The organism is Streptomyces sp. NPDC050448 (assembly GCF_040655295.1).
Lineage (GTDB): Bacteria > Actinomycetota > Actinomycetes > Streptomycetales > Streptomycetaceae > Streptomyces.
Genome location: NZ_JBFAJR010000016.1, coordinates 1 through 57,296 on the forward strand (window position 1 = coordinate 1; position 57,296 = coordinate 57,296).

Sequence of the window (57,296 nt, forward strand, 5' to 3'; positions counted from 1 at the left end):
GCGGACCCCGATCCCCGCAGGGATCGAAGTCCGCAACCGGTGAGGCGGCCGTCGGCCGTTCTGCAGCCGTGGAGGTACGACGCAGCCCGGATCGTCCGGCGCCGCGCTCATGGCCCACCTCGGGCCGTTGAAACCGGAACGCCGGGACCCGTGACGGGTCCCGGCGTTCCGGACAGAGAGGGGCTGCCTCGTGGCGCCTACCGCAGTCGGGCCATGAGGGCGTGCTCGACGAGCGTGATGAGCGCGCTCTTGGCGTCCGCGCGGTGGCGGGCGTCGGTGGTGATGATCGGAGCGTCCGGGCCGATCTGCAGGGCCTCGCGGACTTCCTCCGGGGTGTAGGGCTGGTGCCCGTCGAAGCCGTTGAGGGCGATGACGAACGGCAGCCCGCTGTTCTCGAAGTAGTCGACCGCGGGGAAGCAGTCGGCGAGCCGGCGGGTGTCGACGAGGACGACGGCGCCGATGGCGCCGCGGACGAGGTCGTCCCACATGAACCAGAAGCGGTCCTGACCGGGAGTACCGAAGAGGTACAGGATCAGGTCCTGGTCCAGGGTGATGCGGCCGAAGTCCATGGCGACCGTGGTGGTCGTCTTGTCCCCGGTGTGGGTCAGATCGTCGATGCCGGCGGACGCGGACGTCATGACGGCTTCGGTGCGCAGCGGGTTGATCTCGGAGACCGCGCCGACGAACGTGGTCTTGCCCACGCCGAAGCCGCCCGCCACCACGATCTTCGCGGAGGTGGTAGAGCGAGCCGCTCCGCCGTTAGAGCTTGCGAAGTCCACTGAGCACCCTTTCGAGCAGTGTCACATCTGGCTGGCCACCGGCAGACTCGTCGCCGCCGGGCTGGTGAATGGCGACAAGGCCCGCCTCCGCCAGGTCGGCGACGAGGATGCGGGCGACACCAAGAGGAATGGAGAGAAGTGCCGAGATCTCCGCGACGGATTTGATCTCCTGGCACAGACGGCAGATGCGCTGGTGCTCGGGCAACTGCCCTTGCAGCCGCGCGGGATCGGCCGTGGTACTGACCAGCGCCTCGATGGCGAGCTGGTAGCGCGGCCGGGTACGGCCGCCGGTCATTGCGTACGGGCGCACCAGCGGGTTGTGGGCCTTGGGGGCCTGCTGCTGCGAACCCCGGCGGGGCTGCTGCGACTGCCGGTGAGGCGGCTGGACCTGCTGGGGCTGGCCGTACGGCTGCTGCTGGTAGGGATTGTGCTCCGGCGCGGGCCGGCTGGGAGCGGAGGGGAAGTTGAAGCGGTTCTGGTCGTGCTGCCCACCCTGCGGCTGCTGCGCGCCGCCATAAGGATGACCTCCGGGTGTTGTCACGTTTCCTCCTCCGACTCCAAGAACGCAGTACTCCCTGTGGAACCGCGCCACCGCACCCTATGGTGCGATGACGCGAAACGCACTGCCTGTTTGCTAGTTGAGAAGACTTCCCTGCAGCTCCGAGCGCAGTTCCGGAGTGAGGACACTGCCTGCTCGGTCCACGAGGAGGGCCATCTCGTAGCCCACGAGGCCGATGTCGCACTCGGGGTGCGCGAGCACCGCGAGCGAGGATCCGTCCGAGACGGACATGAGGAAGAGGAATCCCCGGTCCATCTCGACCACGGTCTGGTTGACGGCGCCGCCCTCGAAGATGCGGGAGGCTCCTGCGGTCAGCGACGTCAGACCGGAGGCCACGGCCGCCAGCTGATCGGCGCGGTCGCGCGGGAATCCGTCGGACATCGCCAGAAGAAGGCCGTCGGCGGAGACCACCACCGTGTGGGACACCCCGGGGGTGTTGTCCACGAAGTTGGTGATCAACCAGTTCAGGTTCTGTGCCGCCTGGCTCATCGGGCTCACACTAACGCTCCTGGTCATAGCTGTTACTTGACTGCTCAGAACCCGCGCTGCGTCCTTGCTGGACACCGCGCCGCAGGTTGCTCAACCTGCCACGGACGTCCTCCGGTGCGCGGGAGACCTGGGGGCCGCCCTGCGGGGTCGTCTCCGCCGCACCCTCGACCAGGTTGGCCTTGGGCACGCGCCGAGGGAGACCGGACGGGGTGACCCCGCCCGCCTTCGGCTCACGGAGTTTGGCGGCCTGCTGCCAGCGCTCGTCGTTGTTCGAGCGCCAGGCGTTGCTGCCTTCCTCGTCCCGCTCCGGGGCGGCGGGCTGCTGCTGTCGCTGCGGCCGCTGCTCGAAGAGGGATCCGGTGGACTCCGCTTCCTTCCGTGCCGGCTGCCACTGCTGCTGGCTGCCGCGGCGCGGCAGGCCCGCTCCGGTCACTTCGTGGCCGGTGTCGGCAGCGGCGCCCGGACGGTCGAAGCCTACGCGCTCCGGCGCGGGTTCGGGAGCGGCCGGGGGTTCCGATTCGGTCCCGTATCCCTGCTGGTAGCCGCCGGAGAACGTGTTCTGCTCGGGCCACTCGGCCTGCTGGGACTGGGATTCGTAGCCGCCGTCGTACGCCTGGGTGCCCTGCTGCCCATCCTGGTAGCCGGCCTCCGGATAGGCGTAGTCCTGCTGCGGGTACGCCTCGTAGCCCTGCTGGGATCCGTGGACCTGCCGGGAATCGTACGCGGTGTCGTAACCCTGCTCGGGCTGCTGCTCGTAGTCCTGGTACTGCTGGTACCCGTGCTCCGGCTGGGGTTCCGCATACTCCTGTTCGGAGTACTCGGCCTGCTGCTCCTGCCCGTAGCCCACCTGGGCCTCGAGCGCGGCCCGGCGCTCCTGGTGGGCCAGGGAGCGGCCTACCGGGTCCAGCCCGGTGCCGTCGCCGCCGTGGTTGTCGACCCCTCTGACGTCGTACCTGGAGTCGTCGAAGCCGAGCTCGGCGGCCGTGCGCATCGGGACGCTCTGCTGCGCCGGCTGCTGCGGGATCATCGACGAGACGGTGAAGTCGTCGTCCGGGATCCCCTCGCCACCACCACCGTGGGTGATCGCGTCGGGCAGCATGACCAGCGACGTGGTGCCGGCCGCCTCGCCCGAGGGGCGCAGCTGGACCCGGATGTTGTGGCGGTCCGCCAGCCGGCCGACCACGAAGAGGCCCATGCGCTGGGAGATCGCGGCGTCCACGGTCGGCGGGTTGGCCAGCTTGTGGTTGATGTCCGCGAAGTCCTCGGCGGTGAGGCCGATGCCCTTGTCGTGGATCTCGACCATGACGCGGCCGTCGGGCAGACGCGTGGCGTTGACGCGGACCTTGGTCTGCGGGGAGGAGAACGTGGTGGCGTTCTCCAGGAGCTCGGCGAGCAGGTGCACGAGGTCGGTCACGGCCTGGCCGTGGATCTCGGCCTCGGAGACGCCCGAGAGCTCGATGCGCTCGTACTGCTCCACCTCGGAGGAGGCGGCGCGCAGGACGTCGACGAGGGGGACCGGCTGGTCCCAGCGGCGGCCCGGCTCCTCACCCGCGAGGATGAGGAGGTTCTCGCCGTTGCGGCGCATACGGGTGGCCAGGTGGTCCAGGCGGAAGAGGTTCTCCAGCTGGTCCGGGTCGGCCTCGTTGTTCTCCAGGTCGGTGATGAGGGTCAGCTGGCCCTCGATCAGCGACTGGTTGCGTATCGAGAGGTTCGTGAAGATCGCGTTGACGTTCCCTCGCAGGAGCGCCTGCTCGGCGGCGAGCCGGACCGCTTCCCGGTGGACCTGGTCGAAGGCGCGGGCGACCTCGCCGATCTCGTCCTGGGAATTGATCGGGATCGGCGCGACACGGGTGTCGACCTTGCCCGGGTCGGTGCGCGAGAGCTGGTCGACGAGCATCGGCAGGCGCTGCTCGGCGACGTCGAAGGCGGCGGACCGCAGCCGGCGCATCGAGCGGCTCATCTGGCGGGCCATCATGCCGGCCAGGATGAAGGCGGCGAGCAGGGCCACGACCACGATGGCGCCGGTCCAGATGGCGTCGTTGCGGGCCGAGTCGGAGACCGCGACGGAGTCGTTGACGGCCTTGGCGAGGAGGTCGTTCTCGACCTCGGCGTAGCCCTCGAACTTGGCGGTGGCCGCGGCCTGCCAGGCCTGCGGCGTGGTCCCGGAGGCGGCGAGCTTGGTCTTGTCGGTGCCGCTGGCTATCGCCTCGGTCATGCCGGTGAGCACGGAGTGGTCGGCCCCCTGGGGCGGAGCCTTGAAGACGGTGCCGGCCTGCTCGGCCTGCTGCTTGGCCAGCGCGAGCTTGGCGGCACCCTCCTGCGACTTCTTGCCCATGACCTCCTTGAGGCGGTTCACGTCGTCCTCGGTACCGGCCGCGACGTACTCGCCGATGGCGATGTCCTCGAGGTAGGCGTACGAGGAGAAGGCGACGAGCTGGGCCTTGCGGACCTGTTCGTTCTCGTTGGGGCGGACCAGCAGGTGGGTGCCGACCGAGCGCTGGAGCGAATTGGCGGCCTTGGCCAGCTCGACCGCGTAGACCATGCGGCCGTAGCTGGTCACGTTGCCGGTGCCCAGGCCGAGTTCGTTGGAGAACGTCATGAGGTAGTGCTGGATCAGCACGTACCCCTCTTCGGTCGGGATGGGGCCGAGCGCGCTGGGCGGGTTCTTCCGGTCCGTCTCCTGCGCGGTGTAGGCCGTCTGCCGGATGGCCGCGAGCTTGGGCTCCTCCTGCCGGAAGAGCTCCAGGCGGCGCGCGAGGCTCTGGTTGTCCGGGAGGTTCTTGGCGGCCTCGGCGAACTTGGCCTTGGCCGTGTCCGTGGCGGCGCGGGCCTTCGCGACGTTCGCGTTGTTGACGTCGCCCTTGAGGAGCGGCTCGGCCGTGAGGTCGCGCTCGTTGAGCAGGGCCTGGCCGTATTCGGCTGCCGCCTGGACGATGCGGGCCGTCTTCTCGGCGTCCTTGGCCTCGTTCCAGCTGTCGACGGAGCCCTTCACCTGGAAGCCGCCCATGACCAGTCCGACGAGGACGGGGACGAGCAGGATGGCGTTCAGCTTGGTCGGCACGCGCCAGTTGCGGGGCGAGAACCTGCTGGTGCTGCCGCTCTTCGCCGGCGGGTCGACGGGTACGTCGACGGGCGACGTGCCCGCGCGCTGCGGCGGGGTGAAGTTGCCACGCGCGGGTTCATCCGCGGGGCTCGAGTTGCTTCGCCTCACTCGACCAACAACCTCTCGGCGGTGCTACTAGCTAGTTAGTTGAATTCCAGCACGGTTAACGGCCGTGTTCCAAACAGTTGGAACCAGCCATTCCCAGAACCTTATGGCACGCATAAACCGGACATAAAGAGCGAGCTGCGGCTAAAGGGGAGCCTGTTGTGAGCGCAGCGGCACCGACCGACCGCACCCTGTGTCCGACTGGGGGCAATTCACTGTCGAAACGTTATGAACCGAGAAGGCGGGCCGTGTCGTAGGACACAGCCCGCCTCTCTCACGTTGTGAAGAACCCGTGGTACTTGAGTGGTGCCTCTTGAGCCGCGTGACTCGCGTCGTGTTACTTGAGTCGGGCCATGAGGGCGTGCTCGACCAGCGTGATGAGCGCGCTCTTGGCGTCCGCCCGGTGGCGGGCGTCGGTGGTGATGATCGGAGCGTCCGGGCCGATCTGCAGGGCCTCGCGGACTTCCTCCGGGGTGTAAGGCTGGTGTCCCTCGAAGCCGTTGAGGGCCACGACGAACGGCAGCCCGCTGTTCTCGAAGTAGTCGACCGCCGGGAAGCAGTCGGCGAGCCGGCGGGTGTCGACGAGCACGATCGCACCGATGGCACCACGGACGAGGTCGTCCCACATGAACCAGAAGCGGTCCTGACCGGGGGTACCGAAGAGGTACAGGATCAGGTCCTGGTCCAGGGTGATGCGGCCGAAGTCCATGGCGACCGTGGTGGTCGTCTTGTCCCCGGTGTGGGTCAGATCGTCGATGCCGGCGGACGCGGACGTCATGACGGCTTCGGTGCGCAGCGGATTGATCTCCGAGACGGCCCCGACGAACGTGGTCTTGCCCACGCCGAACCCGCCCGCCACCACGATCTTCGCGGAGGTGGTGGAGCGGGCGGTTCCGCCATTAGAGCTTGCGAAGTCCACTGAGCACCCTTTCGAGCAGCGTTACATCCGGCGTGCCGCCGGCCTCTCCATTGCCCGGCTGGTGGATGGCCACCATTCCGGCCTCGGCCAGGTCGGCGACGAGGATCCGGGCGACACCGAGCGGCATCGACAGCAGTGCGGAGACCTCCGCGACCGACTTGACCTCGCGGCACAGCGTGCAGATGCGCTGGTGCTCGGGAAGCAGGCCGGACAGGTGCATCGGATCGGCCGTGGTGCTGACCAGCGCCTCGATGGCGAGCTGGTAGCGCGGCCGGGTCCGTCCGCCGGTCATCGCGTACGGGCGAACGAGCGGCTGGTCGCCTTCCGAGTACGACGAATCGCCGTACGCATCGGAGTAGGCGGGGGGCGGGGTCATTGATCCTCCGGGCTGGACAGCAGTGGTCAGCGTGCCGTCTGACGGGGCGGCCGGTGGGGGGACGGGATGACGGCCTGGCGGTGGTACTGGGTTCCGGGGCTGGTGCCCCGGTCCCCCGGCCGGAAGTACCGTCCGGCCGGGAGATGTGGCGTCAGATGAGCAGGCTTCCCTGTAGCTCCGCGCGCAGGTCCGGGGTGAGGACGCTGCCCGCTCGGTCCACGAGGAGGGCCATCTCGTAGCCCACGAGGCCGATGTCGCACTCGGGGTGCGCGAGAACGGCCAGCGAGGATCCGTCCGAGACGGACATGAGGAAGAGGAATCCCCGGTCCATCTCGACCACGGTCTGGTTGACGGCGCCGCCCTCGAAGATGCGGGAGGCTCCTGCGGTCAGCGACGTCAGACCGGAGGCCACGGCCGCCAGCTGATCGGCGCGGTCCCGGGGAAAGCCTTCGGACATCGCCAGAAGGAGGCCGTCGGCGGAGACCACCACCGTGTGGGACACCCCGGGGGTGTTGTCCACGAAGTTGGTGATCAACCAGTTCAGGTTCTGTGCCGCCTGGCTCATCGAACTCAACTAACGCTCCTGCTGGTAAGTGGGGTCGATGTGGTGACTGCCGGTCGCCGGGCCGTTGTTGCCGGCCTGACGGCCCTGCTGGATACCCCGTCGGAGGTTGGTCAGACGGCCGCGGACGTCGTCCGGTGCTCGCGAGACCTGCGGGCCCGACTGTGCGTCGGCCTGCTGCTGCGCGGTGCCGGCCACGAGGTTCGCCCGCGGTACCCGGCGGGGCAGCCCCGAGGTGGTGATGCCGCCGGCGGCGGGCTGGCGCACGCGCTCGGCCTGCCGCATCAGCTCGTCGTTCGGCGAGGACCGCCAGCTGACGGTCGGCGAGCTGCCGGTCGCCGCCTGGGCGGGATCGGCCGCGTGCTCCTGGCCGCGCTGCGGCAGCGGCTGCTGCGGGCGCTGCTGGGAAGCCGGAGCCGACTGCTGCGGCTGCTGGGGTGCGGCCGGTGCCTGACCGGAGGACTGCTGGCCCTCCTGGTGGAACCAGTTCGACTCCAGCGTGTCGAAGATCGGGCTGCGCTCGTTGCCGAGGCTCGGGGCCGGCGGCAGCGCCTCCGGCTGGGGAGCCTGCGGCAGCTGCGGGGCCTGGGCCTGCTGCTGGGCGAATCCGCCGACACCGGGGCCGCCGGGCCGCGGGGCCTGGTAGTCCGGCCGGGCGAACTGGCCGGTGGCGGACGGGTCCGCCGGACCGTGCAGCTCCGGGCGCTCGAACTGCCCGGTGGTGGACATGTTCTGGCCGGCCGTGGGCAGCGGGGCCCGCATGTCGGGACGCTCGAACTGGCCGGTGGTGCTGTTGCCGGCCGGCGGACGCGGGGCGTTGAAGTCCGGACGGGGGAACTCGGCCGTCGAACCGGGGCCCGAGAGCTCGTCGTGGCCGCGCGGGACCTCCTGGCCGCCGCCGCGCGCCGGGTCGGCGCCCCAGCTGGTGGTCTGCGGGATCCCGGCGGGGCCGCCGCCCGCACCCGGAAGCTCCGGACGGGAGGCGCCACCGCGCGGCGGCAGCTGCGGCCGGCCGCCGCGCGGAGCCGGGGCGGCGGGTGCCTGCGCCGAGGGGACCGGGCCCGTCGGGGCGGGCTGCTGCGGCCGCTCGAAGCCGTTGCCCTGCGGGAATCCGGCCTGGCCGGAGGCCGTGGGCATCGGACGGGACAGGGGACCGCCGGCCGGACCGCGGCCGGGCAGCGGAGCACCGCCGCCGAAGGCACCCTGGCCCTGGCCGGTCGGAGCGCCCGGCATGCCCTGCGGACGCCCGCCGGGCGCGCCCTGCTGCGGACGCGCGCCGGGACCGCCCTGCAGGCCCTGCGGACCGGGGCCGCCGTCGCGTCCCGGCAGCGCGGCACGCTGGCCGCCGCCGGAGACCTGGCCGCGCTGCGGGCCGGCACCCATGGGCTGGCGTGCGCCGCCGCCCGGGACGGAGCCCTGTGCGGAAGCACCCGGCATGCCCTGCTGACCGCCGGAGCCCGGACCACCGGGACCGCCCTGGCCCGGCATCGGACCCGGCTTCTTGCCGCCCTGGGCGACGTCCACCGGGAGCATGACGAGGGCCGTCGTGCCGCCCGAGTCGGACGGGCGCAGCTGGATGCGGATGCCGTGTCGCAGGGACAGGCGGCCGACCACGAACAGGCCCATGCGGCGGGAGACGGAGACGTCCACGGTCGGCGGCGACGCGAGGCGCTCGTTGATCGCGGCGAGGTCCTCGGGGGAGAGGCCGATGCCGGTGTCGTGGATCTCGACGAGCACGCGGCCGTCGGGCAGCGCGTGACCGGTGACCTTGACCTTGGTCTGCGGGGAGGAGAACGAGGTGGCGTTCTCCAGCAGCTCTGCGAGGAGGTGTACGAGGTCGTTGACGACGCGGCCGGCGACGTCGGTGCCGGGCACCGACGCGAGTTCGATGCGCTCGTACTGCTCCACCTCGGACGCGGCGGCGCGGAGCACGTCGACGAGCGGGACGGGGCGGGTCCACCGGCGGCCCGGCTCCTCGCCCGCGAGGACGAGGAGGTTTTCGCCGTTACGGCGCATACGGGTCGCGAGGTGGTCGAGCTTGAAGAGCGAGGACAGCTGGTCCGGGTCGGCCTCGCGCGACTCGAGCTCGGAGATGAGCGAGAGCTGGCGCTGGATGAGACCCTGCGAGCGGCGCGAGAGGTTGGTGAACATCGCGTTGACGTTGCCCCGGAGGAGGGCCTGCTCGGCGGCGAGGCGGACGGCCTCGCGGTGCACGTCGTCGAAGGCCGCGGCCACCTGGCCGATCTCGTCGCGGGTGTGCAGACCGACCGACTCCACGGACGTGTCCACGTCCTGCGGGTCGGACTCGGACAGCTGCTTGACGAGCTCGGGCAGTCGGTCCTGGGCGACCCGGGTCGCGGTGTCCTGCAGGCGGCGCAGCGAGCGGATCATCGACCGCGCCATGACGAAGGCACCGACGAGGGAGACACCGAGGACGAGGAGGATCAGGGCACCGTTGATGATGGCGTCCTGCTGCGAGGAGTTCTTGAGCTCGCGGGCCTTCTGCTCCATGTCCTCGAGCAGGGTCAGCTCGATCTGCTTCATCGCCTGGACTTTGGTGTCGTCCGCGTCGTACCAGTCCAGCCAGGAGCGGTACTGCGTCTCCTTGGCGAACTGCCCCTGGGTCGACAGGACGCGGCGGGTGTAGTGGTCGGCCTTGCCGATCTCCGCGTTGCCGTCGCCGAGCACCGCGAGGAGTTCCTCGGGCTTGCCCTGGTAGACGAGTTCGAAGGTCTTCTTCGCCTGGCTCTCGCCGCGGAGCGCGGCGAGGGCGTACAGGCGGTCGTTCTCGGAGAGCGTGCCGACGCGTTCGCCGCTGTCGGGGAGGGAGGCGGCGATGACGGCGCGCTGGATCGAGGCGTACTCCTTGGCGGAGGAGAAGGCCGCCAGGGCGCGCGTACGCTTGATCATCTCCGGGCTGGAGGTGGCCTGCGCCATGTCCTGGGAGAGCGAGAGCAGGGAGACGATCAGCGCGTTGTACTCGGTGACGGTCTGCTGGGCGCTGTTCCGGTACGCGTTCTTGCGGATTTCCTCGATGCCGGTGAGCTGGCGGCCGATCTGCAGGATGTTGTTGCGGATCGACTTGAGGGTCTCGTCCTTGTCCTCCGCGCTGTCGACCTTGTCGGTCGCGGCGGCGAAGGCTTTGGCTGCGGCGTCGGTCTGGTCGCGGACACCCTGGACGAGGCTGTTGGGCTTGGCCGACTGCGGAGCCCCCTTGTCCCGCTCCTCCTTGAGCGCGGCCGACAGCGGACCCGCCGACTTGTCCCGCTCCTCCTGGAGCATGGCGGCCAGGTTGGTGGCCTGCCGGGTCATCGTCGTCAGCAGCTGCATGTGCTCCAGCTGCGCGATGTCGTTGAGGGAGTCGTTGATACGGAAGCCACCGAGCGTGGTGGCGGCGACGACGGGCAGGGTCAGCAGCGACACGAGTCGCGTGCTGATGCGCCAGTTGTGCATGGCGAGGCGCGAACCGGGCCCGCTAGGGGCCTTCGGTATCGCCGCGTCCTTGTCCGCCGGCTCTTCGCTCTTCGCCTTGCCCCGGGGCTTGAGGCGTGCCTTCGCCTTCACCGTGGTGGAGGAGTCGGAGCCTGCGCCTTCGACAGCCGGCCCGCGGTTCTGGGCGTGCTGGGGCGAGGAGCCACGGTCGGTCCCGCCGCGCGGCTCCTGCTCCGCCGCAGCGCTGCCATCCCTCTTGAATCGTCCCTGCACTAGCGTCGCAACCTCTGGACCAGGCGTCCCGCCGGGCGACCGGTGGGACGGTGTCGAGTCGTGGGGCATTTCGGCCCCATGGTGGTCGTCGGTGACCGGCGCGTCTCCCTCTCCTTGCCGCCGCGCGCGACGCTGTTGTCGCGCCACCTGCGCGCCGGCTGTTTCCCGCGGCGGTCCCGCGAATTCCAGCACAGTGGCGGATCTCCAACAAGGTGCGCGTGTCGGCCCGGAAGATCGGTGACGGCACGTGACGGGAGGGCTACGCGATGTGGTCCGCCTTTCGGGATGAATCGGACTTACGCCATCCAAACGCGGTGGCTGGCAAGGTGTCCCAGTCGAGATGATCAGGAGCGGAATGGCTGATTCAGTGGCGCAATGTCCGTTTCGCCGCCCGAAATTAGCTGTCCATTATGCCGGTATTGCCCGGTCGCGGGTGAGCAAACTCACACGGTCGTGGCCATTACTTCCCGGTTGAGCCGGGGAATCGGATGTTTAGCCTTGCCCTTTACAGGGTTGACGGATCCGACAACCCCCCACCCCACAACCGAGCCGAGGGCCCGAGACACCGTGAAGACGACGATGATGTTCCGCAACATAGCCAACCCCCGCCGCACCACCCTCGCGCACCTCAAGGACGCCGAGGAGCTGCAGGCGACCGAGGCTCCGGAGCACGCCGTCGAGCTGCCCTCCCAGACCGCGAACCCGCGCCGCACGATCCTGATGGACGCGCCGGTCGCCGCCGCCCAGTAGGCCACTCGGGAAAAGGAGCGCGAAGCGCCGCTGCCCGCCCGTTAGCCTGGGGACGCAGACTCCAGCCAGCGGAAATACAGAGGGGCAGACGCAACACGTGCGCATCGCCAGGTTCTCCATCGACGGCAATGTCGCGTTCGGCGCGGTCGAGGGCAGCACTGCCCCCGGCGCCGAGGGTGAGCTCGTCCTCGACATCATCAAGGGCATTCCGTTCGCGGACTTCGAGCTCTCCGGCACGAAGGTCCCGCTGAGCAAGGTCCGGCTGCTGCCGCCCGTGCTCCCGAACAAGGTCGTGGCCATCGGCCGCAACTACGCGGAGCACGCGGCAGAGCTCGGCAACGCCATCTTTGACGATCAAGGCCGTCCTGAGGCGCCGATCACCTTCTTCAAGCCCTCCACCTCGGTGGTCGGCCCGGGCGACCCGATCGCGTACCCCTCCTTTTCCCAGGACCTCCACCACGAGGCGGAACTCGCCGTGGTCATCGGCCGCATGTGCCGAGAGGTCCCGAAGGAGCGCGTCAAGGACGTGATCCTCGGCTACACCTGCGCCAACGACGTCACCGCGCGCGATGTCCAGCAGCGCGAGAAGCAGTGGGCCCGGGCCAAGGGCTTCGACAGCTCCTGCCCCCTCGGCCCCTGGATCGAGACCGACCTCGACCCGAGCGACCTGACCATCCAGTGCACCGTCAACGGCGAACAGCGCCAGCTCGGCCGCACCAGCGACATGGTCCGCTCCATCGAGGACCTGATCGTCCACATCACCGAGGCCATGACACTGCTCCCCGGCGACGTCATCCTCACGGGGACCCCGGCCGGAGTCGGCCCCCTCAACGTCGGCGACGAGGTCGCCGTCACCATCGAAGGCATCGGCACTCTCACCAACAAGGTGATCAAGCGTGGCTAACGCGAACGTCCGCGTACGTTTCTGTCCCTCCCCGACCGGCAACCCCCACGTGGGCCTGGTCCGGACCGCCCTCTTCAACTGGGCGTTCGCCCGCCACCACGGCGGTACGTTCGTCTTCCGCATCGAGGACACCGACGCGGCCCGCGACTCCGAGGAGTCGTACGACCAGCTGCTCGACTCGCTGCGCTGGCTCGGCTTCACCTGGGACGAGGGCCCCGAGGTGGGCGGCCCGCACGCCCCGTACCGCCAGTCGCAGCGCATGGAGATCTACGCGGACGTCGCCCAGCGCCTGCGCGACGGCGGCTACGCGTACGACTGCTACTGCACCACCGAGGAGCTGGACGCGCGCCGCGCCGCCGCCCGCGCCGCCGGCAAGCCCTCCGGCTACGACGGCCACTGCCGCGAGCTGACCCGTGTGCAGCTGGAGGCGTTCCAGGGCGAGCACCGCTCCTCGATCGTCCGCTTCCGGATGCCCGACGAGCCGATCACCTTCACCGACCTGGTCCGCGGCGAGCTGACCTTCACCCCGGAGAACGTGTCGGACTTCGGCATCCTGCGGGCCAACGGCGCACCGCTGTACACGCTGGTCAACCCGGTCGACGACGCGCTGATGCAGATCACCCACGTGCTGCGCGGCGAGGACCTGCTGTCCTCCACCCCGCGCCAGATCGCGCTGTACAAGGCGCTGATCGAGCTCGGGGTCGCCACCGGCGTCCCGGAGTTCGGTCACCTGCCGTACGTCATGGGCGAGGGCAACAAGAAGCTCTCCAAGCGCGACCCGGAGAGCTCGCTCAACCTGTACCGCGAGCGCGGCTTCCTCCCCGAGGGCCTGCTGAACTACCTCTCGCTCCTCGGCTGGTCCTTCTCCAAGGACCAGGACATCTTCTCGATCGAGGAGATGGTGGCGAAGTTCGACATCCCGGACGTGAACGCCAACCCGGCGCGCTTCGACATCAAGAAGGCCGAGTCGATCAACGCCGACCACATCCGCCTGCTGGACCCGAAGGCCTTCGCGGACGCCTGCGCCCCGTGGCTGCAGGCCCCGCACGCCAACTGGGAGCCGGCGGACTTCGACGCGGAGGCCTGGGCGGCCATCGCGCCGTACGCCCAGACCCGCGTGACCGTCCTGTCGGACATCACCGCCAACGTCGACTTCCTCTTCCGCAAGGAGCCGGTCGAGGACCAGGCGTCCTGGGACAAGGCGATGAAGGGCGAGCCGGCGGCCCTGCTGACCACCGCCCGCGCGCACCTGGACGCGGCCGACTGGAGCGACCCCGAGTCCCTCAAGCAGGCCGTCCTGACCGCCGGCGAGGCCCACGGCCTCAAGCTCGGCAAGGCCCAGGCCCCGGTCCGCGTGGCCGTCACCGGCCGCACCGTCGGCCTGCCGCTCTTCGAGTCCCTGCAGATCCTGGGCAAGGAGCGCTCGCTGTCCCGCATCGACGCGGCCCTGGCCAAGCTCGCCGCGTAGGCACCGCCCAGTACGTCCCTCGGGGGGCGGCAGCCGGATTCCCCGGCTGCCGCCCCCCGATGCGTTGTCAGCGGAGATCGCTAAGGTCCTCCCGTACTCGAAAACCCGTATGGAAGGCCCTGCCGTGCCGATCGCCGCCCCCGACTTCTCCTGGTTCTTCACGCCGGGCAGCACGTTCTCCTACGAGGAGGGCCCCACCGGGACGCTCTCGGTCGTCGACGGGGGCGAGCTGTGGCTGCCCACCGGCCGGGTGGTGGCCTGCGACCCCTTCATCGGCCTGGGCGGCGGCTACGTGTCGCCGTTCACCGCCGAGGCGGCTCCGGGCCGCTACCGGGTCGAGGTGGCCATGGCCACGCTGACCGAGCCCGGCGAGGCCCCGGCCGCCGACCCGCACTTGCGGGTGGCCGCCGCCCGCCTGGTGATCACCGACACTCCTGCGGTGACCTGGGAGCTCGCCGTGAAGGACGGCCAGGACCCCGCGGAGCTCGGCGAGGACGGGTTCTTCGGCTACGGCGTCGACGCGGGCACCGGCTCCTTCTACGACGCCGCGGCCGACGACTCCTTCCCCGACTGCGAGGGGGACGAAGGACCGCTCTGGGACGCCTTCGAGGCCGCCGGACACCGCGCGAGCGTCCACCTCGTCGAGGGGGAGAACGGCCACAATCTCGCCGCCTTCTCCTCCGGCTTCGGCGACGGCCACTACCCGACCTGGGTCGGCAGGGACGCCGCAGGCACCGTCACCTGCTTCGTCACCGATTTCTTCGTCGTTCCCGACGGACAGGCCCCCGTGATGTCGTAGCGTCGCAGGCATGCCGATCCGCGCCGTGCTCTGGGACATCGACGACACCCTGTTCGACTACACCGGGGCGGACAGCGCCGGCCTCGCGCGCCGGCTCGCCGAGGAGGGCCTCGCGCAGCGGTACGGGTCCCCCGCGGAGGCGCTCGCCCTGTGGCGGGAGGTCACCACCCGCCACTGGGACCGCTTCGCCGCCGGTGAGGTGAGCTTCCAGGAGCAGCGCCGGGACCGGGTGCGGGACTTCCTCGGGGAGCCCGGGATGAGCGCAGCCGAGGCCGACGGGTGGTTCGACCGGTACGTCGAGCACTACAAGGCCGCCTGGACGCTGTTCCCCGACGTCGTGCCCGTACTGGACGCCCTCGCGGACGATTACCGGCACGGGGTGCTCTCCAACTCCTCCACCGTCAATCAGGACCCCAAGCTGCGCCACCTCGGACTGCGCGGGCGCTTCGAAGTGCTGGTGTGCGCCGCGGAACTGGGCGTCAGCAAGCCCGAGGCGGAGGCCTTCCTGGCCGCCTGCGAGGCGCTGGGGCTGCCGCCGGGCGATGTGGCGTACGTGGGGGACCAGCCGGAGATCGACGCGCGCGGCGCCCGCGACGCCGGGCTGACCGCGGTCTGGCTCGACCGGGACGGCGGTCGCGGGCCGGGCCCCGCCGGCGTGCACCGGATTGCCGGGCTCGCCCAGCTCCCGGAGCTGCTGGCAGCGGATACCCGTTTTGGAGCACGGTCAGGCATCCGGTAATGTTCTTTCTGCGCCGCCGGAGCGGGCCGAAAGGCCGGACGGAGGCGCCACTCGAAAGAAAAGCCCCCCAAGGGGTTGACTTTCGGTGGGGTATAGTGTAATTGGCAACACGAGGGTTTCTGGTTCCCTTATTCTAGGTTCGAGTCCTGGTACCCCAGCGCAGTGCAGTAGTAACGCAGTGCTTTGCCCCCGTTGTGTAGCGGCCTAGCACGCCGCCCTCTCAAGGCGGTAGCGCCGGTTCGAATCCGGTCGGGGGTACAGATCCTTCCCGCAAGATCTCCATTGGGTAGCTCCCGGACGTCTTGATGCAGGATCGCTAGGGCCCCCGTTGTGTAGCGGCCTAGCACGCCGCCCTCTCAAGGCGGTAGCGCCGGTTCGAATCCGGTCGGGGGTACTGGTCTGGTATAGACCACATTGGGCTATGGTGTAATTGGCAACACGAAGGTTTCTGGTTCCTTTGTTCTAGGTTCGAGTCCTGGTAGCCCAGCGCAGTACAGAGCAAGCCCCCGTTGTGTAGCGGCCTAGCACGCCGCCCTCTCAAGGCGGTAGCGCCGGTTCGAATCCGGTCGGGGGTACGCACAGAAGAGGCCCTCCGCGTTCATCGCGGAGGGCCTCTTCGCTGTTCCCGTACACCCTCCGCCCCTGTACAAGTGCGGGCCCGGAGGCGCGTGTTCGGACGTGTGCGGCGTCGTACGCGCCCCCGGGCCCGGGGGAGTGGGGAGGGTCGGGAGGTCAGCCGGAGCGGCGCAGGGCCTCCGTCAGGCGAGCGGCCGCGTCGATGACGGCCTGGGCGTGCATCCGGCCCGGGTGGCGGGTCAGGCGCTCGATCGGCCCGGAGACCGACACGGAGGCCACCACGCGGTTCGACGGCCCGCGCACCGGCGCCGAGACGGACGCCACGCCGGGCTCCCGCTCGCCGATCGACTGCGCCCAGCCGCGGCGCCGTACGCCCGACAGGGCCGTCGCCGTGAAGCGCGCGCCCTGCAGCCCGCGGTGGAGCCGCTCGGGCTCCTCCCAGGCCATCAGGATCTGCGCGGCCGAGCCCGCCTTCATCGGGAGCGTGGAGCCCACCGGGACGGTGTCCCGAAGGCCCGACAGCCGCTCCGCGGCCGCCACGCAGATGCGCATGTCGCCCTGACGCCGGTAGAGCTGCGCGCTCTCGCCCGTCACGTCACGGAGGTGGGTGAGTACCGGTCCCGCCGTGGCCAGCAGGCGGTCCTCGCCGGCCGCGGCGGCGAGCTCCGCCAGCCGCGGGCCGAGGATGAACCGGCCCTGCATGTCCCTCGCCACCATCCGGTGGTGTTCCAGTGCCACGGCCAGGCGATGTGCCGTGGGTCGTGCGAGCCCTGTCGCCGCGACCAGCCCGGCGAGGGTGGCCGGACCGGACTCCAGTGCGCTCAATACCAGAGCTGCCTTGTCGAGAACGCCGACGCCGCTAGAGTTGTCCATGAAACGATATTCGCGTCTCACACTGTGAAACGCAAGTTCAATTTTTCCAAGAACCAGCGAGTCTGTATGTGCGGGTCCACGAACCACTGGGTCCGAGCCGTCGTCCGGCGAGTGGGGTACGGGCGATCAGGCGCACCAGATCTCTATAAAGCGCCGGCACAACCGGCCGGCCGGAGGGAAAGCGATGGGTAGGACACTCGCGGAGAAGGTCTGGGACGACCATGTCGTCCGGCGCGCCGAAGGCGAGCCCGACCTCCTCTTCATTGATCTGCACCTGCTGCACGAGGTGACCAGCCCCCAGGCCTTCGAGGGCCTGCGGCAGGCCGGCCGCAAGGTCCGGCGGCTCGACCTCACCATCGCCACCGAGGACCACAACACCCCCACCCTCGACATCGACAAGCCGATCGCGGACCCGGTCTCCCGGGCCCAGCTGGAGACGCTGCGCAAGAACTGCGCCGAGTTCGGCGTACGCCTGCACTCCCTGGGCGATGTCGAGCAGGGTGTCGTCCACGTCGTGGGACCCCAGCTGGGCCTGACCCAGCCGGGCACCACGGTGGTCTGCGGTGACTCCCACACCTCCACGCACGGCGCCTTCGGCGCGCTGGCCTTCGGCATCGGCACCAGCCAGGTCGAGCACGTGCTGGCCACCCAGACGCTGCCGCTGGCCCGCCCGAAGACGATGGCCATCACCGTCACCGGCGAGCTGGCCGAGGGCGTCACCGCCAAGGACCTGATCCTGGCGATCATCGCCAGGATCGGCACCGGCGGCGGCCAGGGCTACATCCTGGAATACCGCGGCGAGGCCATCGAGAAACTCTCGATGGAAGCGCGCATGACCATCTGCAACATGTCGATCGAGGCCGGCGCCCGCGCGGGCATGATCGCCCCCGACCAGACCACCTTCGACTATCTCGAGGGCCGCGACCACGCGCCCGTGGGCGAGGACTGGGACGCGGCGGTCGCGTACTGGAAGACCCTGCGCACCGACGAGGGCGCGGTCTTCGACGCCGAGGTCGTCATCGACGGCGCCGAGCTGTCGCCGTTCGTCACCTGGGGCACCAACCCCGGCCAGGGCGCACCGCTGTCGGCCAACGTCCCCGACCCGGCTTCGTACGAGGACGCTTCGGAGCGCCACGCCGCCGAAAAGGCCCTGGAGTACATGGGGTTGACCGCCGGGCAGCCGCTGCGCGACATCAAGGTCGACACCGTCTTCGTAGGTTCGTGCACCAACGGCCGCATCGAGGACCTGCGCGCCGTCGCCGGCATCGTCGAGGGCCGCAAAGTCGCCGACGGCGTACGGATGCTGGTCGTCCCGGGCTCCGTCCGGGTCGCCCTGCAGGCCGTGGAGGAGGGCCTGGACAAGGTCTTCAAGGAGGCCGGCGCCGAATGGCGGCACGCGGGCTGCTCGATGTGTCTGGGCATGAACCCCGACCAACTGGCCCCCGGTGAGCGCTCCGCGTCCACCTCCAACCGCAACTTCGAGGGCCGGCAGGGCAAGGGCGGGCGGACCCACCTGGTCTCCCCGCAGGTGGCCGCCGCCACCGCGGTGCTGGGCCACCTCGCCTCGCCCGCCGACCTGTCCGACGCCAACGCGACCGCCGGAGTCTGAGAACCATGGAAGCCTTCACCACCCACACCGGCCGGGCCGTCCCGCTGCGCCGCAGCAACGTCGACACCGACCAGATCATCCCGGCCCACTGGCTGAAGAAGATCACCCGCGACGGGTTCGAGGACGGGCTCTTCGAGGCCTGGCGCAAGGACCCCGAGTTCATCACGAACCGCCCGGAGCGCCAGGGCGCGACCGTGCTGGTCGCCGGCCCCGACTTCGGCACCGGATCCTCGCGTGAGCACGCCGTCTGGGCCCTGCAGAACTTCGGGTTCAAGACGGTCATCTCCTCCCGCTTCGCCGACATCTTCCGCGGCAACTCGCTGAAGAACGGTCTGCTGACGGTGGTCCTGCCGCAGGAGACCGTCGACAGGCTGTGGGAACTGACCGAGGCCGACCCGACCGCCGAGGTCACGGTCGACCTGGTCGCACGCCAGGTCCGCGCGGCGGGAATCGAGGCGGAGTTCGAACTCGACGACAACGCCCGCTGGCGTCTGCTGGAGGGGCTGGACGACATCTCGCTCACCCTTCAGAACGAAGCGGACATCGACACGTACGAAAGCGCCCGACCGAGCTACAAGCCGCGCACGATTCGGGCCTGATTCCTGCCTGATCAGCGCTTATTCACCCTTGGGTGATCACATCGACAACACTGTGCCCCCCGCCCTCCGGCGGGGGGCACAGCCGTGTGTTGAGGCCCCGTGAGGCGACAACTCGCCCCAGATGGCACAATCTGTGCATGGAACGCGACAGTCAACTTGAGCTCTACGAACTCGTCGCGGACCGGTTGAAAGAAGCACACACAAGGGTGCGCACGCTGCAAGTCCCGGAGGGCGTAAGGATGGCGCTGTCCCGGAAGCTGTTGGTCGTCACGGCCGCGGCGAAGCATGATCTCGCCGATGCGGCAAGGCGCCTGGACAGGTTGATGAAGGACCTCGACGAGGGTCGATTCCCTGAAGGCGACTGATGCGAAGGAACTCCGTAACGACCTACACCGTTGCGGCACTAGGGTGATTAGCCCGTTTCGTGTTTGATTTGCGGTATATATCCGCCTAACGTGCGAAATAAGCTTGAACACATTCGTTCTGGCGAAGTCTCCGAAGGGGAAGACGTGAACAAGGCGCAGCTCGTAGAAGCGATTGCCGACAAGCTGGGCGGCCGCCAGCAGGCCGCGGACGCTGTCGACGCGGTACTGGACGCGATGGTCCGCGCTGTGGTCGCGGGCGACCGGGTCTCGGTCACGGGCTTCGGCTCGTTCGAGAAGGTCGACCGCCCGGCCCGCTACGCCCGCAACCCGCAGACGGGTGAGCGCGTCCGGGTCAAGAAGACCTCGGTTCCCCGCTTCCGCGCGGGTCAGGGCTTCAAGGACCTGGTCGCGGGCACCAAGAAGCTGCCCAAGGGCGGCGAGGTGTCGGTGAAGAAGGCACCCAAGGGCAGCCTCTCCGGCGGAGCTTCCGCGACGGTCAAGAAGGCCGTGGCCAAGAAGGCCACCACCGCCAAGAAGGCTGCGGCGAAGACCGCGGTCGCCAGGAAGACCACCGCCAAGAAGGTCGCCACCGCCAAGAAGGTGGTCGCCAAGACCGCAGCGGTGAAGAAGACCGCGGCGGCGGCCAAGAAGACCACCGCGGCTGCGAAGAAGACCACGGCGGCGGCGGCGAAGAAGACCGCCACCACGGCCAAGAAGACGGCTCCGGCGGCCAAGAAGGCCACCGCGAAGACCACGGCGCCCGCCAAGAAGGCGACGGCGCGCAAGACCACCGCGAAGAAGACCACGGCCCGCAAGAAGTAAGGCCACGAGTCACACACGCCGGGCCGGCTTCCCCTTCCTGGGGAAGCCGGCCCGCGGTGCTGTCTGTGCAGGTCAGAAGGTCAGAAGGTCAGAAGGTCACCAGCGCAGAACGTCAGAAGGTCTGCAGGGTGATCAGGGTGATCCGCAGCCCCGCCCCCTCGCCGTCCGTCTCGATCCGGACCCGCTGCCCGGGGCGCAGCAGCCGCAGGCCGCCCGCGTCGAAGGCCGGGGCCTCGAAGGGCACCGGGGTGCCGTCGTCCAGCAGCACACTGCCGCTGCGGGTCTGGGAGTCGTACGTGTACGCGGTCGCCTGCATACCGGCACTGTATCGGGCCGTGTGACGGCCCACACCGAGGGCGAGGGCCGTCCGCAGGTCCGCGGCCGTGTCCACGTCCCGGCGCACGCTCTCGACGTCCGCAAGGGCTATTTCCGCAGCTCCCGAGGCCGAATGCCGGGCCCGTGACGGGCCCCCGAACGAGGGTGCCAATTCCACGTCCGGAGCAGCGGAAAGCAGGGTCGTACCGATTCCCGCCGCATCCGCCAGAAATGCCCTGGGAAATGCGGATGCGGCTTCGAGCACCCGTAGCAATTCCGGCGGCCGCAGCGCGGGCAGATCCGCGTTCATCGCGGCCACCGCCGCCCCGGGCCGGGCCGCACGGATCTCCCGCGCCCCGTGGTCCAGCGCCGCGTTGAGCCCGGCGGCCGGGGTGTCCGGGACAATCCGCGCGCCCAGCCGGGCCAGTTCCGCACCGGCCTCCGCGTCGTCCGTGACGACCACCACATCCGCGACTGCCGCGCAGGCCAGCGCCCCTGCCACGGTGTCCTGCGCGAACGCCAGGGCGAGCCCGGGACGGGACGCGCCCACAGCCGCCGCGAGACGGCTCTTGGCCACCGCCAGGGGCTTCAGCGGGACCACCAGACTCCAGACCGCGTTCGTGGCGGACCCCTTCCCTCCGGTGCGTGTCCGTACGCGCGTGGACCAAGGCCGGGTCATGGCCGGGTCGTGCATCGGCTCATTGTCGCCTCTGCCCGGTCGGCCCGGCGGTCCGGTGCTCAGGGCGGGGCGTACGGTGTTCTCGACAGAGACCGGACCTGAGGCCACACTTGTCCGGCCGACGAGGTGCCCAAGCTCCCCCAGCTACCGCCGGGAGGTACCCCCACGCACCGGTCCTAGAGGAAGGGTGTCCGAGTGTCCCGCCGCAGAATCGGCTTCTGGTACCGCCTGGCGGCGGTCATCGCAAAACCGCCGCTGGTGGTGCTCTTCAAGCGGGACTGGCGGGGAATGGATCACATTCCGGCCGAGGGCGGTTTTATCACGGCCGTCAATCACAACTCGTATCTGGACCCGCTCTCCTACGCGCACTTCCAGTACAACACCGGCCGGGTGCCCCGATTGCTCGCGAAGGCGGCCCTCTTCAAGGTCCCCATTGTCGGCGCGATCCTGCACGGCTCCGGCCAGATCCCGGTCTACCGCGAGACCACCAACGCCCTGGACGCATTCCGGGCCGCCGTGGACGCGATCGAGCGCGGTGAATGCGTGGCCTTTTATCCGGAAGGCACTCTCACCCGCGATCCGGACATGTGGCCGATGGCCGGCAAGACCGGCGCGGCGCGGGTGGCGCTGATGACCAAGGCGCCCGTCATTCCGGTGGCCCAGTGGGGCGCGAATCTCGCGATGCCGCCCTACGCCAAGGAGGACAAGGTCCGGCTGTTCCCGCGCAAGACCCTCCAGGTGCTCGCCGGACCTCCCGTGGACCTCTCCGAGTTCTACGACCGGGAGCCCACGCCGGACGTGCTCAAGGAGGCCACCGAGACCATCATGGCGGCCATCACCGAGCTGCTGGAGGAGCTGCGCGGCGAGAAGGCGCCCGAGCAGCCGTACGACCATCGCAAGGCCAGGGCGGAACAGCGGCACAAGGCCGCGGGGGAGGACCAGAAGTGACACGTCCCGTGAAGGCAGCCGTCTTCGGAACCGGCTCCTGGGGCACGGCCTTCGGCATGGTGCTCGCCGACGCAGGCTGCGAGGTGACCCTGTGGGGCCGCCGCAGCGAAGTCGTCGACGCCATCAACACCGGCCGGACCAACCCGGACTACTTCCCGGACGTCGAACTCCCGGCGAACATGCGCGCCACCACCGACCCGGCCGAGGCCGCGCGCGGCGCCGACTTCGCGGTCCTCGCCATCCCCTCCCAGACCCTGCGCGGCAACCTCGCCGAATGGGCCCCGCTGCTGCCCGCCGACGCCGTGCTCGTCTCCCTGATGAAGGGCATCGAACTCGGCACCGCCAAGCGGATGAGCGAGGTCATCGAGGAGGTGGCCAAGGTCCCCGCCGAGCGCGTCGCCGTCGTCACCGGCCCCAACCTGGCCCGTGAGATCGCCGCCCGCCAGCCGGCCGCCGCCGTCGTCGCCTGCTCCGACGAGGCCGTCGCGCAGCGCCTCCAGACGGCTTGCCACACCCCGTACTTCCGCCCGTACACGAGCACCGACGTCATCGGCTGCGAGCTCGGCGGTGCCGTCAAGAACGTCATCGGCCTCGCCGTGGGCATCGCGGACGGCATGGGCCTGGGCGACAACACCAAGGGCTCGCTCATCACCCGCGGCCTCGCCGAAGCGACCCGGCTGGGCCTGGCGATGGGGGCCGACCCGCTCACCTTCTCCGGTCTCGCGGGCCTCGGCGACCTCGTCGCCACCTGCTCCTCGCCGCTCTCCCGGAACCACACCTTCGGCACCAACCTCGGCCGCGGAATGACCCTCGACGAGACCATCGCGGTCACCAAGCAGACCGCCGAGGGAGTCAAGTCCTGCCAGTCGGTGGCCGATCTGGCCCGCCGCCACGGAGTGGACATGCCGATCACCGACACCGTCGTCGACATCGTCCACCACGGCAAGCCGCCGCTGGTCGCACTGAAGGAACTGATGGGGCGCAGCGCCAAACCGGAACGCCGCTGACTCCTTTCCGGACGTCCGAGCGGGTATCGTCGTGGCGATATGAGCAGCGAGAACCTCCCCCAGACCCCTGAGCAGCAGGGCCGCAAGCCCCGCGTGGCCGTCGTGTTCGGCGGCCGCAGCTCGGAACACGCCATCTCGGTCGTCACGGCGGGCGCCGTGCTGCGCTCCATCGACCGGTCCAAGTACGAGGTGCTGCCCATCGGCATCACCACGGACGGCCGATGGGCGCTGACCGCCGACGAGCCCGCGCGGATGGCCATCGCCGACCGCAGGCTCCCGAGCGTCGAGGAGCTTGCGGACTCCGAGGACGGCGCCGTCGTGCTCTCCGTCGACCCGGCCAACCGCGAGGTCGTCTACACCGAGCCGGGAGCCGTCCCCAAGGCCCTGGGCGAGGTCGACGTCGTCTTCCCGATGCTGCACGGCCCGTACGGCGAGGACGGCACCCTCCAGGGCCTCCTGGAGCTCTCCGGCATCCCGTACGTCGGCTCGGGCGTCCTCGCCTCGGCCGTCGGCCAGGACAAGGAGTACATGAAGCGGGTCTTCACCTCCTTCGGCCTCCCCGTCGGCCCGTACGTGACCGTCCGCCCCCGCGAGTGGGAAGCCGACCGGGACGCCGCCCGCGGCCGGATCCTGGACTTCGCCGGTGAGCACGGCTGGCCGCTCTTCATCAAGCCCGCCCGCGCCGGCTCCTCCATCGGCATCACCAAGGTCGACGACGCGTCCGGCCTGGACGCGGCGATCCGCGAGGCCCAGCGCCACGACCCGAAGATCATCGTGGAGGCGCTGCTGCGCGGTCGCGAGATCGAGTGCGGGGTGCTGGAGTTCGAGGACGGGCCGCGCGCGAGCATGCCGGCCGAGATCCCGCCGGTCTCCAGCCACGACTTCTACGACTTCGAGGCGAAGTACATCGACTCCGCCTCCGGGATCGTGCCCGCTCCGCTCACCCCGGAGCAGACCGCCGAGGTGCAGCGGCTCGCGGTCGAGGCGTTCGACGCCGCGTCCTGCGAGGGCCTGGTGCGCGCCGACTTCTTCCTCACCGAGGACGGCACCTTCGTCATCAACGAGATCAACACCATGCCGGGCTTCACCCCGATCTCCATGTACCCGCGGATGTGGCAGGAGTCGGGCATCGAGTACCCGGAGCTGGTGGACCGCCTGATCCAGGCGGCCCTGCGCCGCTCCACCGGGCTGCGCTAGCCCCCAGCAGCAGCCGCAGAGCGCAATGCCGACCGCCCGCCGGGATTCCCGGCGGGCGGTCGGTGTGCGAGCGGGGTGCCGGGCCGTCGGGCCGTCAATAGGACGAGATGCCCTCGGGGACGGTCTTGGCCACGACGGCGGACAGTCCGACCAGCATCCCCGCATCCGTGGCATGCTCCTTGTCGACCCGGACCTCGGTGTACGCCAGCCGCATTCCGGTGATGAACCGGAACCCGCCGCCGGCGCTGTCGGGGAGCTTCTCCAGCAGCCACCGGACGCCGTTGACCTCGACGCCCTCCTGCTTCGGATCCGCCATCTCGGGGGGCTTGGGGATACCGCACCGCAGTACGATCGCCGAGCCGCCCCACGCGGCGGTCAGACCCGACTCCGGCGCGGTCCTGGCCCGCGCCAGGCCGGCCACCGTCTCCGGGAGTTCCTTGTGCAGTGCTGCACAGAACCCCGCGACGTCGGTGGGCGGCGTGGGCGGCGGGTCCACCCGGGCTTCGGAATCACCCGGCGTGCAACCCGCGAGGGCCAGTACGGCGACCAGTACGGGCAGGGCGGACACACGGACGGGCCGGCGGTGGAGGGACATCACCGGCCAAGAGTAGACGGGGGCTACAGATGGACCACCGGGCAGGTCAGGGTGCGGGTGATGCCCTCCACCTGCTGGACCTTGGCCACGACCATGCGGCCGAGGTCGTCCACGGTGTCGGCCTGGGCGCGCACGATCACGTCGTACGGGCCCGTCACGTCCTCGGCCTGGATCACCCCCGCGATCTGGCTGATGGACTCGGCGACGAACGACGCCTTGCCCACTTCGGTCTGGATAAGGATGTACGCCTGTACCACGGAACCTCCAGGGCGGCCACGAGGATCGATTCCCCTAACCTTCGGATGGGCCCAGGGATTCGGGTGGGCCCGGGGAAGAAGGGACGCCACGGTACCGCGTTGCCGAGCACCACGGGGAGACCCGGGGGCACGGCGCCACGCACAGCGGGGCGTACGGAGAGCAGAAGTTGACGTATCTGTTGACGGTACCCAGAGCTGTGACGGCTCGCGACCGCAAGCGGACTGGGCAAGAAGGGGCACAGCGATGAAGGGCACTGTGGGCGAGCTGGGGGAGTTCGGGCTCATTCGGGAGCTCACCTCACGGCTCACCACCACCCCGGCGGTCCGGCTCGGACCGGGCGACGACGCCGCGGTCGTGTCGGCCCCCGACCGGCGGGTCGTGGCGAGCACCGACATCCTGCTCGAGGGCAGGCACTTCCGGCGCGACTGGTCCACGGCCTACGACGTCGGCCGCAAGGCCGCCGCACAGAACCTCGCCGACATCGCCGCCATGGGCGCGGTGCCGACCGCACTGCTGCTCGGCCTCGTCGTCCCGGCCGAGCTGCCGGTCACCTGGCCCACGGAGCTGATGGACGGGCTGCGCGACGAGTGCCAGGTCGCCGGCGCGGCCGTGGTCGGCGGCGACGTCGTCCGCGGGGACACGATCACCGTGGCCATCACCGCCCTCGGCGACCTGCGCAACCACGAGCCCGTGCTGCGCTCCGGCGCCCAGCCCGGCGACGTCGTGGCCGTCACGGGCTGGCTGGGCTGGTCCGCGGCCGGATTCGCCGTGCTCTCGCGCGGCTTCCGCTCCCCGCGGGCCTTCGTCGAGGCGCACCGGCGCCCCGAGCCCCCGTACCACGCGGGCCCCGCGGCCGCCGGGCTCGGCGCCACCGCCATGACCGACGTCAGCGACGGCCTGATCGCCGACCTCGGGCACATCGCGGAGGCCAGCAAGGTGCGGATCGACCTGCGCTCGGCGGCCGTCGACATCCCGACCCAGATGCACGACATCGGGCAGGCCGTCGGGGTCGACCCCTTGCAGTGGGTGCTCACCGGAGGAGAAGATCACGCCATCGTGGCGACCTTCCCGCCCGACGTGAAACTGCCGGCCCGCTGGAAGGTCATCGGGGAGGTGCTGAACCGGTCCGCGCTGCCCCAGGTGACCGTGGACGGCGCCCCTTGGACCAGCACCGGCGGGTGGGACCACTTCGGCTCCGACCCGTCCACCGAGGAGACCTCGAGATGACCGACGCGCCACCGCTGTGCCTGACCGTCGCCGGATCCGACTCCGGTGGTGGCGCCGGGATCCAGGCCGACCTCAAGACCATGCTGGCACTCGGTGTGCACGGGATGAGCGTGGTGACCGCCGTGACCGCCCAGAACTCCCTCGGGGTACAGGGAGTCTGGGAGCTGCCCGCCGAGGCCGTGAGGGCCCAGTACCGGGCCGTGGTGGACGACATCGGGGTGCAGGCGGTCAAGACCGGGATGCTGTCCTGCGCCGCGCTGGTGGAGACGGTGGCCGACCTGCTCGCCGCCACCTCCGCCCCCGCCGTCGTGGACCCCGTCGGGGTCTCCAAGCACGGGGACGCGCTGCTCGCCGCCTCGGCGCTGGACGCCGTACGCAAGGAGCTGCTGCCGCGGGCCACCGTGGCCACCCCCAACCTGGACGAGGTGACGCAGCTCACGGGCGTGGTGGTGGAGAGCGAGGACGACATGCGGCGGGCCGCCGACGCCGTCCTCTCCTACGGGCCCGAGTGGGCGCTGATCAAGGGCGGGCACCTGGCGGCCCACGGGAACGAGGCCGCCGACCTGCTGACCGACGGCGAAACCCGGCTGTGGCTGCGGGCGCCGCGCCACGACAACCGGCACACCCACGGCACCGGCTGCACCCTCGCCAGCGCGATAGCCGCCGGGCTCGCCAAGGGGCAGGACGTGCCGCAGGCCGTCATGGAGGCCAAGGAGTACGTGACCGGCGCCATCGCGGCCGGCTTCGCGCTCGGCGGCGGCATCGGCCCGGTGGACCACGCCTGGCAGTGGCACCGTTGAGCCCACCGCACGGCAGAAGACCACCGCATCACGTGATGCGGTGGTCTTCACGCCTGGTCGGTCCAGGCAAGGCAAAAGGCCGGTCCACGAGGTGGACCGGCCTTCTTGGCAACCGGAAGGGCTGCGCTACGACAGTTGGCGTCAGCGCGAGACCTTGCCGGCCTTGATGCACGAGGTGCAGACGTTGAGGCGCTTCGGCGTCCCACTGACCATGGCACGAACGCGCTGGATGTTCGGGTTCCAGCGACGCGAGGTGCGGCGGTGCGAGTGGGAGATGTTGTTGCCGAAGCTCGGCCCCTTGGCGCAAACGTCGCAGTTGGCAGCCACAGGTCACTCCAAAGACTTCAGATGCACTTACAGTGAAATCCGGCGCACCGGATCAGAAGTCTGAGTGGTTTGCCGGGGGAATGGCCCGACTCTCATCGGGCAACCGGAGCAGCATACAACGACTGCGTCCGTCCAAGAAAACTACCATGGCCGCCGCCGACCCCGCCCCGCGGTCCCGGACGCCCTGCAGTCCTTGGTTACCCTGCGGTGAACCCTGGTCCGCACAAGGAGGAACGCCCGGTGCCGCACGAGCCGCAGCCCCCCCACGAGCTCGACGCCGCAGCGGTGCGCACCTGGAGCTCGCTGGCCGTGGCCGCACTGGGCCGGGCCCGCGAGGACATCGACGCGATCAACGTCTACCCGGTCGCGGACGCGGACACCGGCACCAACCTCTACCTGACCGCCGAATCGGCGGACCGCGCACTGGCCGCGGCCCTCGGGAACGTGCCCGCGGACGTGAGCGAGACCACAGGGGCCGGGCCGGGCGCCGGGGCCGGGACCCCCTCCCTCTCCCAGGCCGTACGGGCCTACGCGCACGGCGCCCTCATAGGCGCCCGGGGGAACTCCGGGACGATCCTGGCGCAGCTGCTGCGCGGAGTGGCCGACGTACTCGGCGACGAGCCCGGGGATCGCGGGCCGGGCCGGCTGCTGGCCCAGGCGCTGACCCGGGCCGCGGAGGAGGCGTACCGGGCGGTCGCGCACCCGGTGGAGGGCACGATGCTCACCGTCGCCGCCGCGGCGGCACGGGCCGGCGAGGCGGCCGGGGCGGCCGCCGGGACCGCCGCCGACGTGGCCCGGGCCGCCTACGACGGGGCCCGCGCGGCCCTGGCGGACACCCCGGGCCAGCTGGCCGAGCTGGGCCGGGCCGGGGTGGTCGACGCCGGGGGCTGCGGGCTGGTCGCCGTACTCGGGGCGCTGTGGCAGGCGCTGTCCGGACAGGAGCCCGCCGCCGAGGCGGTCCGCGGCCGGGCCGTGCCCGTACCGCAGCCGCCGCAGCCCTGCGACGCGGAGGAGCACGGCGGGCCCGCGTACGAGGTGATCTACCTGCTGGAGGCCGCCGAGCCGGCCGTGGGGGAGCTGCGCGAACGCCTCGACGGGCTCGGGGACTCCCTGGTGGTGGTCGGCGGCGACGGACTGTGGAACGTGCACGTCCACGTCGACGACCCCGGCGCCGCCGTGGAGGCGGGCGTGATCGCGGGGCGGCCGTACCGGATCCGCATCACCCATTTCGGCGACGAACGGCGCCGGGCGCGCGGGGAGCGCGTCCAGCGGGCCGTGGTCGCCGTGGTCCCGGGCGAGGGGCTGGCCGGGCTGTGCGGGGAGGCGGGCGCCACCACCGTGCTCGCCCGGCCGGGAGAGGTGCCGGACGCCGCCGAACTCGCCGATGCCATCCGGCGCGCGCACGCCCGCGAGGTGGTGCTGCTGCCCGGAGGCGCCGACCAGCGGGCGGCCGCGGCCGCCGCGGCCGAACGGGCCCGCGCCGACGGCGTACGGGTGGCGGTGATCCCCACCCGGTCCGCGGTCCAGGGCCTGGCCGCCCTCGCCGTGCACGACCCGGACGGCAGCTTCGACGAGGACGTGGTCGCCATGACCGCGGCGGCCGGCGCCACCCGCTACGCGGAACTCGCCGTCGCCGAACGGCAGTCCTTCACCTCCGCCGGCATCTGCCAGGCGGGGGACGTGCTCGGGCTCATCGACGGCGACGTCGCCGTCATCGGGTCCGGCCTCACCGAGACCGCCGAGGCCGTCCTGGCGCGGATGCTGGGCTCCGGCGGCGAACTCGTCACCCTGGTCCTGGGGCCGGAGGTGCCGGACGCCCTCGCCGCGCGCCTGGAGGCGTACGTGCAGCAGGGGCACCTGGCGGTGGACACGGTCACCTACCGCGGCGGGCGGTACTCGGCGCCCCTCCTCATCGGGGTCGAATAGCCGACTTGTCAGCGCGATGGTGTGCAATGAACACGTGCCCGCGCTCGACGAAGACCTCAAGAAGACGCTCGGCCCCGCCACCGCCAAGGTGCTGGCCGAGCAGCTCGGCCTGCACACGGCCCTGGACCTGCTCCACCACTATCCGCGGCGGTACGCCGAGCGCGGCGAGCTGACCTCGCTGGCCGAGCTCGCCGACCAGATCGACGAGCACGTGACGGTCGTCGCCCAGGTCGCCGACGCCCGGATCCTGACGTTCAACGGGGGCCGGGGCAAGCGCTTGGAGGTGACCATCACGGACGGCAGCGGCCGCCTCCAGCTGGTCTTCTTCGGCGCGGGCGTCCACAAGCCGCACAAGGACCTGCTGCCGGGCAGCCGCGCGATGTTCGCGGGCAAGGTCTCGATGTTCAACCGCAAGCTCCAGCTGGCCCACCCCGCGTACGAGCCGCTCGGCGCGGAGGCCTCCGACCGGGACGCCGCCACCGCCTTCGCCCATCAGCTCATCCCGATCTACCCGGCCTGCGCCAAGCTGGAGTCCTGGAAGATCGCCAAATGCGTGGACGCCGTACTGCCCGGGGCCCGGGAGGCCGTGGACCCGCTGCCGGACGCACTGCGCGAGGGCCGCGGACTGGTCCCGCTCACCGAGGCCCTGCTGAAGATCCACCGGCCGGGAACCAAGGCCGACATCGAGGACGCCCGGCAGCGGCTGAAGTGGGACGAGGCCTTCGTCCTCCAGGTCGCCCTGGCCCGCCGCCGGCACGCCGACTCCCAGCTCCCGGCCGTCCCGCGCCGCCCCGCTCCCGGCGGCCTGCTCGACGCCTTCGACGCCAAGCTCCCCTTCACCCTCACCGAGGGCCAGCAGACCGTCTCGAAGGAGATCTTCGACGACCTGGCCACCGAGCACCCCATGCACCGCCTCCTCCAGGGCGAGGTCGGCTCCGGGAAGACCATGGTCGCGCTGCGGGCCATGCTCGCCGTCGTGGACTGCGGCGGGCAGGCCGCCATGCTCGCGCCCACCGAGGTGCTCGCCCAGCAGCACCACCGCTCGATCACCGAGATGATGGGCGAGCTCGCCGAGGGAGGCATGCTCGGCGGCTCCGACCAGGGCACCGAGGTCGTGCTGCTCACCGGCTCCATGGGGATGCCCGCGCGGCGCCGGGCCCTGCTCGACCTGGTCACCGGCGAGGCCGGCATCGTGATCGGCACGCACGCGCTCATCGAGGACAAGGTGCAGTTCCACGACCTCGGCCTGGTCGTGGTCGACGAGCAGCACCGCTTCGGCGTGGAGCAGCGCGACGCACTGCGCTCCAAGGGGAAGCAGCCCCCGCACCTGCTGGTGATGACCGCGACCCCGATCCCGCGCACGGTCGCGATGACCGTCTTCGGGGACCTGGAGACCTCCGTCCTCGACCAGCTGCCCGCCGGCCGCTCCCCGATCGCCACCCACGTCGTACCGGCCAAGGACAAGCCGCACTTCCTGGCCCGGGCCTGGGAGCGGGTGCGGGAGGAGGCCGAGAACGGCCACCAGGCGTACGTGGTGTGTCCGCGCATCGGCGACGGCGAGGACGATCCGAAGAAGAAGACCGCCGAGGACGACAGCGAGAAGCGGCCGCCGCTGGCCGTCCTGGAGATCGCCGAGCAGCTCACCCGCGGGCCGCTCGCCGGGCTGTCGGTGGAGGTGCTGCACGGCCGGATGGACCCGGCCGACAAGGACGACGTCATGCGCCGCTTCGCCGCGGGCGAGGTCAAGGTGCTGGTCGCCACCACCGTCATCGAGGTCGGCGTGAACGTGCCGAACTCCACCGTCATGGTGATCATGGACGCGGACCGGTTCGGCGTCTCCCAGCTCCACCAGCTGCGCGGCCGCGTCGGCCGCGGCTCCGCGCCGGGGTTGTGCCTGCTCGTCAGCGAGATGCACGAGGCGAGCCCCGCCCGGGCCCGGCTGGCCGCGGTCGCCGCCACCCTGGACGGCTTCGAGCTCTCCCGGATCGACCTCGAACAGCGCCGGGAGGGCGATGTGCTGGGCCAGGCCCAGTCGGGCGTGCGGTCCTCACTGCGCATGCTCGCGGTCATCGAGGACGAGGAGGTCATCGCCCAGGCCCGGGAGGAGGCCACCCGCGTGGTCGCCGCCGACCCGGAGCTGGAGCGGCTGCCGGGCCTGAGGAGCGCCCTGGACGCCCTGCTGGACACCGAGCGGGAGCAGTACCTGGAGAAGGGCTGAGCGGTACCGCCCCGGGCCGCCCGGAGCGGTACGACCTATCGTTGAACTCCGCAGTACCGGGCAGCACCTGTCAGGAACCCGCCCGTACCCGTCAGTACCCCACCATCACCGTCGTACCGAAGGACCCAGATGACCCGCGTGATCGCCGGCAGCGCCGGCGGGCGACGGCTGACCGTGCCCCCGGGCACCGGCACCCGGCCGACCTCGGACCGGATGCGCGAAGGCCTGTTCTCCACCTGGGAGTCGCTGCACGGCGTCGAGGGGGCCCGGGTGCTCGACCTGTACGCCGGCTCCGGCGCCGTCGGCCTGGAGGCCCTCTCCCGCGGCGCGGCCCACGCGCTGCTCGTCGAGCCCGAGGCCAAGGCCGTCAAGGCGATCCGGGACAACATCAAGGCGCTGGGCCTGCCCGGCGCCGAGTTCCGGGCGGGCAAGGCGGAGCAGATCGTGGCGGCCCGGGCGGGCGGGGACCCGTACGACGTCGTCTTCCTGGACCCGCCGTACGCCGTCAGCCACGGTGATCTTGGCGAGATCCTCCTCACACTCCGCGCCAATGACTGGCTCACGGACGATGCGCTCGTCACCGTGGAGCGCGGTACGAGGAGCGGTGCGTTCCCGTGGCCCGAGGGGTTCGAGCCGCTCCGCTCCCGCAAGTACGGCGAAGGCACCCTTTGGTACGGTCGCGCCGCCTTCACCAGCGAAGACTCATGATGCCCGCACCGGAGAGCGAGGGACCCAAGTTGCGCCGAGCCGTCTGTCCCGGGTCATTCGACCCCATCACCAACGGACACCTCGACATCATCGGCCGGGCCTCCCGGCTCTACGACGTCGTGCACGTCGCCGTGATGATCAACCAGTCCAAGCAGGGGCTGTTCACCGTCGAGGAACGGATCGAGCTGATCCGCGAGGCGACCGCCGGCTACGGAAACGTCGAGGTGGAGTCCTTCCACGGACTGCTCGTCGACTTCTGCAAGCAGCGCGACATCCCGGCCATCGTCAAGGGCCTGCGGGCCGTCAGCGACTTCGACTACGAGCTCCAGATGGCCCAGATGAACATCGGGCTCTCGGGAGTCGAGACGCTGTTCGTGCCGACCAATCCCACCTACAGCTTCCTGTCCTCCTCCCTGGTCAAGGAGGTCGCGGCCTGGGGCGGCGACGTCGCCCACCTGCTGCCGCCGCACGTGCACGCGGCACTGACCGAGCGGCTCGCCAACCGCTGACGGACTGACGGGCCGTCAGTCGGTGTCGGGCGTTCGCCCGGTGGCCTTAAAGTCGTCCCGTCCGTCTCAGGAACCGCCCGAGGCCGAGAGAGTGCGAGCCCCCATGGACGTGCAGAAGAAGCTCGACGAGATCGTCGCGGCCGTCGGCGGCGCCCGGTCCATGCCCATGTCGGCCTCCTGCGTGATCAACCGCGCCGAGCTGCTCGCCCAGCTCGAAGAGGTGCGCCAGGCGCTGCCCGGTTCGCTCGCGCAGGCGCAGGAGCTCATCGGCGGCCGCGAGCAGATGGTCGAGGACGCCCACCGCGAGGCGGAGCGGATCATCGAGTCCGCGCACGCCCAGCGCGGTTCGCTGATCTCCGACACCGAGGTCGCGCGCCGCTCCCAGGCGGAGGCGGACCGGATCCTGGCGGACGCCCGCAGGGAGGCCGAGGAGGTCCGGGCCGAGGCCGACGACTACGTCGACAGCAAGCTCGCGAACTTCGAGGTCGTGCTCAGCAAGACCATCGGCTCGGTCGACCGCGGCCGCGAGAAGCTGCTGGGCCGCGGCCCGGGCCTGGACGACCAGGGCTACCCCGACGCGGACGCGCCCGAGCGCAGCCACGACCCGGAGACCCAGCGGCAGCAGGCGGACGCGTACGTGGACACCAAGCTGGCGACCTTCGAGGCGGTGCTCTCCAAGACCCTGGAGGCCGTCGGCCGGGGCCGCCAGAAGCTGCTGGGCCGGGTGCCCACGGACGACCTCGGCGCGCACATGGCCGCCCAGGACGCGGTGGGGGCGCAGCAGTCCCGCTCGGCGAGCGACGCGGACTTCCTGGCGGGCCTGGCGGAGCCGGCGGCCCCGATGGCCCCCGCGATCCCGGCGCAGGCCCAGCCGGAGCCCGCGTACGACGCGTACGGCTACCAGCAGCCCCAGCAGGACGCGTTCCCCGGTGCAAGCGCCGGCTCCACCGGAACGGCTTACGCCGCGCCCTCCTATGGGGATCCCTACGGCTACCAGCACCAGGTCCAGCAGCCGGATTCGTACGCGGCGATGGGCTACGAGCAGCAGCCGGACCCCTACGCGGCCTACCAGCAGCAGCCGCAGGCCCCGCAGCAGCCGCAGCAGCCCGCCCTCGACGAGACCAGCTTCTTCGACACGAGCATGATCAATCTGGACCAGCTGCGCCAGTACGAGCAGGGGCGCTAGGCCGGATTGGGCTCAGAGCGAAGCGCCGGGTATCCTGGCTCTTCGGTCGCGCGTATGCACCGCGATCCATGCTGCCCACAAGTGGCGGAGTCTTTGATCTTCAGCGATCTGTGAAAGCAGGAACGGCCCTGAATACCCGCCTCGACCACCGCAACCCCCTCGTGTTCGACACGCACGAGCTGGGTCGGCGTCCTGGTGCCATGCAGCGGCTGTCCCGTGAGATCGCGGCACCGGCGGACCTCGGTCTCGCCGGCGTCATCGGGGTACCGGAAGGCGCCCCGCTGAAGCTCAGCCTCCGCCTCGAGTCGGTCATGGAAGGGGTGCTTGTCACAGGCACCGCCCGTGCATCGGCCGTAGGGGAGTGCGTAAGGTGTCTGGAGTCCGTCGAGCGTGAGCTCAAGGCGGACTTCCAGGAGATGTTCTCGTACCCTGACGCCGACGACCGGAGCCGCTCGAAGGCGGAGCCGGCCGACGACGCCGAGGACGACGAGGACACGCTCTCCCTCGAGGACGGCTTGTTCGACCTCGAACCCGTGCTGCGGGATGTGGTGGTGCTCGCACTGCCCATGCAGCCGGTGTGCCGGGAGGACTGTCTCGGACTGTGCCCCGATTGCGGGCTCAGCCTGAACGACGACCCGGACCACCACCATGACGCCGTCGACATCCGTTGGGCGGCACTGCAGGAACTCGTCGTGACCGATCAGGACGACGAGAAGGACAACATGAGCGGCACTGCATCTGACGACGTTCAGAGCGCCGCCGAGAAGCAGGAGAAGTAGCCGTGGCTGTTCCGAAGCGGAAGATGTCGCGCAGCAACACGCGCCACCGCCGGTCGCAGTGGAAGGCTGCGGTCCCCACCCTGGTTTCGTGTGAGCGTTGCCAGGAGCCGAAGCTCCAGCACATTGCGTGCCCGAGCTGCGGCACCTACAACAAGCGCCAGGTCCTCGAGGTCTGAGCGGCTGGTGAGAGGCGCAATGTCTGAGCTGTCCAACGCTGAGAAGCAGGCAGACAGTAACAACGCGGCCTCGTCCCACACGCTTCTGGAAGGGCGGCTCGGGTATCGACTCGAGTCCGCCCTTCTGGTGCGTGCACTGACCCACCGCTCGTACGCGTACGAGAACGGCGGTCTGCCCACCAACGAGCGCCTGGAGTTCCTCGGGGACTCCGTGCTCGGCCTGGTGGTCACGGACACGCTGTACACGACCCACCCCGACCTGCCCGAAGGCCAGCTGGCCAAACTGCGGGCCGCGGTGGTCAACTCACGCGCACTGGCGGAGGTCGGGCGCGGCCTCGACCTCGGCTCCTTCATCCGGCTCGGCCGGGGCGAAGAGGGCACGGGTGGCCGGGACAAGGCCTCCATCCTCGCCGACACCCTTGAAGCGGTGATCGGCGCGGTCTACCTCGACCAGGGCCTCGAAGCGGCCTCGGAGCTGGTCCACCGGCTCTTCGACCCGCTCATCGAGAAGTCCTCGAACCTCGGGGCCGGCCTGGACTGGAAGACCAGTCTCCAGGAGCTCACGGCGGCCGAAGGCCTCGGCGTACCGGAATACCTGGTCACCGAGACCGGTCCGGACCACGAGAAGACCTTCACAGCTGCCGCCCGCGTCGGTGGTGTCTCGTACGGCACCGGCACCGGCCGCAGCAAGAAGGAAGCGGAACAGCAGGCGGCGGAGTCCGCTTGGCGCGGTATCCGTGCCAAGGCGGACGAGCGGATCGCGGCGGAAGCCGCGGCCGCTGCCGCCGTCCAGGTCACGGTGGCGGCTCCGGCCGACACCGCGGCCCCGGCCGAGGACGGCGGGTCGCCGACACCCGCCGACCCGACGCCGAACGGCTGAACCCTTCCTTCGGGATCTCCCGCCCGCCCCTGCCGCGCAGGGGCGGGCGGACCCGTTTCCGGGCCCGGCGGGGGAGGCCGGTACGCTCGCCGGGAGCGACCAGAACGCACCCCCTCCGGAGGACCACCGTGCCCGAGCTGCCCGAAGTCGAAGTCGTACGGCGGGGCTTGGAGCGCTGGGTGGCCGGCCGGACCGTCGAGGCCGTCGAGGTGCTGCACCCGCGCGCGGTACGCCGCCACCCCGCCGGCGGGGCCGACTTCGCGGCGCGGCTGACGGGCGAGACGATCGGCGTCCCGCAGCGGCGCGGCAAGTACCTGTGGCTGCCCCTGGAGGGGCGGGACCTCTCGGTGCTCGGGCACCTCGGCATGAGCGGACAGCTCCTCGTGCAGCCCGAGGAGGCCGCCGACGAGAAGCACCTGCGGATCCGCGTGCGCTTCCGCGACGCCGCCGGGACCGAGCTCCGCTTCGTCGACCAGCGCACCTTCGGCGGGCTCTCGCTCCACGAGAACACGCCCGACGGGCTGCCCGACGTCATCGCGCACATCGCCCGGGACCCGCTGGACCCCCTCTTCGACGAAGCCGCCTACCACGCGGCGCTGCGCGCCAAGCGGACGACCGTCAAGCGGGCCCTGCTGGACCAGTCCCTGATCAGCGGGGTCGGGAACATCTACGCCGACGAGGCGCTGTGGCGGGCCAGGCTGCACTACGAGCGCTCCACCGCCACCCTGACGCGCCCCCGGAGCGCGGAACTCCTCGGCCATGTCCGGGACGTGATGAACGCGGCCCTCGAAGTCGGCGGTACCAGCTTCGACAGCCTCTACGTCAACGTGAACGGGGAGTCCGGCTACTTCGACCGGTCGCTCGACGCCTACGGGCGCGAGGACGAGCCCTGCCGGCGCTGCGGCACCCCGATGCGGCGCCGCCCGTGGATGAACCGGTCGAGCTACTTCTGCCCGCGCTGTCAGCGGCCACCGCGCGCGGCGTCGTAGGACTCCCGGGCGCTCAGCACCTGGGGCATGCTGCCCTCGAGGAAGTGGATGAGCGCGACCAGCCGGTCGGCGACCTCGACGCCGAGCGGGGTCAGCTCGTAGTCGACGCGCGGCGGGTTCGTCGGCTGCGCCTCGCGGTTGACGATGCCGTCGCGCTCCAGCGCGTGCAGGGTCTGGGAGAGCATCTTCTCGCTCACGCCGTCGACCTTGCGGCGCAGCTCGTTGAAACGGCACGAGCCGTCGCGCAGGGCGCCCACCGTGAGGCTGCCCCAGCGGCCGGTGACGTGTTCCAGGGTCTCCCGGGACGGGCACGCGCGCGCGAAGGCGTCAAACGGAAGTTCTGTCTCCATACCGGTCAGCTTAACCCTGTACAGCGCTCACCAATAGCTTGCGCTTTCGGGTGGTTAGTGCTTCCTGCGGCTAGAAGCCGAAGTTCTGGGTCCACCAGGGGCCGCCGTCCGCGAAGTAGGCGCCGACGCCCAGTGTGCGGAACTCGCAGTTGAGGATGTTCGCCTTGTGGTCCGGGCTGTTCATCCAGGCGTTCATGACCGACTGCGCGTCACCCTGGCCGCGGGCGATGTTCTCGCCGCCGAGCCCGGAGAGGCCCGCCTTGGTGGCGCGGTCCCAGGGGGTGTTGCCGTCGGGGTCGGTGTGGTCGAAGAAGCTGCGGATGGCCATGTCCTTGCTGAAGGCTCCGGCCAGCGCTGCGAGCGGCGGGTTCGCCCGGACCGGTCCGCAGCCGGCCTGCGCGCGCTCTTGGTTGACCAGGGTGAGTACGGCGGCCTCCTCCGCGGAGTGGCCGTCATCGGGCGTCGGGGCCGGCAGGGCCGGCGGCTTGGGCGCGGCCGTCTTCGGCGGGTCCGCCTTCGGTGCGGCCGCCTTCGGCAGGGCCGTCTTCGGTGCGGCCGCCTTCGGCGGGGCCGTCTTCGGCAGGGCCGGGACCGGGATCTTCTCCGGCTTCGCCGGCTCCTTGGCGGAGGCGGACGGAGTGGGTGAGGCGGAGGGGCTCGGCGAGGCCGACGGGGAAGGGGAGGCCGAAGGTGAGGGGGAGGCGGAAGGTGACGGGCTGCTCGCTGCGGGGGCCGAGGAGGCGCGGCCGGACAGGCTGGCGAGGCCGCCCCGCTGCTCGATCGCGGTGCCGGGGCTCGGCGACGGCTCCGCCTTGGCCTGCGTCTTGACGGTCGCCATGCCGGCGGCGACGCCGACATAGGGGAAGGAGGTGCTGACGGGGACCATGCCGGTGGTCACGGCCGCCGTGCCGAGGACCACGGCCACGGAGACGCCCAGCAGGCCGGTGCGCAGGAGGGTGCGGCGCTTGACGCCGGGGCGCGGCGCGGCGTGGAGTCGGTGGCGTCCCATCGGCGACGTACCTTCCTTGAAGGTCAAGATCATCCCTTACTCACCCAAATGGGTGAGTTCATTGCTGCGCGACTGTACGGCATGGGGCGCGGGGGCGATGTGGGCCGGAACTCTTCGCCCGGTTAGCGTTCACGCATGAATGAAGATGTCCGCCTGACCGCCTGGGTGCGCGGCCGTGTACAGGGAGTGGGCTTCCGTTGGTTCACCAGGGCCAATGCGCTGGAGATCGGCGGAGTCGTCGGGTTCGCGCTCAACCTCGACGACGGACGAGTGCAGGTTGTGGCTGAAGGTCAACGTGAGAATTGCCACCGGCTGCTGGACTGGCTGCGCTCCGCCGACACGCCCGGGACGGTGGACGGAGTGACAGAGATCTGGGGCACACCGCGCGGTGGCTACGACGGGTTCGCGATGCGGTGACCGATCGGCTGATCATGTACTGATCGCATCTCCCGGCGGTCCGCACCCGGCCGGAACTGCGTGTTCGCCGCCGACGCGTTGCCGGCGGCCGTGATCCGTGGAAGGCTCGAAGCAGCGGACGATCTCCATGCCCCCTGGGAGGGCCGGGCCGCTCGCCGATACGGGGTGTGATCGTGTTGACCGTCAAACTTTTTGGTGAGACGCTGGAAGCCCCGCGCACCTGAGCTGTTTGGCAGTGCTGGCAGTGTTAGCAAGAAATGCGTGCAGTGACTGACAGTCGCTGCCGGACATCCGCGGGTGCGATTCCCTCACGACCCACACCGCTTCGGTCGGTCACTCAGTGTGGAGGACCATCCATCATGGCAAAGGCGCTTCTCGGTTACGTCGGCGGTTCCGATCCGCGACTCCTCGCCGAGATGCGACGGCTTCAGCAGCGCGTCCAGGACCTCGAGTCCGAGCTCGTACGGATTCAGTCCGAAAACGACGCGCTGAACGCGGCCGCCGCTCAGCACGGAGACTCGCTGCTGGACCGCATCGACATCGACGTACCCCAGGCGGAGCCTGCGCTCACCTGATCCGCGCTCAACTCGTCACTCGACTCAAGCCCCGCATGATCTGCAAGGGACGCTCCGGCGTCCCTTCTTTCTTTGACCACCGCGTCAGGCGTGCGCGAGCGCGTTGGGCCAGGTGGGGGGCCGATTCCTTTAACGTCAGTTGTGCCCTGCACCTTCATGGGTGAAACCGAACGCGAAAGGTAGAGTCCGGCGGCGTGCACCTCAAGTCCCTGACCCTGCGTGGCTTCAAGTCCTTCGCCTCTGCAACCACCCTGCGCTTCGAGCCTGGCATCACCTGCGTCGTGGGCCCGAACGGCTCGGGCAAGTCCAACGTGGTGGACGCGCTGTCCTGGGTCATGGGGGAGCAGGGTGCCAAGTCGCTGCGCGGCGGCAAGATGGAGGACGTCATCTTCGCCGGCACCACCGGGCGGCCGCCGCTCGGGCGCGCCGAGGTCTCGCTGACCATCGACAACTCCGACGGCGCCCTGCCGATCGAGTACGCCGAGGTCACCATCACGCGGATCATGTTCCGCGGCGGCAGCAGCGAGTACCAGATCAACGGCGACACCTGCCGGCTGCTCGACATCCAGGAGTTGCTCTCCGACTCCGGCATCGGCCGCGAGATGCACGTCATCGTCGGCCAGGGCCAACTGGACTCCGTCCTGCACGCCGATCCGATGGGCCGCCGCGCCTTCATCGAGGAAGCGGCCGGCGTACTCAAGCACCGCAAGCGCAAAGAGAAGGCGCTGCGGAAGCTGGACGCGATGCAGGCCAATCTCGCGCGCGTGCAGGACCTCAATGACGAACTGCGACGCCAGCTGAAGCCGCTGGGGCGGCAGGCGGCGGTGGCCCGGAGGGCGGCCGTCATCCAGGCCGACCTGCGCGACGCGCGGCTGCGGCTGCTCGCCGACGACCTGGTCACGCTGCGGGGCGCGCTGGACGCGGAGATCGCGGACGAGGCGGCGCTGAAGGAGCGCAAGGAGGCGGCCGAGGCCCAGCTCGCGGACGCGCTGCGGCGCGAGGCGGAGCTGGAGGAAACGGTGCGGCAGTTGACGCCGCGGCTCCAGCGGGCCCAGCAGACCTGGTACGAGCTGTCGCAGCTGGCGGAGCGCGTACGGGGGACTGCGTCCCTGGCCGACGCGCGGGTCAAGTCGGCCTCGGCTCCGCCGGAAGAGGAGCGGCGCGGCCGCGATCCGCAGGACATGGAGCGGGAGGCCGCGCGGATCCGCGAGCAGGAGGCGGAGCTGACGGCCGCGTTGGAGGCGGCCTCGCGGGCGCTGGAGGACACCGCCCTGCACCGGGCCGAGCTGGAGCGGTCGCTGGCCGAGGAGGAGCGGCGGCTGCGGGACGTCGCGCGGGCCATCGCCGACCGGCGCGAGGGCCTGGCCCGGCTGACGGGGCGGTTGGGCGCCGCCCGGTCCCGGGCGGGCGCCGCGCAGGCGGAGATCGACCGGCTGGTGGCGGCGCGGGACGAGGCCGAGTCCCGGGCGGGGGCCGCGCAGGCGGAGTACGAGGCGCTGGCCGAGGAGGTCGGCGGCCTCGAAGACCCCGCGGTGGACGAGGAGTACGCGGCGGCGCGGGCGGAGCTCGCGGCGGCGGAGGCCGCACAGGCGGCGGCGCGGGACGCGGTGACGGCCGCGGAGAAGTCGCGGGCGGCGGTGGCGGCGCGGCGGGATGCGCTGGCGCTCGGGCTGCGGAGGAAGGACGGCACGGGAGCGCTGCTCGCGGCGCGGGAGCGGCTGGCCGGGCTGCTGGGTCCGGCGGCGGAGCGGCTGTCGGTGACCCCGGGGTACGAGGTCGCGGTGGCGGCGGCACTGGGCTCCGCGGCGGATGCGGTGGCCGTGGCGTCGGCGGGGGCGGCGGCCGGGGCCATTCGGCATCTGAGGGACGCGGATGCGGGCCGGGCCACGTTCCTGATCACCCCGCCCCCGGAGGGCCCGGCCCCGGCCCCGGCCCCGGCCTTCCCGGCCCTGCCCGAAGCGGCGGCCCAGGCCCGGGCGGGCCTGTCGGGCGGGATCCCGTTCCCGGGCCAGGCGGTGGCCCCGGTCCCGGGCGCCCCGGCAGCACAGGCCGGCGCCGATGCGGATGCCGCGACCCCGTTCCCGGGCGAGACCCCGTTCCCAGGCCAGACCCCGTTCCCGGGCGCTCCGGCGGGCCCGTCGGCCGCGACCCCGCTCCCGGGGCGGGCCGCGGCCGACGGCGTCGGGGCGGGGGGAGTTTTCCCCCACCCCGACTCGGACGCCGCGCCTCAACCGCCTGCGGGGCTGGAAGGACCTGACCGGGGTTCCGTTGCGGGGGCCGGTGCTGGGGCGTCGGCGGAGCCGGGAGGGTTTGACCGGGGTTCCGTTGTGGGGGCCGGTGCTGGGGCGTCGGTAGAGCCGGGAGGGTCTGACCGGGGCTTCGTTGCGGGGCCCGGTGCTCAGGGGTGGGCGGAGCCGGGGGTGCCTGCCGCAGGCTCTGCCCCGGGGTCCGGGCCCGTGTTGCATGCCGGATGCGAGGAACTGCGCTCCGCCCCGGGCCTCGCGGCTCAGGCCACGGTGGGGCCGGGCTCGTCCGTACGGCGGGAGGACCACGGTTGCGCGCCGCCCCCCGCGCCTAGGGCGTTGCCCGTCGGGGGCTCCTCTGCGGGCGAGCAGGGTCCTGCGCAGGCCGGGCTCGGGCTGCCCGCCGGGGGGCTCGTGCAGGGGGATGCCGCTGCCGTGCGGGCCGTGGCATGGGTGCTGCGGGAGTACGTCGTCGTCGGGACGCTCGACGAGGCCGAGGAGCTCGTCGGGGCGCGGCCCGACGTGGTGGCCGTGACCCTCGACGGGGACGTGCTCGGGACGCACCTCGCGCACGGCGGCTCCGCCGGCGCCCCCAGCCTGATCGAGGTTCAGGCCGCCGTCGACGAGGCGGCTGCCGAAACGGTCCGGCTCGACGAGCAGTGCGCGGAGCTCGGCACGGCCCGGGACGCCGCCCAGGCCCTGCGCCGGGAACTCGCCGCGCGGGTCGAGGAGATCGGCGAGCGCCGCCGGGCCGGGGAGCAGGCCCGGGCCGGGGTGGCGCAGCAGCTGGGGCGGCTGGCCGGGCAGGCGAAGGGGGCCGCCGGCGAAGCCGAGCGCAGTGCCGCCGCCGCGGCCAAGGCCCAGAACGCGCTGGAGCAGGCGCTGGCCGACGTCGAGGAGTGCGCCGAACGCCTGGCCGTCGCCGAGGAGAACGACCCCGTCGGAAGTGGCGAGGAGGAGCCCGACACCGCGGTGCGGGACCGCCTCGCCGCCGACGGGGCCAACGCCCGGCAGACCGAGATGGAGGCCCGCCTCCAGCTCAGGACCCACGAGGAGCGGGTCAAGGGCCTGGCCGGCCGGGCCGATGGGCTCGACCGCGCGGCCCGCGCCGAGCGCGAGGCCCGGGCCCGCGCCGAGCGGCGCCGGGAACGGCTGCGCCACGAGGCCCGGGTGGCCCGCGCCGTCGGCGACGGCACCCGGCAGCTGCTCGCGCACCTGGAGGTCTCGCTGCGCCGGGCCGAGGAGGAGCGCGCCGCCGCCGAGTACGCCAAGGGGCTGCGTGAGCGGGAGCTCGGTGAGGCTCGGACCCGCGGCCGCGACCTCAAGGGCGAGCTCGACAAGCTCACCGACTCGGTACACCGCGGCGAGGTTCTCGGCGCCGAGAAGCGGCTGCGCATCGAGCAGGTGGAGAACCGCGCCCTGGAGGAGTTCGGGATGGAGGCCGCCGGTCTCGTCGCCGAGTACGGCCCGGACCAGCCGGTGCCGCCGAGCCTGCCCGCCGAGGGCGAGGAGCTCCCGGAGGACCCGGAGCACCCCCGCAACCAGCCCGGCCCCTTCGTCCGCGCCCGGCAGGAGAAGCGGCTCAAGGCGGCCGAGCGCGCGTACCAGCAGCTCGGCAAGGTCAACCCGCTCGCACTGGAGGAGTTCGCGGCGCTTGAGGAGCGCCACCAGTTCCTCAGCGAGCAGCTGGAGGACCTGCGCAAGACCCGGGCCGATCTCCTTCAGGTCGTGAAGGAGGTGGACGAGCGCGTCGAGCAGGTGTTCACCGAGGCGTACCGGGATACGGCCCGGGAGTTCGAGGGGGTGTTCTCGCGGCTGTTCCCCGGCGGTGAGGGCCGGCTCATCCTCACCGACCCCGACAACATGCTGACCAGCGGCGTGGACGTGGAGGCCCGGCCGCCCGGCAAGAAGGTCAAGCGGCTCTCGCTGCTCTCCGGCGGCGAGCGGTCGTTGACGGCCGTCGCCCTGCTGGTGTCCATCTTCAAGGCCCGGCCCAGCCCGTTCTACGTGATGGACGAGGTCGAGGCCGCGCTCGACGACACCAACCTCCAGCGGCTGATCCGGATCATGGAGGAGCTCCAGGAGAGCTCGCAGCTGATCGTGATCACGCACCAGAAGCGGACGATGGAGGTCGCCGACGCGCTGTACGGCGTCTCCATGCAGGGCGACGGAGTCTCCAAGGTCATCAGCCAGCGGCTTCGCTGACCCGTCTGACCCGTTTGACCCACTCCTTCGAAACCCGTCCTTTCAAGAAGTGAATGTCTTGCCTCCCGCCCGTGAATCGCGCGCCGAGCAAGTGAGCTTCTCCACAACTATTGACTTCAAGAACTGAACACATAGGCTCGCTCCGCTGCCTTTTCCCTTCGGGTGGTGCCGGATCTTCAGCTGTGCACCACTTGAAGGAACCACCCCACCCAGCCCGCCACCGCAGCCGGGCACCGCAGGAGCAGACCTTGACCAGCAGCACAGCGCAGGCGCCGGTGCCGGGCGGCGGAGGCCGGGCCGCCCGTCCCGACCACCTCGGGCACGTCATCTTCATCGCCGCCGCGGCCGCCATGGGCGGCTTCCTCTTCGGCTATGACAGCTCGGTCATCAACGGTGCCGTCGTCGCCATCCGCGAGCGGTTCGACATCGGCTCGGCCGCACTCGCCCAGGTGATCGCCGCCGCGCTGATCGGCTGTGCCCTCGGCGCCGCCACCGCGGGCCGCATCGCCGACAGGATCGGCCGTATCCGCTGCATGCAGATCGCCGCGGTCCTGTTCACGGCGAGCGCGATCGGCTCGGCCCTCCCGTTCGCCCTCTGGGACCTCGCCATGTGGCGCGTCATCGGCGGCTTCGGCATCGGCATGGCCTCCGTCATCGGCCCGGCCTACATCGCCGAGGTGTCCCCGGCCGCCTACCGAGGCCGGCTCGCCTCGTTCCAGCAGGCCGCGATCGTCATCGGCATCGCCGTCTCCCAGCTCGTCAACTGGGGGATCCTGAACCTCGCCGACGGCGAGCAGCGCGGCGAGATCGGCGGCTTCGAGGCCTGGCAGTGGATGCTCGGCGTCATGGTCGTCCCGGCCGCGCTCTACGGGCTGATGTCCTTCGTCATCCCGGAGTCCCCCCGCTTCCTGGTCTCGGTCGGCCGTACCGACGAGGCCAAGAAGGTGCTGGCCGAGGTCGAGGGCTCGAAGATCGACCTGGACGGACGCGTCGCCGAGATCGAGCACGCCATGCACTCGGAGCAGAAGTCCACCTTCAAGGACCTGCTCGGCGGCCGCTTCGGCTTCCTGCCCATCGTCTGGGTCGGCATCGGTCTGTCCGTCTTCCAGCAGCTCGTCGGCATCAACGTGATCTTCTACTACAGCTCTTCGCTGTGGCAGTCCGTCGGCATCGACCCGAGCAGCTCGTTCCTCTACTCGTTCACCACGTCGATCATCAACATCATCGGCACCGTGATCGCGATGATCTTCGTCGACCGGATCGGCCGCAAGCCGCTCGCGCTCATCGGATCGGCCGGCATGGCGGTCTCCCTCGGCCTCTGCGCCTGGGCCTTCTCCTACAAGGAGGGCACCGGCGACAACATCTCCATGCCGGACACCCAGGGCACGGTCGCGCTGATCGCCGCGCACTCCTTCGTGCTCTTCTTCGCCCTCTCGTGGGGCGTGGTGGTCTGGGTGCTGCTCGGCGAGATGTTCCCCAACCGCATCCGCGCCGCCGCGCTCGGTGTGGCCGCCGCCGCCCAGTGGATCGCCAACTGGGTCATCACCGTCTCGTTCCCGTCGCTGTCGGACTGGAACCTGTCCGGCGCGTACGTCATCTACACGATCTTCGCCGTGCTCTCGATCCCGTTCATCCTCAAGTGGGTGCCGGAGACCAAGGGCAAGGCGTTGGAGGAGATGGGGTAACCACCCCCGCCATTACCCCCTCTCCTCTTACGGCAGGTGCTGCCCCCGCTCAGTCCTTGAGCCGGGGCAGCACCTGTTCGCACAGCAGGTGCAGGCTGCGCCAGCCCTCGTCCGGCGGCATCCCGCCGCACAGCGGGTGCAGCACGAGGTTCCCCGCCTCGCCCGCGCCCCGGGCGTACGCGACCGCCTCGTCCGGGGTCAGGACCCGGTACACGCCCTCCGCGCGCAGCTCCGCCACCGAGCGCGCGGCCGACCGTACCGCGCTGCGGATGTCCTTCGACTGCCAGGACGCGTACATGCCCGCCTCGTGCAGGAAGTGGTCGCCGTACTCGGCCCACACCCGGTCCGGGTCCTCCGCGATGTGCAGCAGCGGGGTCTCGGCCGCGGGCATCATGCAGAAGCCCTCCGTCCCGTGCTCCGTGAGCTGCGCGTGGTAGTACGCCTCCAGTTCCGGCAGGTGCGCGCTGGGGAAGAACGGCAGCCCGAGACGGGCCGCGCGCCGGGCCGCCGCCCGGGAGCTGCCGCCGACCAGGAGCAGCGGGTGCGGCTGCGTGAACGGCGCCGGGGTCACCCGTACCGTGCGGCCGCGGAATGCGAACGGCTCGCCGGTCCACGCCTTCAGCAGGGTCTCCAGCAGCTCGTCCTGGAGCCTGCCGCGCCGGCCCCACTCGACGCCGTGCTGCTCGTACTCCTCGGGCCGGTAGCCGATGCCCGCCACCGTGACGAGGCGGCCGCCGCTCAGCAGGTCGAGGACCGCGATGTCCTCCGCCACCTTCAGCGGGTCGTACAGCGGGCCGATGATCGCCGAGACGGTGACCGCGATCCGGCGGGTGGCGCCGAAGACCGCGCCCGCGAAGGCGAACGGCGACGGCAGCCAGTTGTTGGCGGTGCCGTGGTGCTCCTCGGTCTGGACGGTGTCGATCCCGCGGTCGTCCGCGTACTTCGCCATCTCCAGTGCGGCCTTGTAGCGGGCGGAGAGGGTCTCGGGCGTGCCGTTCGGGTCGACGAGATTGAACCGGGCCACGGTGATGGGCATGGAGGAGTCCCCCTTCGCCGGATGTGGGTGGGCGGGCGAAGGGGGACGTTAGCTGACGTGGCGTCAGTTGGACAGGGATCCCGCGAGCGCGGGCTCCGATGCCGATGCCGGCGCGCCGGCTCCGCCGGCGCCGTGCGCGGCAGCACGGCGTACAGCGCGCCGGAGGTGACGATGCCGGCCGCCCGGCCCAGGCCGTTCTGCCCGATCCAGGTGCCGGTGAGCGGCCCGCCGAACCTCGGGAGGGCCCGGTTCACGTCCTGGTGGCCTCGTCGTGTTCGCGCAGCATCCGCATGGCGGTGGCCGGTGACGGGGGTGGGCTCCGATACCGGGCGGGTCGTGACCGCGCCCCGAGGGGCTTCTCGCCGACGCGGGGCCGGGCGACGGACCGGTCCGGCCCGCGAGACACACGGCCCCGTCGGGAGAACGAGGGGCCTTTTATGAGGTCACGCATACTGAAGCTGTTATGGACATCCTCATCCTTGCTGTAGTCATCGCCCTGGTCGCGGTCGGCGTGATCAGCGGGCTCGTGGTCAGCAGCCGCAAGAAGAAGCAGCTGCCGCCCTCGGCGCCGCCCAGCACGCCGACCATCACTGCCCCGCCCGCCGAACCGCAGGTGGGGGAGGACGCCGTAGAGACGGCGGAAGAGCCCCGCCGCACGATCGAGGAGGTCGCCCTCCCCGAAGCGGAGGCTGCGGCTCCCGAGGCGCCCGCCGTTGCCGGACCCGAGGCGCCGGCCGCCCCCGAGATCGAGGTGCCCGAGCCCACCGCCGGCCGCCTGATCCGGCTGCGCGCCCGCCTCGCCCGGTCGCAGAACTCGCTCGGCAAGGGGCTGCTCACGCTGCTCTCGCGCGAGCACCTCGACGAGGACACCTGGGAGGAGATCGAGGAGACCCTCCTGATCGCCGACGTCGGTGTCGTACCGACGCAGGAACTCGTGGACCGGCTCCGCGAGCGGGTCAAGGTGCTCGGCACCCGCACCCCCGCGGACCTGCGCGCCCTGCTCAAGGAGGAGCTGCTGACCCTGGTCGGCACCGACTTCGACCGCGCGGTGAAGACCGAGAGCGGAGTGGACACCCCGGGCGTCGTGATGGTCGTGGGGGTCAACGGCACCGGCAAGACCACCACCACCGGCAAGCTGGCCCGCGTGCTCGTCGCCGACGGCCGCTCCGTGGTGCTCGGCGCCGCCGACACCTTCCGGGCCGCGGCCGCCGACCAGCTGCAGACCTGGGGCGAGCGGGTCGGCGCGCGCACCGTGCGCGGCCCCGAGGGCGGCGACCCGGCCTCGATCGCCTACGACGCGGTCAAGGAGGGCATCGCCGAGGGTGCCGACGTGGTGCTCATCGACACCGCCGGCCGCCTCCACACCAAGACCGGCCTCATGGACGAGCTCGGCAAGGTCAAGCGCGTCGTGGAGAAGCACGGCCCGCTGGACGAGATCCTGCTGGTCCTGGATGCGACCACCGGGCAGAACGGCCTGACCCAGGCGCGCGTCTTCGCCGAGGTCGTGGACATCACCGGCATCGTGCTGACCAAGCTCGACGGCACCGCCAAGGGCGGCATCGTCGTCGCCGTCCAGCGCGAGCTCGGCGTCCCGGTCAAGCTCGTCGGCCTCGGTGAGGGCCCCGACGACCTGGCGCCCTTCGAGCCGGAGGCGTTCGTGGACGCCCTGATCGGCGACTGAGCGCGGACCGTACGCAGCGCACGCAGTCCGTACCCAGTCCGTACGCAGTCCGTACGCAGAGCAGCGCCCCCGTATTCCGGCCGGACAGCGGGGGCGCTGCTCTGCGTACGGACGCATGCGTACGGGTGTCAGCGCCGCAGCCGGTGGCAGATGTAGGCGAGGGTGCCGAGCAGCAGCCGGGCCTGCGGCGGGCCGCCCGCGGAGTCGAGCGCGGGCGGGCGCAGCCAGCCGACCGGGCCGAGGCCCGCGTAGTCGGACGGCGGGGCGGTCAGGAAGGCGCCGAGCCCCAGGGCATGCAGGTCGAGGTCGGCGTCGTCCCAGCCCATCCGGTACAGCAGCTGCGGCAGCTCGGCGGCCGCGCCCGGGGCGACGAAGAACTGGGCCCGGCCGTCCGGGGTCGCGGTGACCGGCCCGAGCGGCAGGCCCATCCGCTCGAGGCGGACCAGCGCGCGGCGTCCGGCCTCCTCCGAGACCTCGATGACGTCGAAGGTGCGGCCCACGGGGAGCAGGACCGCCGCGCCCGGGTACTCGCCCCAGGTCTCGGTGACCTCGTCGAGGGTGGCGCCGGCCGGGACGGTCGGAGCGAGGGGGAGCGGATGCGCCCCCGGTGCGCTGCACCTCGTATGACCGCAGGAGCAGCTGCGGGCGGGGGCCGCGGCGCGGGCGCCGGGGACCACGTCCCAGCCCCACAGTCCGGTGTACTCCGCGACCGCCGTGCACTCCGACGTACGGCCGCGGCGCCGCGAGCCGGAACGGAACTCCTTGGTGCTGCGGCTGCCGCCGATCGTGAAGCCCATGCCCATGCCCCCTCCAACGGGTCGGACGCGCAGGTGGTTACGACGTCGGCGGGACGGGATGCGGGGCCGGGTGTGAGCCCGGTGTCCAGAGGGGCTACCCGGCGCACTCCTCGCCGCGTGCGCCCCTAGCGCACTCCCGTCCATCCGATCGTTTTCGCCTCGGTGTCAAGTGAATCGCGCCTGGCCGGTGGCTAGTTCATTCGAAGGGGTGGCGAATGGTGGCGTTTCGGGAATCGACCTCGCCGCAGAGGTGATCGTAGGATTACTTTCAGTGCATCAAACCCCGAAGGCGGGCCGTCCGTGGTTATGCCGGAGGCAACGTGTGGAGGATCTGTGAAGGTCCGTTGCGGCGCTCGCCGTTCCAGCCAGGGTTTCGCGTGAAGAGGCTGAGTGGATGGGGGCGTTCCAGTGAGCGGCAACGGCGCAAGCGGAACGAGCGAGGAGCCGGAGGTCCCGGGCTCGGCGGCCCGCAATGAGCAGCTGACGTCCTGGTTCGTCCGCAGCGGCTGGTCGAAGGGCGAACTCGCCCGCCAGGTGAACCGGCGGGCCCGCCAGATGGGCGCCCACCACATCAGCACGGACACCTCCCGGGTGCGACGCTGGCTCGACGGCGAGCAGCCCCGCGAGCCCGTTCCGCGGATCCTGTCCGAGCTGTTCTCCGAGCGGTTCGGCTCCGTCGTCGCCATCGAACAGCTCGGGCTGCGCACCGCCCACCAGACGCCCTCCGTCTCCGGCGTCGACCTGCCCTGGGCCGGCCCGCAGACCGTCGAGCTGCTCGGGGAGTTCTCCCGCAGCGACCTGATGCTGGCCCGCCGCGGCTTCCTGGGGACCTCCCTCGCCCTCTCCGCAGGCCCCGCCCTCATCGAGCCCATGCAGCGCTGGCTCGTCCCGGTCCCCGCCGCCGACCCGGGCCCCCGCGAGGCGGGAGCGCCCGGAGCCCTCAGCGGCCACCGCCCGCCCCGGCTCTCCGAACCGGAACTCGGCCTCCTCGAAGCCACCACCGTGATGTTCCGCCAGTGGGACGCCCAGTGCGGCGGCGGCCTGCGCCGCAAGGCCGTCGTGGGCCAGCTGCACGAGGTCACCGACCTGCTCCAGGAGAACCACCCGGCCCCCGTCATGAAGCGGCTCTTCAAGGTCGCCGCGGAACTCGCCGAACTGGCCGGCTGGATGAGCTACGACATCGGCCTGCACCCGACCGCGCAGAAGTACTTCGTCCTCGCGCTGCACGCCGCCAAGGAGGGTGGGGACAAGCCCCTCGGCTCGTACATCCTCTCCAGCATGAGCCGCCAGATGATCCACCTGGGCCGCCCCGAGGACGCCCTGGAACTCATCCACCTCGCGCAGTACGGCAGCCGCGACTGCGCCGGCCCGCGCACCCAGGCCATGCTGTATGCGATGGAGGCCCGCGCCTACGCCAACATGGGCCAGCCCAGCCGCTGCAAGCGGGCCGTCCGGATGGCCGAGGACACCTTCTCCGACGTCGCCTTCGGCGGCGAGCCCGAGCCCGACTGGATCCGCTTCTTCTCCGAGGCCGAGCTCAACGGCGAGAACTCCCACTCGTACCGCGATCTGGCCTACGTCGCCGGGCGCAGCCCCATGTACGCCTCCCTCGCCGAACCCGTGATGCAGCGGGCCGTGGAGCTCTTCGAGAAGGACGACGAGCACCAGCGCTCCTACGCCCTCAACCTCATCGGCATGGCCACCGTGCATCTGCTCCAGCGCGAGCCTGAGCAGGCCACCGTCCTCGTCGGCCGCGCCCTCGACGTGGCCGGAAAGGTGCGGTCCGAAAGGGTGAACACACGGCTGCGCAAGACCGTCGACAGCGCCGCCCGTGAGTACGGCGACGTCGCCGACGTGGTCCGGCTGACCGACCAGCTCGCCTCCCGGCTCCCCGAAGCCGCGCAGGCCGTCTGACGGCCCGCGCGGCCGCCCCCGAAGGCCCCGGCCGCGGCAGTCACCCCGAGAAGCCCGATCAGGCTCCCCCAGCCAGGTCCCCCGGGTCACTGCCGCGGTCGGCTCACGTCCCGATCCCGTTCATGGACGCGTAACACAGCGGACCTCTTCGTCACGGCTGCGAAACACCGAGCGGCGCCGCCGGAAACCGGCCTGCGCGAATCTCAGGGTCAATAACCGGCCAGCCCCCAGGCCCCACCCCCCGGCCTTACGCCTTGCGCCGCTCAGGTTTTCACGATCGCCCGCACGCGAACGTACCGACGACGAGGAGACGCCGATGGCATCAGCCATCACGACCCTCGCGGCAGACGCCCCGACGCTGTCTGCCGCGAACACCGGGTTCATGCTCATCTGCTCCGCCCTGGTCATGCTGATGACCCCGGGACTCGCCTTCTTCTACGGAGGCATGGTCCGCGTCAAGAGCAGCCTCAACATGCTGATGATGAGCTTCATCAGCCTCGGGATCGTCACGATCCTCTGGGTCCTCTACGGCTTCAGCCTCGCCTTCGGCACGGACTCCGGCAGCATCATCGGCTGGTCCTCCGACTACGTAGGCCTCAGCGGCATCGGCATCACCGAGCTGTGGGACGGGTACACCATCCCGGTCTACGTCTTCGCCGTCTTCCAGCTGATGTTCGCCGTCATCACCCCCGCCCTGATCAGCGGCGCCCTGGCCGACCGCGTGAAGTTCAGCGCCTGGGCCCTGTTCAGCGCCCTGTGGGTCACCGTCGTCTACTTCCCCGTCGCCCACTGGGTCTGGGGCACCGGCGGCTGGCTGTTCAAGCTCGGCGTCATCGACTTCGCGGGCGGCACCGCCGTCCACATCAACGCCGGCGCCGCCGCCCTCGGCGTGATCCTGGTCATCGGCAAGCGCGTCGGCTTCAAGAAGGACCCGATGCGCCCGCACAGCCTCCCGCTCGTGATGCTCGGCGCCGGTCTGCTCTGGTTCGGCTGGTTCGGCTTCAACGCCGGATCGTGGCTCGGCAACGACGACGGCGTCGGCGCGGTCATGTTCGTCAACACCCAGGTCGCCGCCGCCGCCGCCATGCTCGCCTGGCTCGGCTACGAGAAGCTGCGCCACGGCTCCTTCACCACCCTCGGCGCCGCCTCCGGCGCGGTCGCGGGCCTCGTCGCCATCACGCCCTCCGGCGGCTCCTGCTCCCCGCTCGGCGCGATCGCCATCGGCGCCATCGCCGGTGTCGTCTGCGCCATGGCCGTCGGCCTCAAGTACAAGTTCGGCTACGACGACTCCCTCGACGTGGTCGGCGTCCACCTCGTCGGCGGCGTCATCGGATCGCTGCTGGTGGGCTTCTTCGCCACCGGCGGGGTCCAGTCCGACGCGGCGGGCCTCTTCTACGGCGGCGGCCTGGAGCAGCTCGGCAAGCAGGCCGTCGGAGTCTTCTCCGTCCTCGCCTACTCTCTCGTCGTGTCCGCGATCCTCGCCTTCCTCCTCGACAAGACGATCGGGATGCGGGTCACCGAGGACGACGAGGTCTCCGGCATCGACCAGGTCGAGCACGCCGAGACCGCCTACGACTTCAGCGGAGCCGGCGGCGGCGCCTCCTCCCGGAGCACCGCCGCCCCCGCCCCCGCTGCCGCCGCGAGCAAGAAGGTTGACGCATGAAGCTGATCACCGCGATCGTCAAGCCGCACCGGCTGGACGAGATCAAGGACGCCCTCCAGCGCTTCGGAGTCCAGGGGCTCACGGTCTCCGAGGCCAGCGGCTACGGCCGCCAGCGCGGCCACACCGAGGTCTACCGCGGCGCCGAGTACACCGTGGACCTCGTACCGAAGATCCGTATCGAGGTGGTCGTCGAGGACGGCGACGCCGAATCGGTGATGGAGGTCCTGGTGAAGAGCGCCCGCACCGGCAAGATCGGCGACGGCAAGGTGTGGAGCGTCCCCGTGGACTCGATCATCAGGGTCCGCACCGGCGAGCGCGGCGCTGAAGCGCTCTAGGCGACGGGAGCTCCTGGGTGACGAGCGTCGAACAGACCACGACGGGTGATTCCGGCGATCCGTCCGGCTCGGGACCCAGCGGGTACGCCGCGGCCCGGCTGCGACTCCTCCAGGAGGAGTCGCGGTCCGGGCCTTCACGGCGTTCCGCGCTGGCCGGGCTGACCGACGACTGGCTGAGCGCCCTGTTCGCCACGGCCCAGCGGGAGACCGGGGTACGGGGCGCCGCCCTCGTCGCCGTCGGCGGCTACGGGCGCGCCGAACTCTCCCCGCGCAGCGACCTCGACCTGCTGCTGCTCCACGACGGCAAGGCGGAGCCGCGGGCGCTCGCCGCGCTGGCCGACCGGATCTGGTACCCCGTGTGGGACCTGGGCGTGGCCCTGGACCACTCCGTGCGGACCCCGGCCGAGGCCCGCAAGACCGCCGCCGAGGACCTCAAGGTGCACCTCGGGCTGCTGGACGCGCGGCCCGTCGCGGGCGACGCGGGCCTGGTGGCGGGCCTGCGCACCTCGGTACTGGCCGACTGGCGCAACCAGGCCGCCAAACGGCTCCCGCAGCTGCACTCCCTGTGCCGGGAGCGGGCCGAGCGGGCCGGGGAGCTCCGCTTCCTGCTGGAACCCGACCTCAAGGAGGCCCGCGGCGGGCTCCGCGACGTCACCGCGCTGCGGGCCGTCGCCGCGTCCTGGCTGGCCGACGCCCCGCGCGAAGGGCTGGCCGAGGCCCGGCGACGGCTGCTGGACGCGCGGGACGCCCTGCACCTGGTGACGGGCCGTGCGACCGACCGGCTCGCGCTCCAGGAACAGGACCAGGTCGCGACGCAGCTGGGCCTGCTCGACGCGGACGCGCTGCTGCGCGAGGTGTACGAGGCCGCGCGGGTCGTCGCGTACGCGGGCGATGTGACCTGGCGGGAGGTCGGGCGGGTCCTGCGCGCCCGGGCCGCCCGGCCGAGACTGCGCGCACTGCTCGGGACCCGGGGGGCCGCGGCCGCCGAGCGGGCGCCGCTCGCCGAGGGGGTCGTCGAGTCCGACGGCGAGGCCGTCCTGGCCCTGGCGGCCCGGCCCGACCGGGACCCGGTGCTGGCGCTGCGGTTCGGCGCCGCGGCCGCGCAGGCCGGACTGCCGGTGTCGCTGCACGCCGTACGCCGGCTCGCGGCGCAGGCCAAGCCGTTGCCCGTGCCGTGGCCCGCCGAGGCGCGGGAGCAGCTGCTGACCCTGCTGGGCGCGGGGGAGCCCACGGTGGCGGTCTGGGAGGCCCTGGAGGCGGAAGGCCTGATCACCCGGCTGCTGCCCGACTGGGAACGGGTGCGGTGCCGTCCGCAGCGCAATCCCGTGCACACCTGGACGGTGGACCGGCACCTGGTGGAGACGGCGGTGCGCGCCTCCGCCCTGACCCGCCGGGTGAGCCGCCCGGACCTGCTGCTCATGGCCGCCCTGCTGCACGACATCGGCAAGGGCTGGCCGGGGGACCACTCGGTGGCGGGCGAGACGATCGCCCGCGATGTGGCCGTACGGGTGGGCTTCGACGCGGAGGACGCCGCCGTGCTGGGGGTGCTCGTACGGCACCACCTGCTGCTGATCGACACGGCGACGCGGCGCGACCTGGACGACCCGGCGACGGTCCGGTCGGTCGCGCAGGCCCTGGGATCGCTCGGCACGCTGGAGATACTGCACGCGCTGACCGAGGCGGACGCCCTGGCCACCGGGCCCGCGGCGTGGAGCACGTGGCGGGGCTCGCTGGTGGCGGACCTGGTGGCGCGGGTGGCCTCGGTCCTGGGGGGCGCGGCGCCCGTCGAGGCGGAGCCGGCCATCCCGACGACGGAGCAGGAACGCCTCGCGGTGGAGGCGCTGCGCACCCGGGAGCCGGTGCTGGCACTGCACGCGCGCCAGGAGGAGGACGACGCGGTCGGGGTCGAGCTGGTGGTGGCGGTCCCGGACCAGCCGGGAGTGCTCCCGGCGGTGGCCGGGGTGCTGGCCCTCCACCGGCTCACGGTCCGCGCCGCGGACCTGCGCTCGCTGGAGCTCCCGGACCGGCTGGGCGAGGTCCTGGTCCTGCGGTGGCGGGTGGCCGCCGAATTCGGCTCGCTGCCGGAGGCGGCCCGGCTGCGCACGGACCTGGTCCGGGCCCTGGACGGCTCGCTGGACGTCCCGGCGAAGCTGGCGGACCGCGAGGCGGCGTACCCGCGGCGGCGCGGGGTGGTCCCGCCGCCGCCCCGGGTCACGGTGGTCCCGGACGTGTCCTCGCTGGCCACGGTCCTGGAGGTACGTGCCCCGGACGCGGTGGGTCTGCTGCACCGGATCGGCCGCGCGCTGGAATCCTGCGGGGTCCGGGTCCGCAGCGCGCACGTCTCCACGCTGGGCGCCAATGCGGTGGACTCCCTCTACGTGGTCGACCCGGACGGCAAACCCCTGCCGCCGCCCGCGGCCGCGGCCCTGGCCGCCAGGCTGGAGTCCGCCCTGAGCTGACCCGGCCTCCGCAGGCCCCCCGGTGCACAGCGCCCCGCCCCCTTCCCGCCCCTTCCCGCCCCTTCCCGCAACCGGTCTCCGGGGAGGGGACGGGCCGACGGGTTCAGTATCCGGCGGGGCCCGATACCCTGGGGGGCGACCACACGCCCCCGACCCGAGGAATCGCGACCACCGTGTTCGATACGCTTTCCGACCGCCTCAGCGCGACCTTCAAGTCCCTCCGGGGCAAAGGCCGCCTCTCCGAGCAGGACATTGACGCTGCGGCGCGGGAAATCCGTATCGCCCTCCTCGAGGCCGACGTCGCCCTCCCCGTCGTCCGCTCCTTCATCGCGAACGTCAAGGAGCGCGCCCGCGGCGAAGAGGTCTCCAAGGCCCTGAACCCGGGCCAGCAGGTCCTCAAGATCGTCAACGACGAGCTCGTCTCGATCCTCGGCGGCGAGACCCGGCGCCTGCGCTTCGCCAAGACCGCGCCCACCGTGATCATGCTCGCCGGTCTCCAGGGTGCCGGTAAGACCACCCTCGCCGGAAAGCTCGGCCTCTGGCTCAAGGGCCAGGGCCACGCCCCGCTGCTCGTCGCCTGCGACCTCCAGCGCCCCAACGCCGTCAACCAGCTCAGCGTCGTCGCCGAGCGCGCCGGTGTCGCGGTCTACGCGCCCGCCCCGGGCAACGGCGTCGGCGACCCGGTGCAGGTGGCGAAGGACTCCATCGAGTACGCCCGCACCAAGCAGTACGACATCGTCATCGTCGACACCGCCGGCCGCCTCGGCATCGACCAGGAGCTGATGCAGCAGGCCGCGGACATCCGCGACGCCGTCAGCCCCGACGAGATCCTCTTCGTCGTCGACGCCATGATCGGCCAGGACGCGGTCAACACCGCCGAGGCCTTCCGCGACGGCGTCGGCTTCGACGGCGTCGTGCTCTCCAAGCTCGACGGCGACGCCCGGGGCGGTGCCGCGCTCTCCATCGCGCACGTCACCGGCAAGCAGATCATGTTCGCCTCGAACGGCGAGAAGCTCGACGAGTTCGACGCGTTCCACCCCGACCGCATGGCGGGCCGGATCCTCGACATGGGTGACATGCTCACCCTCATCGAGCAGGCCGAGAAGACGTTCAGCCAGGCCGAGGCCGAGAAGATGGCGGCCAAGCTGGCGAAGGGGCCGAAGGAGTTCACGCTCGACGACTTCCTGGCCCAGATGGAGCAGGTCCGGAAGATGGGCTCCATCTCCAAGCTGCTCGGCATGCTCCCCGGCATGGGGCAGATCAAGGACCAGATCAACAACATCGACGAGCGCGACGTCGACCGCATGGCCGCGATCATCAAGTCGATGACCCCGGCCGAGCGCCACGACCCGCACATCATCAACGGCTCGCGCCGCGCCCGTATCGCCAAGGGCTCCGGTGCCGAGGTCAGCGCCGTCAAGTCGCTGGTCGAGCGCTTCTTCGAGGCCCGCAAGATGATGTCCCGCATGGCCCAGGGCGGCGGGATGCCCGGCATGCCGGGCATCCCGGGCATGGGCGGCGGCCCCGGCCGGCAGAAGAAGCAGGTCAAGCAGGCCAAGGGCAAGCGCAAGAGCGGCAACCCGATGAAGCGCAAGGAAGAAGAGGCCGCGGCTGCCGCGCGCCGCGAGGCGGGTCCGCAGACGGCCCCGCCCGCCACCGGCAGCCCGTTCGGCCTTCCCGCCGCGGGCCAGTCCGGCCAGGACTTCGACCTTCCTGACGAGTTCAAGAAGTTCATGAAGTAATCGCAGTCGCAGGGGAAGGGCCCCGGCCGGTGATCCGGCCGGGGCCCTTTCGCGTACGTTCTGCGGGCGCAATGGTGCGTTATATCCCTTATGGTCGGCCGGGGGGACGGCAGTAAGGAGGCCATGTGCCAAGCCCCACCCCCGTACCGCCTCGTGATCGCGCCGATACGCCCTGGCGCTCCGAGGGTGCGCCGCCCGCACCGCCGCCCAAGAGGAGGATGCCCGGGGGCTGGCGCGGACTGGTCCTCACCGCCCTGATCGTCTTCCTGCTCGCCAACGCGATCCTGTCGTTCTTCAACGAGGGTGGCGAGCCGACGGTCTCGTACACGGAGTTCAGCAAGCAGGTCGCCGACGGCAACG

At 71.3% G+C, this 57,296-nt stretch carries 50 protein-coding genes, 5 tRNA genes and 1 pseudogene (1 of these 56 running past the window's edge); 39 read left to right on the forward strand and 17 right to left on the reverse strand.

Translation table 11 applies throughout. The annotated features are described in order from the left end of the window. Window positions 1–197: 197 nt before the first annotated feature. The 8 genes from AB0I68_RS19985 to AB0I68_RS20020 form a co-directional block, all read right to left on the reverse strand. The gene (locus tag AB0I68_RS19985; protein ID WP_037792108.1) at window positions 198–779 is read right to left on the reverse strand and encodes an ATP/GTP-binding protein; all 582 of its coding nucleotides are present in this window, start codon (window positions 777–779) and stop codon (window positions 198–200) included. Continuing rightward, a complete protein-coding gene (locus tag AB0I68_RS19990) occupies window positions 760–1,320 on the reverse strand; it encodes a DUF742 domain-containing protein (protein WP_363178667.1) in 561 nt (186 codons plus the stop codon). The genes AB0I68_RS19985 and AB0I68_RS19990 overlap by 20 nt, the downstream gene beginning before the upstream one ends. 93 nt (window positions 1,321–1,413) lie before the next feature. Further along, window positions 1,414–1,827 carry a roadblock/LC7 domain-containing protein gene (locus tag AB0I68_RS19995; RefSeq protein WP_008739857.1) on the reverse strand — a complete coding sequence of 138 codons (414 nt, stop codon included), beginning with the start codon at window positions 1,825–1,827 and terminating at the stop codon, window positions 1,414–1,416. A gap of 10 nt (window positions 1,828–1,837) precedes the next feature. Continuing rightward, a complete protein-coding gene (locus AB0I68_RS20000; RefSeq protein ID WP_363178668.1) occupies window positions 1,838–5,038 on the reverse strand; it encodes a nitrate- and nitrite sensing domain-containing protein in 3,201 nt (1,066 codons plus the stop codon). A gap of 334 nt (window positions 5,039–5,372) precedes the next feature. Beyond that, on the reverse strand, window positions 5,373–5,954 hold the full coding sequence (locus tag AB0I68_RS20005) for an ATP/GTP-binding protein (protein ID WP_048475966.1): 582 nt from the start codon (window positions 5,952–5,954) through the stop codon (window positions 5,373–5,375). Beyond that, window positions 5,935–6,330, reverse strand: a complete 396-nt coding sequence (locus tag AB0I68_RS20010) for a DUF742 domain-containing protein (protein WP_030162861.1) — start codon at window positions 6,328–6,330, stop codon at window positions 5,935–5,937. Before AB0I68_RS20010 ends, AB0I68_RS20005 begins: the two co-directional genes overlap by 20 nt. Window positions 6,331–6,481: 151 nt before the next feature. Next, a complete protein-coding gene (locus AB0I68_RS20015) occupies window positions 6,482–6,895 on the reverse strand; it encodes a roadblock/LC7 domain-containing protein (protein ID WP_008739864.1) in 414 nt (137 codons plus the stop codon). Between the two features lie 9 nt (window positions 6,896–6,904). Then, on the reverse strand, window positions 6,905–10,597 hold the full coding sequence (locus tag AB0I68_RS20020; protein ID WP_363178669.1) for a nitrate- and nitrite sensing domain-containing protein: 3,693 nt from the start codon (window positions 10,595–10,597) through the stop codon (window positions 6,905–6,907). Between the two features lie 567 nt (window positions 10,598–11,164). On the opposite strand from AB0I68_RS20020, the gene AB0I68_RS20025 reads away from it, so the two are divergent. From AB0I68_RS20025 to AB0I68_RS20070, 10 genes are all read left to right on the forward strand, one after another. Then, complete coding sequence (locus tag AB0I68_RS20025; RefSeq protein WP_363178670.1) at window positions 11,165–11,347, forward strand: hypothetical protein; 183 nt, start codon at window positions 11,165–11,167, stop codon at window positions 11,345–11,347. Window positions 11,348–11,444: 97 nt separating this feature from the next. Next, window positions 11,445–12,251 (forward strand): fumarylacetoacetate hydrolase family protein, encoded by an 807-nt coding sequence (locus tag AB0I68_RS20030; RefSeq protein WP_363178671.1) that lies wholly within the window; start codon window positions 11,445–11,447, stop codon window positions 12,249–12,251. Then, entirely contained in the window at window positions 12,244–13,719 is a 1,476-nt protein-coding gene (gene gltX / locus AB0I68_RS20035) for a glutamate--tRNA ligase (protein ID WP_363178672.1), read from the forward strand. Before AB0I68_RS20030 ends, gltX begins: the two co-directional genes overlap by 8 nt. A gap of 124 nt (window positions 13,720–13,843) precedes the next feature. Continuing rightward, window positions 13,844–14,518 carry a DUF4241 domain-containing protein gene (locus tag AB0I68_RS20040; protein ID WP_363178673.1) on the forward strand — a complete coding sequence of 225 codons (675 nt, stop codon included), beginning with the start codon at window positions 13,844–13,846 and terminating at the stop codon, window positions 14,516–14,518. Between the two features lie 10 nt (window positions 14,519–14,528). Then, window positions 14,529–15,257 (forward strand): HAD family hydrolase, encoded by a 729-nt coding sequence (locus AB0I68_RS20045; protein WP_363178674.1) that lies wholly within the window; start codon window positions 14,529–14,531, stop codon window positions 15,255–15,257. An 86-nt stretch (window positions 15,258–15,343) separates the two neighbouring features. After that, window positions 15,344–15,415, forward strand: a tRNA-Gln gene (locus tag AB0I68_RS20050). A 27-nt stretch (window positions 15,416–15,442) separates the two neighbouring features. After that, window positions 15,443–15,515: transfer RNA gene (locus AB0I68_RS20055), tRNA-Glu, on the forward strand. A gap of 63 nt (window positions 15,516–15,578) precedes the next feature. Continuing rightward, window positions 15,579–15,651, forward strand: a tRNA-Glu gene (locus AB0I68_RS20060). Window positions 15,652–15,672: 21 nt separating this feature from the next. Next, window positions 15,673–15,744 (forward strand) — tRNA-Gln (locus tag AB0I68_RS20065). A 15-nt stretch (window positions 15,745–15,759) separates the two neighbouring features. After that, window positions 15,760–15,832: transfer RNA gene (locus AB0I68_RS20070), tRNA-Glu, on the forward strand. A gap of 157 nt (window positions 15,833–15,989) precedes the next feature. On the opposite strand, the gene ndgR is transcribed toward AB0I68_RS20070, so the two are convergent. Beyond that, window positions 15,990–16,706 carry an IclR family transcriptional regulator NdgR gene (gene ndgR / locus AB0I68_RS20075; protein ID WP_007266782.1) on the reverse strand — a complete coding sequence of 239 codons (717 nt, stop codon included), beginning with the start codon at window positions 16,704–16,706 and terminating at the stop codon, window positions 15,990–15,992. 184 nt (window positions 16,707–16,890) lie between these two features. Here ndgR and leuC point away from each other — a divergent pair, with 184 nt between their 5' ends. From leuC to AB0I68_RS20095, 4 genes are all read left to right on the forward strand, one after another. Then, window positions 16,891–18,315 (forward strand): 3-isopropylmalate dehydratase large subunit, encoded by a 1,425-nt coding sequence (gene leuC / locus AB0I68_RS20080; RefSeq protein ID WP_363178675.1) that lies wholly within the window; start codon window positions 16,891–16,893, stop codon window positions 18,313–18,315. Between the two features lie 5 nt (window positions 18,316–18,320). Next, window positions 18,321–18,914 (forward strand): 3-isopropylmalate dehydratase small subunit, encoded by a 594-nt coding sequence (leuD, locus tag AB0I68_RS20085; protein WP_363178676.1) that lies wholly within the window; start codon window positions 18,321–18,323, stop codon window positions 18,912–18,914. Between the two features lie 137 nt (window positions 18,915–19,051). Then, window positions 19,052–19,279, forward strand: a complete 228-nt coding sequence (locus tag AB0I68_RS20090) for a hypothetical protein (protein WP_008739877.1) — start codon at window positions 19,052–19,054, stop codon at window positions 19,277–19,279. A gap of 144 nt (window positions 19,280–19,423) precedes the next feature. Further along, complete coding sequence (locus tag AB0I68_RS20095; RefSeq protein WP_363178678.1) at window positions 19,424–20,101, forward strand: HU family DNA-binding protein; 678 nt, start codon at window positions 19,424–19,426, stop codon at window positions 20,099–20,101. 319 nt (window positions 20,102–20,420) lie between these two features. Here the strand turns inward: AB0I68_RS20095 and cofC are convergent. Further along, window positions 20,421–21,020: pseudogene (cofC, locus tag AB0I68_RS20100) on the reverse strand (2-phospho-L-lactate guanylyltransferase); the annotation flags it as partial. Window positions 21,021–21,290: 270 nt separating this feature from the next. Between cofC and AB0I68_RS20105 the strand changes: the two are divergent. Genes AB0I68_RS20105 through AB0I68_RS20115 form a run of 3 tightly spaced genes read left to right on the forward strand, consistent with a single transcriptional unit; the run spans window position 21,291 to window position 24,247 of the window. Beyond that, entirely contained in the window at window positions 21,291–22,043 is a 753-nt protein-coding gene (locus tag AB0I68_RS20105; protein WP_363178679.1) for a lysophospholipid acyltransferase family protein, read from the forward strand. Continuing rightward, the gene (locus AB0I68_RS20110; RefSeq protein ID WP_363178680.1) at window positions 22,040–23,050 is read left to right on the forward strand and encodes an NAD(P)H-dependent glycerol-3-phosphate dehydrogenase; all 1,011 of its coding nucleotides are present in this window, start codon (window positions 22,040–22,042) and stop codon (window positions 23,048–23,050) included. Before AB0I68_RS20105 ends, AB0I68_RS20110 begins: the two co-directional genes overlap by 4 nt. Window positions 23,051–23,089: 39 nt before the next feature. Continuing rightward, window positions 23,090–24,247: a D-alanine--D-alanine ligase family protein gene (locus tag AB0I68_RS20115; protein WP_363178681.1), complete on the forward strand. Its 1,158-nt coding sequence runs from the start codon at window positions 23,090–23,092 to the stop codon at window positions 24,245–24,247. A gap of 94 nt (window positions 24,248–24,341) precedes the next feature. Here AB0I68_RS20115 and AB0I68_RS20120 read toward each other — a convergent pair whose 3' ends face one another. After that, a complete protein-coding gene (locus AB0I68_RS20120; RefSeq protein WP_363178793.1) occupies window positions 24,342–24,842 on the reverse strand; it encodes a DUF3515 domain-containing protein in 501 nt (166 codons plus the stop codon). 23 nt (window positions 24,843–24,865) lie between these two features. Further along, entirely contained in the window at window positions 24,866–25,099 is a 234-nt protein-coding gene (locus AB0I68_RS20125; protein WP_281206340.1) for an Lrp/AsnC ligand binding domain-containing protein, read from the reverse strand. Between the two features lie 244 nt (window positions 25,100–25,343). Here AB0I68_RS20125 and AB0I68_RS20130 point away from each other — a divergent pair, with 244 nt between their 5' ends. Next, window positions 25,344–26,327, forward strand: coding sequence for a thiamine-phosphate kinase (locus AB0I68_RS20130; protein ID WP_363178682.1), 984 nt, complete (start codon window positions 25,344–25,346; stop codon window positions 26,325–26,327). Next, window positions 26,324–27,127: a bifunctional hydroxymethylpyrimidine kinase/phosphomethylpyrimidine kinase gene (gene thiD, locus AB0I68_RS20135; RefSeq protein WP_363178683.1), complete on the forward strand. Its 804-nt coding sequence runs from the start codon at window positions 26,324–26,326 to the stop codon at window positions 27,125–27,127. Before AB0I68_RS20130 ends, thiD begins: the two co-directional genes overlap by 4 nt. 141 nt (window positions 27,128–27,268) lie before the next feature. Here the strand turns inward: thiD and rpmB are convergent, their stop codons facing one another. Continuing rightward, window positions 27,269–27,454, reverse strand: a complete 186-nt coding sequence (rpmB, locus tag AB0I68_RS20140; RefSeq protein ID WP_030298506.1) for a 50S ribosomal protein L28 — start codon at window positions 27,452–27,454, stop codon at window positions 27,269–27,271. Between the two features lie 240 nt (window positions 27,455–27,694). On the opposite strand from rpmB, the gene AB0I68_RS20145 reads away from it, so the two are divergent. The 9 genes from AB0I68_RS20145 to mutM all read left to right on the forward strand — a co-directional run bounded on the left by AB0I68_RS20145 (window position 27,695) and on the right by mutM (window position 36,825). After that, window positions 27,695–29,380: a DAK2 domain-containing protein gene (locus tag AB0I68_RS20145; protein ID WP_363178684.1), complete on the forward strand. Its 1,686-nt coding sequence runs from the start codon at window positions 27,695–27,697 to the stop codon at window positions 29,378–29,380. A 16-nt stretch (window positions 29,381–29,396) separates the two neighbouring features. Next, window positions 29,397–31,598 carry an ATP-dependent DNA helicase RecG gene (recG, locus tag AB0I68_RS20150; protein ID WP_363178685.1) on the forward strand — a complete coding sequence of 734 codons (2,202 nt, stop codon included), beginning with the start codon at window positions 29,397–29,399 and terminating at the stop codon, window positions 31,596–31,598. Window positions 31,599–31,727: 129 nt separating this feature from the next. After that, complete coding sequence (gene rsmD, locus AB0I68_RS20155; protein ID WP_363178686.1) at window positions 31,728–32,306, forward strand: 16S rRNA (guanine(966)-N(2))-methyltransferase RsmD; 579 nt, start codon at window positions 31,728–31,730, stop codon at window positions 32,304–32,306. A 29-nt stretch (window positions 32,307–32,335) separates the two neighbouring features. Beyond that, window positions 32,336–32,815 carry a pantetheine-phosphate adenylyltransferase gene (gene coaD, locus AB0I68_RS20160; protein ID WP_363178687.1) on the forward strand — a complete coding sequence of 160 codons (480 nt, stop codon included), beginning with the start codon at window positions 32,336–32,338 and terminating at the stop codon, window positions 32,813–32,815. A gap of 103 nt (window positions 32,816–32,918) precedes the next feature. Then, window positions 32,919–34,001, forward strand: a complete 1,083-nt coding sequence (locus AB0I68_RS20165) for an ATP synthase F0 subunit B (protein WP_363178688.1) — start codon at window positions 32,919–32,921, stop codon at window positions 33,999–34,001. Window positions 34,002–34,069: 68 nt separating this feature from the next. Beyond that, a complete protein-coding gene (locus AB0I68_RS20170) occupies window positions 34,070–34,780 on the forward strand; it encodes a DUF177 domain-containing protein (RefSeq protein WP_363178689.1) in 711 nt (236 codons plus the stop codon). Window positions 34,781–34,782: 2 nt separating this feature from the next. Then, window positions 34,783–34,956 carry a 50S ribosomal protein L32 gene (rpmF, locus tag AB0I68_RS20175; RefSeq protein ID WP_003965982.1) on the forward strand — a complete coding sequence of 58 codons (174 nt, stop codon included), beginning with the start codon at window positions 34,783–34,785 and terminating at the stop codon, window positions 34,954–34,956. Window positions 34,957–34,975: 19 nt separating this feature from the next. Further along, window positions 34,976–35,836 (forward strand): ribonuclease III, encoded by an 861-nt coding sequence (gene rnc, locus AB0I68_RS20180; RefSeq protein WP_363178690.1) that lies wholly within the window; start codon window positions 34,976–34,978, stop codon window positions 35,834–35,836. Window positions 35,837–35,964: 128 nt separating this feature from the next. Next, window positions 35,965–36,825: a bifunctional DNA-formamidopyrimidine glycosylase/DNA-(apurinic or apyrimidinic site) lyase gene (gene mutM / locus AB0I68_RS20185; RefSeq protein ID WP_363178691.1), complete on the forward strand. Its 861-nt coding sequence runs from the start codon at window positions 35,965–35,967 to the stop codon at window positions 36,823–36,825. Here the strand turns inward: mutM and AB0I68_RS20190 are convergent. Beyond that, window positions 36,798–37,175: a helix-turn-helix domain-containing protein gene (locus AB0I68_RS20190; protein ID WP_363178692.1), complete on the reverse strand. Its 378-nt coding sequence runs from the start codon at window positions 37,173–37,175 to the stop codon at window positions 36,798–36,800. The genes mutM and AB0I68_RS20190 overlap by 28 nt on opposite strands. Before the next feature lie 70 nt (window positions 37,176–37,245). Next, window positions 37,246–38,184: a CAP domain-containing protein gene (locus AB0I68_RS20195; RefSeq protein WP_363178693.1), complete on the reverse strand. Its 939-nt coding sequence runs from the start codon at window positions 38,182–38,184 to the stop codon at window positions 37,246–37,248. A 135-nt stretch (window positions 38,185–38,319) separates the two neighbouring features. On the opposite strand from AB0I68_RS20195, the gene AB0I68_RS20200 reads away from it, so the two are divergent. From AB0I68_RS20200 to AB0I68_RS20215, 4 genes are all read left to right on the forward strand, one after another. Next, on the forward strand, window positions 38,320–38,601 hold the full coding sequence (locus tag AB0I68_RS20200) for an acylphosphatase (RefSeq protein WP_053786111.1): 282 nt from the start codon (window positions 38,320–38,322) through the stop codon (window positions 38,599–38,601). Window positions 38,602–38,960: 359 nt separating this feature from the next. Next, window positions 38,961–39,176, forward strand: a complete 216-nt coding sequence (locus tag AB0I68_RS20205; RefSeq protein ID WP_030162422.1) for a hypothetical protein — start codon at window positions 38,961–38,963, stop codon at window positions 39,174–39,176. A 194-nt stretch (window positions 39,177–39,370) separates the two neighbouring features. Further along, a complete protein-coding gene (locus AB0I68_RS20210) occupies window positions 39,371–43,624 on the forward strand; it encodes an AAA family ATPase (RefSeq protein WP_363178695.1) in 4,254 nt (1,417 codons plus the stop codon). Between the two features lie 248 nt (window positions 43,625–43,872). Next, window positions 43,873–45,309 (forward strand): sugar porter family MFS transporter, encoded by a 1,437-nt coding sequence (locus AB0I68_RS20215; protein WP_363178696.1) that lies wholly within the window; start codon window positions 43,873–43,875, stop codon window positions 45,307–45,309. A gap of 49 nt (window positions 45,310–45,358) precedes the next feature. Here the strand turns inward: AB0I68_RS20215 and AB0I68_RS20220 are convergent, their stop codons facing one another. After that, window positions 45,359–46,345 (reverse strand): LLM class flavin-dependent oxidoreductase, encoded by a 987-nt coding sequence (locus AB0I68_RS20220; RefSeq protein ID WP_363178697.1) that lies wholly within the window; start codon window positions 46,343–46,345, stop codon window positions 45,359–45,361. A gap of 463 nt (window positions 46,346–46,808) precedes the next feature. On the opposite strand from AB0I68_RS20220, the gene ftsY reads away from it, so the two are divergent. Then, a complete protein-coding gene (gene ftsY / locus AB0I68_RS20225; RefSeq protein WP_363178698.1) occupies window positions 46,809–48,026 on the forward strand; it encodes a signal recognition particle-docking protein FtsY in 1,218 nt (405 codons plus the stop codon). 128 nt (window positions 48,027–48,154) lie between these two features. On the opposite strand, the gene AB0I68_RS20230 is transcribed toward ftsY, so the two are convergent. After that, a complete protein-coding gene (locus AB0I68_RS20230) occupies window positions 48,155–48,823 on the reverse strand; it encodes a bifunctional DNA primase/polymerase (RefSeq protein ID WP_363178699.1) in 669 nt (222 codons plus the stop codon). Window positions 48,824–49,213: 390 nt separating this feature from the next. Here AB0I68_RS20230 and AB0I68_RS20235 point away from each other — a divergent pair, with 390 nt between their 5' ends. From AB0I68_RS20235 to ftsH, 6 genes are all read left to right on the forward strand, one after another. After that, the gene (locus tag AB0I68_RS20235; protein WP_363178700.1) at window positions 49,214–50,737 is read left to right on the forward strand and encodes a hypothetical protein; all 1,524 of its coding nucleotides are present in this window, start codon (window positions 49,214–49,216) and stop codon (window positions 50,735–50,737) included. A 316-nt stretch (window positions 50,738–51,053) separates the two neighbouring features. Beyond that, window positions 51,054–52,400: an ammonium transporter gene (locus AB0I68_RS20240; protein WP_363178701.1), complete on the forward strand. Its 1,347-nt coding sequence runs from the start codon at window positions 51,054–51,056 to the stop codon at window positions 52,398–52,400. Next, the gene (locus AB0I68_RS20245; protein ID WP_363178702.1) at window positions 52,397–52,735 is read left to right on the forward strand and encodes a P-II family nitrogen regulator; all 339 of its coding nucleotides are present in this window, start codon (window positions 52,397–52,399) and stop codon (window positions 52,733–52,735) included. The genes AB0I68_RS20240 and AB0I68_RS20245 overlap by 4 nt, the downstream gene beginning before the upstream one ends. A gap of 17 nt (window positions 52,736–52,752) precedes the next feature. Beyond that, window positions 52,753–55,194 (forward strand): [protein-PII] uridylyltransferase, encoded by a 2,442-nt coding sequence (locus AB0I68_RS20250; protein ID WP_363178703.1) that lies wholly within the window; start codon window positions 52,753–52,755, stop codon window positions 55,192–55,194. A 173-nt stretch (window positions 55,195–55,367) separates the two neighbouring features. Further along, on the forward strand, window positions 55,368–56,936 hold the full coding sequence (gene ffh, locus AB0I68_RS20255; protein WP_363178704.1) for a signal recognition particle protein: 1,569 nt from the start codon (window positions 55,368–55,370) through the stop codon (window positions 56,934–56,936). 218 nt (window positions 56,937–57,154) lie between these two features. Continuing rightward, a protein-coding gene (gene ftsH, locus AB0I68_RS20260; protein ID WP_363178705.1) for an ATP-dependent zinc metalloprotease FtsH crosses the window boundary here: on the forward strand, window positions 57,155–57,296 show its beginning. Its footprint extends 1,685 nt past the window's final position; only the first 142 of its 1,827 coding nucleotides appear in the window; it begins with the start codon at window positions 57,155–57,157; the stop codon falls past the right edge of the window.

Excerpts from the sequence above, each read along its gene's own strand:
- AB0I68_RS19995 (WP_008739857.1), bottom strand. The coding sequence starts at position 1,827 with ATGAGCCAGGCGGCACAGAACCTGAACTGGTTGATCACCAACTTCGTG.
- AB0I68_RS20010 (WP_030162861.1), bottom strand. The coding sequence starts at position 6,330 with ATGACCCCGCCCCCCGCCTACTCCGATGCGTACGGCGATTCGTCGTAC.
- AB0I68_RS20015 (WP_008739864.1), bottom strand. The coding sequence starts at position 6,895 with ATGAGCCAGGCGGCACAGAACCTGAACTGGTTGATCACCAACTTCGTG.
- AB0I68_RS20045 (WP_363178674.1), top strand. The coding sequence starts at position 14,529 with ATGCCGATCCGCGCCGTGCTCTGGGACATCGACGACACCCTGTTCGAC.
- ndgR (WP_007266782.1), bottom strand. The coding sequence starts at position 16,706 with ATGGACAACTCTAGCGGCGTCGGCGTTCTCGACAAGGCAGCTCTGGTA.
- leuC (WP_363178675.1), top strand. The coding sequence starts at position 16,891 with ATGGGTAGGACACTCGCGGAGAAGGTCTGGGACGACCATGTCGTCCGG.
- leuD (WP_363178676.1), top strand. The coding sequence starts at position 18,321 with ATGGAAGCCTTCACCACCCACACCGGCCGGGCCGTCCCGCTGCGCCGC.
- AB0I68_RS20090 (WP_008739877.1), top strand. The coding sequence starts at position 19,052 with ATGGAACGCGACAGTCAACTTGAGCTCTACGAACTCGTCGCGGACCGG.
- AB0I68_RS20115 (WP_363178681.1), top strand. The coding sequence starts at position 23,090 with ATGAGCAGCGAGAACCTCCCCCAGACCCCTGAGCAGCAGGGCCGCAAG.
- AB0I68_RS20120 (WP_363178793.1), bottom strand. The coding sequence starts at position 24,842 with ATGTCCCTCCACCGCCGGCCCGTCCGTGTGTCCGCCCTGCCCGTACTG.
- AB0I68_RS20130 (WP_363178682.1), top strand. The coding sequence starts at position 25,344 with ATGAAGGGCACTGTGGGCGAGCTGGGGGAGTTCGGGCTCATTCGGGAG.
- thiD (WP_363178683.1), top strand. The coding sequence starts at position 26,324 with ATGACCGACGCGCCACCGCTGTGCCTGACCGTCGCCGGATCCGACTCC.
- recG (WP_363178685.1), top strand. The coding sequence starts at position 29,397 with ATGGTGTGCAATGAACACGTGCCCGCGCTCGACGAAGACCTCAAGAAG.
- rsmD (WP_363178686.1), top strand. The coding sequence starts at position 31,728 with ATGACCCGCGTGATCGCCGGCAGCGCCGGCGGGCGACGGCTGACCGTG.
- AB0I68_RS20165 (WP_363178688.1), top strand. The coding sequence starts at position 32,919 with ATGGACGTGCAGAAGAAGCTCGACGAGATCGTCGCGGCCGTCGGCGGC.
- AB0I68_RS20170 (WP_363178689.1), top strand. The coding sequence starts at position 34,070 with ATGCTGCCCACAAGTGGCGGAGTCTTTGATCTTCAGCGATCTGTGAAA.
- rnc (WP_363178690.1), top strand. The coding sequence starts at position 34,976 with ATGTCTGAGCTGTCCAACGCTGAGAAGCAGGCAGACAGTAACAACGCG.
- AB0I68_RS20190 (WP_363178692.1), bottom strand. The coding sequence starts at position 37,175 with ATGGAGACAGAACTTCCGTTTGACGCCTTCGCGCGCGCGTGCCCGTCC.
- AB0I68_RS20195 (WP_363178693.1), bottom strand. The coding sequence starts at position 38,184 with ATGGGACGCCACCGACTCCACGCCGCGCCGCGCCCCGGCGTCAAGCGC.
- AB0I68_RS20200 (WP_053786111.1), top strand. The coding sequence starts at position 38,320 with ATGAATGAAGATGTCCGCCTGACCGCCTGGGTGCGCGGCCGTGTACAG.
- AB0I68_RS20205 (WP_030162422.1), top strand. The coding sequence starts at position 38,961 with ATGGCAAAGGCGCTTCTCGGTTACGTCGGCGGTTCCGATCCGCGACTC.
- AB0I68_RS20220 (WP_363178697.1), bottom strand. The coding sequence starts at position 46,345 with ATGCCCATCACCGTGGCCCGGTTCAATCTCGTCGACCCGAACGGCACG.
- ftsY (WP_363178698.1), top strand. The coding sequence starts at position 46,809 with ATGGACATCCTCATCCTTGCTGTAGTCATCGCCCTGGTCGCGGTCGGC.
- AB0I68_RS20230 (WP_363178699.1), bottom strand. The coding sequence starts at position 48,823 with ATGGGCTTCACGATCGGCGGCAGCCGCAGCACCAAGGAGTTCCGTTCC.
- AB0I68_RS20240 (WP_363178701.1), top strand. The coding sequence starts at position 51,054 with ATGGCATCAGCCATCACGACCCTCGCGGCAGACGCCCCGACGCTGTCT.
- AB0I68_RS20245 (WP_363178702.1), top strand. The coding sequence starts at position 52,397 with ATGAAGCTGATCACCGCGATCGTCAAGCCGCACCGGCTGGACGAGATC.